Source organism: Picosynechococcus sp. PCC 11901 (assembly GCF_005577135.1).
In the GTDB taxonomy this organism is placed as follows: Bacteria; Cyanobacteriota; Cyanobacteriia; order Cyanobacteriales; family MRBY01; genus MRBY01.
Genome location: NZ_CP040360.1, coordinates 2,868,585 through 2,926,255, shown reverse-complemented (window position 1 = coordinate 2,926,255; position 57,671 = coordinate 2,868,585). Strand labels below are relative to the sequence as shown.

Sequence of the window (57,671 nt, the reverse complement as noted above, 5' to 3'; positions counted from 1 at the left end):
TACCATTGCCCCCAAGAATCTTGAAGAGATAGCGCGTTCTAACGGTGTTACCCACCTTGCCGGCAGTGCTTGGATATTGGTCTGGGGTACCATTTAGGGCTACTGTTTCGTACTCACATACGCTAGAACTTGCCAAATATCCTGTCACTGTGGGGTCACTAATCCAGCCACAGGCATTGGCATAGATACTGGAATTGTCAGGGTTGCCGCCAACGTTACTGTAGTCTGTCTGGACATCAAGGATTTGAAAGACAGCATTGGGAAAGTCGGAACTGACGGTTAACTGGGGATAGGCCGTTGCGGTTCGAGTAGTGAGCTCAAAGGCATAGGTTCCGCCCACTTCCACACTGTAGCTGCTACCACCACCACTCGCAGTATCAAGATCATTGGCATTGATCCCAAAAATACTGGCCGCCGTTGTGGGAGCGAGTTGAGTGAAACCAGTCACACTATTACGAGCTTGGGAAAGAATTTTTTCGATATAAATCTGGCGGGGGTGCCCTGTATCGTACTCATTAATAGTGCCTTGGTAAGGATCGGGGTAACTATTGGTATCGACAGTGGCGGCGTTATCAGCGAAAGCTTCAATACGGTAACGTTGGACTCGATTATAAATATCCGAAGTACGAGTTAAGGTCAAAACATAGTAGGCATCGAAGCAGTTTTTGGGCCTGCTTGTTTGTTGGTGATGGTTTAGGGGGGGTGTACTTGTAGTTGATGGAGGCAGGCTCGGCACAAGCCATTGATCTTTGTAAAGTCCTGTGGTGCTCACACTGATAAGAGGATTAAAAGCACCTTCGCGAACAAAGCGAATTCTGAGGTTTTGGGCTGCTGTCGTAGTACTGAGGTTGCAAACCCTGGCGCCCACGAGAAATTTGTCGGGACCATCATTGGGATTATTACTATCTAGGCCGATGATATCCCAGGTGAGGGGTTCAATACTCAGGGGGCCAGAGGCGATCGCCGGCTGTATGTGGAATAAAAGATGTAAGCCAGATAGTTGGATGGTCAGGATTAATGTAACGAAAAAATTAAATAGAAAGCGCTGGGTTTGATGTTTTCTTTTTTGTGTTTTTTTCCGAACTGGATTGGTAGGGAAAGAATTTTGAAGAGGTTGTTCTTTGGGATTTTTTTTCAAAACTACAAATCGGCAAAAATCTCCTATGGCAACAAGAAAGGATAGGGGCAGTAATAGTACTTTAATAAGAGATTTAAAGCACATTACTTTAAGATTTTTTTGGAAATTGGTACTCTTTGCCATGGAGTTTTAAGGAGGGTATTGCGATGAGAATACGAAAACAAAAGACTTAAGGGATATTGTTTATTGCATGGCCTCTATGGGAAGAAAAGTAGTTTGATCCAGGGAAATATTTTATGATTTGACAAAGTTAAGCTCATTGGATTTTTTTAGAAGAATTAATCTGGGGAGGTATTGGCATTCCAGAGACGATCTAAGTCAATGGTTTGACCAAGTTGGCGGCTACGTTGGCGGCCACTGATTTGGAAAAGATTATCTAGGTTGCTTAGATCTTCACTGAGGAGGAAATAAAGCGCTGATTCTAAACGACGAATTTCTCTAGCACTGAGGAAGTTCGAGGTGGGTTCGAGGGCGGGAAGCTCAGGAGTGTTTTCATCTAAACGGCGATCGCCAAGGATTAGTGGTTCGGTATTGGCATTACCAAAGAGGAAACTGTCGTCGGTATCGAGGCGGCGGGCCTGGATCTCACCCCCAAAGACCGCATCATAAATTTCGGGGGCGAGGGCCTGGAGTTCACTCTCGCTCAACTCATCTAAACGGCGATCGCCAAAGATCAGCGGTTCGGTGGTGCTATTCGTGATCAACTCATTGGCTGCTGATTCATCCAAACGGCGATCGCCCAGAATTTGCGCCTCTGGTTGGGGTCTGGGCTGGGGTTCGCTGCGGGTGAGGAGCCGTTCTGTCGGGATCTCTGCAATGGGGTCAGATTCTGGCATCAAGCTCGTGACAAATTCGGTGATCGGATTCATCGGCGTAACATCGGCAAGGAGGAGGGTATCGGGATCAGCAAGTGGCACAAAACCGAGGATCCAGTAGGGCAGATAGGTAAAGTTGGGGTTGAGATCAGCATCGGTGCGGTTATAGGTTTGGACTTGGAGATTTGTATCGTCGGGGGTAAAGGTAGCCTGGGATAAGTTCAATGAAAAACTTTGGGGCCGTTCCTGGCGAGAATTGCGATTCACTGTACTGGTGGTGTTTTGGGGGAGATCAGGCGGTAAAGTCGCTAATTGGGGTAATTCTGTGTTGATTAAGTTACCCACAATGGGATTGCCACCGAGCTGGGTAGAAATGGCCTGGAAGGTAGCAGTAGTACCACTCAGGGTAAAGGTAATCGGCTGTTCTGGAACTTTGTTTTGGGAACTGTTGCCTAGGGATCGGAGCGTCAGGCGATCGCCACTGATCCCCCGACTGAGGAGATATTGGCGGGCGGTTTGCAGACGACGGGCTTCGAGATTATCGGGGGTAAGTTCAGCCAGGGGCGGCAGAATACCTTGGATATCCAATTTTAGGTCTGAATATTGACCCAAAACAGTGACCAAACTATCGAGCACCATTTGTCCTTCCAGGGAAACACTGGTTTTCCCCCGCTCAAAATCAATGGCCTGGGACACATCTAAGCGCAGGGGTGTTTTTAAAGCCGCTTGTAAATTAGCATCAGGCTTGGGGGCTTCGACCATTAATTTGCGGGTTTCTGGCACAGCAGCAACGGGTTGCTGGCGACCAAAATCAAACAAACTGTCCAGCTTGAGAGTAACCCCCGCATACAAACCTCCATCCGAGCGACTGCCAGAGAAATCCCGATCATTGTTCACCTGACCAGAACTGTAGCCCACCGCAAAGCGGAGATTTGGTGTCGCATAATAGCCCACCTCCGCGAGCCAACCCATTTCGCTATAGCCTGCTGAATGTTGATTGATCCAACGAATCCCGCCAGTCAGATCAAACTGTCGGTTGAGCAGATAAGTAGCTCGGAGTTGGGCGAGGGTCGCAGAAGTCGTTGTTTCAAAATCCTCGGCGAGCTTGAGGGTGGAGTGACGATAACCGAGCTTGCCGTAAAATTCCCAACGGTAGTTAGGCGCATAGATCGCCTCGGCGGCAAAGAGATGTTCCGTGACGTCGTTCCCCCTGCCCGTGAGGAGGGTTTCGGGGATGGTGTTCGGATTTTTGCGATATTCATAGCGGAGGAGGGCGTTAAATTTATCCTCGTAGGGATTGCGGTAGGCGAGACCAACACGCAGTTCTGTGGTGGGAGGTAAACCACGGGTGGCTTGGCCTGCGGCGAAACGTCGGTCAAAATTAGCGAGGGCTGTCAGAGATGGCGATAGTTTGCCCCGGACAGAAGCTGTGATGTTACTGGTGCTGCTGCCGTTGGTATTGCGGAATTCGTAGCCCGCTTCGGCTTGGAAATTTTCCCCATCGCCCCCACCTCGATAGCGGCCCCGGATACTAAGACTATCGCCCCCACGTAGGCCGGTCGAACGGGATGCCCCTTGACCTACTGCGCCATCACTACCCACAAAAAGATTACCCACAACTTTCTCGTAGGCAAAATCGAGGTCAAAATTTTTGAGGACGGCCCAGTTATGTTTAATGCCAAAGGTTGCTGCATCCTGCATCCCTGTACTAAAGCGTTCCATGTCATAACGGGCGCTGAGGATGGTGTTGTGCCAGGGTTTGTATTCGCCAGTAAGGCCGATGCTGGTGGTGCTTTGGCCAGCGAGGGTACCGCTGTGGTACCAGTTTTGGTTCAGGTTTAGGTTGACGCCCTGGGCGATCTTCCAGTCCAGGCCAATTTGACTGCGATCGCTAAATACGGCATCAGATTCCGCCGAGAGGGTGGTTTGGTTGAGGAGGCGCAGTTTAAGGCGATCGCTGAGGGGCGTTGTGAAATTGGTACGCAGTTGGGTAGAGCTACCGTCGTTTTCAGGGTTGAGATAATCAAGGCGATCGCGGAATAACAAATCCACATTCAGATTCGCTTTGCCGAAACGCTGGGCGAGGCCGGCGGTGATGGTGGTGAGTTCGTTGTCCACCAGTCCAGTGGGAATCCCCTCTTGGCCGGCGTTGATCAGATCGCCGAGGGTAACGATGGGGCGAATATTCACCCCCTGATTTTTTTCGTGGTCGTAGTTAAAACGCAGTTGGGTGCTGGGGGAGAGCTGGGCATTTAGGTCAACGCCATAGCGAGTCTGGCCGGGGACAAAACTAATGGTGGAACGGTTGGCAAAACCGGTGTCGGCATGGCGATAGTAGGCCCGCCCGGTAAAACCATCGGCAAATTTAGCATCCAATTCAAAGCGGTAAGCGGAACCAGAAACATTCCCTAATTCGGCGGAACTATTTTGGCTCTGGGCGTATTCACCAATAAATTTGTAGTTTTCACCGAGGTGAATTTGAGCATCAACCCCATAAACTTCGAGATCTCGCTCTCCTTGGTCTTCACGGAAGTAGGTCGCCCCGATCCAACTGGCTTGCCCTGGGTCGCGGTTGAAATGGTAGCGTAGTCGTCCGGCATATACTTTATTGTCTTCACCGCTTTCATTTTGGTAGGTGACAACAATCCGCCGCACAAGAATTTCGCCGTTGTCGCCTATTTCTGTGCGTAGTACAGGATCGTTAAAGACAATGCTGCCCCGGTCGTAGTCAATTTCGTAATCTTGGCCCCGGAATAGGCGATCGCGCCAAATAATCGTACCGGGTCGTTCGAGTTCCTCTAGCTCAAAGTAAACTTCTTCACTGCCGGGGACTACGAGGCGTTGGGTGAGGAAATAGAAACCGCTCGTGCCATCGGGGAGGAGAGTATCCCGCTGGAAGGCTTCGCCCCCCTGGCTATAGAGGGCAGAAATTTGCAGATCGCCAAGGTTGTAGTTTAGCTTTGCACCGTGGAGTTGGCGACTGAGGGCGGTGAATTCTTGGGAGCTGGTGGCAAATTCCTGACCTGTGCCGTAGTCCCCCCACATGACGTAGTCGGGGTCAGTCGCGCCTTCAATATCCGGAGTGCGTTCGAGGCGGAGGTAGAGACTGTCCTGGGAGGGGGTCAGGTTGCGGACGGTGGAATTATCGCCGTAAGTGAGATAGGGTTGTTCGGAAACTTGGTCGGCGCGAAAGAGGCGATTGGTACAGGTTTCACAGGCTTCATTTAGGGGGCGATCGCCATTGAAAGCTGCGGTGAAGAGCCAATCCCCAATCGTACCTGTGGCAAAGGCTGCGCCATCCACATCAATGACGGTATCGCCGTCAGCATCAGGGTTGAGGAAATCGCGATAGCTGCTGAAATAGTCCGTATTGTCTGCCCCGACCCGGAGGTTGATTACCCCCGTCAACAGGCTAGGACGGAGGGCAGTTTCAAATTGGACTTGGGTATAGGCTTCTAGTTCAAAGAGGCGGGCGCGAATTTGGACGGGGCCACTGTCAAGGGAGGATTGGAGGGTGGCAGTAAATTCCCCATCCTTGGCATCTATTTGGAAACCCGGTGCTTCAGGCCCGGCATCTTCCCCAAGAAATTCGCCGGCGGTGGCTTCGAGGGTAATCCGACCGCCCCCACTGGCCCGATTCCCATTTTTATCGAGCAATATCCCCTGGATCGTCACGGGCGATCGCCCATCGGCGGGCACCCGCGTTTCAACGGTCGAGAGCCGTAAATTTGCCACATCCCCCGGCGCTTGCACCTGAATTTCGTTGCTAACCGTGGTGCCATTGAGGGTGGCCGTCGCCTCGAGGGTATTCTCCCCAGGGCTAAAAATCACCCCGTACCAGGTTTGACGCACCATCCCCGTGCTACCGTTGGTTTCCAGTTGGCCAATTTGATTCGAGTCAATTTCGACACCATTAACGCTGAGGGTGGTGGTGCTGCTTGTGGGGACTTCGATCACGACGGCACTGGCATTTTTCTCTAAAATCGTCCCCGACCCAGGGCTAATAAATTGCACGGTGGGTTGGGCGATCGCCGTTGGCATTGGAGTAGACTCAATAACCGGCGTCAGGGTCTCCCGACTGTCTAGCGATTCAGTCGCCACGGGTACAGTCGGGGATGATTGGGCCAGTAGGATTTCTCCCTGGATCTCACTTGCTGCAGACGGTTTATTGAGGATCGCTTGAAACTCAGTTTCCTGGGGGCCTGTTGGCGTCTGGGTGGTTACAACCCCACTGATTTCAGCCGTTGTCACCGTTGGCGTTTGGGCCGTTACTTCAGTAAACCAACCGCTGAGGGCCAAAATTAATGTTGTTAGGGGAACGGAGAAGCGTTTTTTCATTCGTCTTCTCCAGGGATTAAAGGCGTTACGGCAAAGTTCATCCGGGCCATGCCACCGGGTTCGAGGCGCACTGTGCGACTATAGGTGCGGTCTTCGGCAATGAATTTTTCGTTAGGGGCGGGGGCATAACCGGGGACACTGGTCAGATCCAAGACCCCTGCATGCCAACCAGGAAGAACATTAGCGACGGAAAACAAGCCATTTTCATCGGTGACAATGCGGTTGCCATTTTCCATAAAGACCACGGCATTGGGGATGCCGGGTTCACCGTACTGTTGTTCCCCATCGAAATTTTTGTCTTCAAAGACTCGCCCAATGATTGTGCCGAGGTCGGAAATTAAGCCGTTGCGAATCCCCACGTTGTAAACAGCGGGGCCATCCCGGACAGTGAAATTGTTGTCTTGGCGATCGCCGGTAACAAAGGCCACATTACGGCCATCCCCCCGCAGGGCATCGGGGGTCACTTCCACTGCATAGATGATCCGGGCAGGGGGATTATTTTCAGGGGAGGTCGCACCGGGGAAGGGGGCCTGGAACGTGAAGGTAATATCACGTCCATTTACCGTTGTGTCTAGGGCTACAGGACTGTCACCAATGACCCCCTGCACAGAATCTTCAAGGAGACGGAAACCCAGGGGCAGGCGATCGCGCACTTCAACATTTTCTAGGGTGCTCGTGCTGAGGTTATTGATACTCAGGCGATAGACCACCGTTCCCCCAGGCTCGACGGTGGCCCGGTCGGCGTTTTTTTGAATTTGGATTGCTTCGTTTTGACAGACGGAAATCACTGTTGTTGAAAAGACGATGAGCGCGGTCGTTTCTGCTTTCGGGATGGTTATTTCTTGGCTGGTTAAGGTCGGGTCTTCTAAACTCAGGGGCAGCCCATCGAGGGAATTCGCCACATAGGTAAAGGAGTCTGGTTCGACCGCTGTGATCCGAATCTGGATCCGCCGCTCATCAAACGATGACCCCAAGGGCGGCCGAATCACCAAGATATAAACAGTGCCCACATTGAGCTGGTCGGGTCGTAAAAAGAAATTAAACTGACCCCGCAGATCCGGGTCACCGAGGGTTTCGGTGTTACCAAGGTCAAAGGGATTAGCGTTAGCTTCATTGACATTGACCGCCCCAGGGGGAAGGGGCACTGCCCCAGTGAGGGGATCGAGGACAAGCAAAGCACCAATCTCGGTTTGTAAGGAGCCACCAGCCTCGTAGAGTCCCACTCGAAAACCGCTGTAATCATCCAGGGTCTCTCCGGCACAGCCGAGGACGCGACCAAAGGGGTCAATGGGTGGCGGCGGGGGAGAACCATCAGACCTGAGAAGCACTGGGTTGCTGGTGGTATTTACGGCTGGGCCATTCTCCCCAATTTGGTAGCTGGCGTCGGCCCGGTTAAAGAGGGTGACAGCTTCTGTCGTCCCTGGGGTCTGGGCCAGAACTAAGGGCATACCTAAATTCAAACCCACACCGACTAGGGCCATCGCCGCTGGCGATCGCTTGAGGATTAGTCGTGAATGGTCAAGAAAATTAGGCATTAAAAAAACTCTGGCCGACGAAGGCCTCCAAAAAAGTAAAGACCAGTGAATGTTTGACGTTTATTGAACGCGGACTTGGTACTGGCCATTCACGCTAGCCCTTGCAGGGACAGCATTTTGGAAGGTCCAACGCACATGGGTATAGCGTTCCGCTGGGGCCGGGCGCGTTTCCACACGACCATCGGGCAAGGTGACGCGAATCGTCGGGTTGGCACTGTAGGTTTTGCCGCCATCGATGCTGTAAGTGATTGTTGCGCCACCCACAGAGGCTGCTGACCCCATCACATAGACAGTATTGGCGGGCAGATCATCGGTAAGGACAAGGCCGGAAATGGGTTGTTCGGTGCGATTGTTGCCGCTGACAGTGTAGCGAATGGTGTCACCGGGTTTGACCCTGGGGGCGGGCCGCATAAAACCACCCTCTAGGCTACGCCAGGCAACTTTTTGTTCACCGCGCCAGTTTTTTTCGATTACCCGCAGATGGCCAGCTAGCTCAACATCAAGGTTCTGCTGGGTTTGGGCGAGGACAGGCTGGGGAGAAATTTGAGGCATCATCTGGGGAACAACGCCAACGCCTAAGGAAATACCAGCCAAGATTGTAAAAAGAGACTTTTTCATGATCTAGGAAAGCTTGTTGTAAATGAAGGATTGAATGGATTCGCCGCCAAAATTTGGGCAACTGTCACGACGAACCTTTTCATCACAAAGAGTTCTGTGAAGCCTAACCAGCAGACTTCACAGAGAGTAATTAGACAGTTAGTTGATTTCCCGTTGGAAAGTAAAGGTACCTTCACCACCAGGAACAACCGTACCAACATTGTTGATGTATTGGGTTACGTCGGTAGCCGCTGTTGTACCCACCTGTTGGATACCAGCCGTTGCGGGATCACCGTTAAAGAACTGGATTGTGCCAAATTGGGCAGTTGCGCCATTGGTTACGTGACTGGTGTCGATAACACCATCGCTGTCATTGTCTAAAGCCCAGTTGTTTCCAGAACCAGTATTGCCTGGAGTACCGCTAATGCCGCTGTCTTGGACTATGACATTGTTGGCCGGCAAGAGAATGTTTCCGGTACCGCTGCCCGTTGCTGGAGTGGCAATGTTTTCATAGGTGATACGGTATTCCAGAGTGTCACCAGGCCCAGGCTGCGGATCGATCTGACTACCATCTGTGAAGAAGCCAGAAGGTGTGCCATCGGCATAACGCACTTGAACTTCCTTAGTAAGCTTCAGGTAGCCAGCATAGAGACGGTCAATCTTGATGTTGCTCCCTGCTCCCTCTGCATCGAAGTCAAAGGTTTCATTTTCGTCGTTATTGACGTAGGCGATCACTGGGATACTGTAAGCATCAAAAGCGTTAACTACATCAGTACCGGGCAGATCAACTGTGACAGTGTAGTTTAGGCTCTGACCTGCAGCTAACGTAGGAATAGAAACTTGAGCAGCACTTGTTAAATCAAAAGTTCCTTCACCAGGATTTGTCTCCGCTTGCCACTCATAGGTAGCTGTTTGCACTGCTCCGACGCCAGTCTGAACGGGCAAAGTGATTGTTACGATCGTGCCATCGGGAATGTCGATTTCAGTGCCATCGACATCAACGCTGCTGTAGTCACAAGCCGCACAAACTTGGTTAGCCTCTGTGGGGCTGATGGGCCGCAACACAACATTAGTGATAGGAAAACTGGTGTTGTTAGCGACAGTATTATCGAAGATTACAGCGTCTGGATTTTCAATAGTTTCACCAGAGGTGACGGATTCAGTGATTGACTTTTCAACGAAGTCATCGTTAGTTGTTCCTTCTGGGCCAGTTGCTCCTGGTTGTTCTAATGGGCCATTTAATAACTCATCAGGCTGGGGTGTTGGATTGTCTAAATCTAGCTCGTTGGGTTCACCTTTTTCGGTGTCGTTACCACCACCATCGTTCGGTGTGCCGTCATTGGGGTCAGACCCATCTTCTTCATTGGGATCCCCTAAATCTAGAGCGGGGTCATAATCACCATAGGGATCGTCATTGCTGGGGGTATCTTCCAGGAAGTTGTTCGGGTTTTGGTCACCGGATTCATCGAAGACGATGTTGTTATCTGGGTCGCCATTCGTTTGACCGAAGATCTGGGCTAGGTTCCGGACTGTTGTAGCCTGTGCATTGGTTGCCTGGAGAGTAAAACCGGTAACAGTAGTTCCTGTGGCGATCGGGCCTCTTTGGGTTGTGTTGTAAACGAAACCAATCCGAGTAATGGTCGATGCATCAGTAGGTCTGACTGTTGTCCATTCAGCACCAGTAGTTGCTCCATCAGACAGTGCTGGCGTCGTTAGCGGGCTCGTGGTGTAGACAATAGTCCAGTTAGCAGGAGCAATAGGCAGAGTATTAGCAAACTCGGCGTCAAAGGGTTTCGCGTCGGAGACAAGGACATACTTTTCACCAGAAACAAGAGTTCCTGGATCAGTAGCAAAGTTAAGATCAGTACCCGTCAGACCAGCGGGAGTGAAGTTACCTTCATAACCAAAGGGCAACTCACTCTCAACCCGGAAGCTGAGGTTATAGGTGATTACATCATCATCAATATCGCCTGTTGGGCCGGGGTTAACGCTTCCCACGGACTTCAGTACAGTGGCGAGGGCTAAAGGCCGAGGCGCTTCCTGGTTAACAATTAACGGCTCAGAGGTATCAGCAGCTTCACGGTCACCATTAACAGCATCTGTACCGACGGTACGAACTTCATTAGTAGCAGTTGGTACATCACCATTTTGACCATCATCGGCTTGGTTTTGACTCAGGGGACTACCATCATTCGGGCCAGTATCCCCTAATTGCACCGTTACTTGATCGCCAGTAGTAGAGGAATCGACAGTCCCTTGGACAATGACGGTAATGGTTTGATCGGGTTCGACACCCGGAATAACCCAACCATCATTCTGAAAGGTCGGCGGGTTAGCAGGGACAGTAGAATCGGGAGAGAATGAGCCATTTAGATTTGTTGTGACGCCCTGAGCCGGGTTATTACCATTGGGGAGGAAAAAATCAGGGATACCATCACCCGTGACGTCAACATAAACACCATTGTTGTCGGTATCCGTGGTGGTATCTAGATTAGTGGTTGCAATGTTTGAAATATTCGGGATATAGACATCAGCAGAGTCATTACCGCCGTTGGTGACAGCAAAGGGGAACTGAACAATATCACCGGGGCGTACACTACCGTCGTTGAGATCGATGGGGGTCTGGGCAAAGTTCGTTAAGACCGCAACCTCAGCAACAGTGACAGTAACTTCATTGGATGTCGTTGTTAGAGACCATTTATAAAGTAAATCTTTAGGAAACTAGCCGACGCAACATCAGACGACTCATGGAAGCATAAATCCCTGCCTCCGACACTTCTGATAATTGCTCATAGTCTTTACTAAGGCGACGATAATAATTCAACCAACCAAATGTACGTTCAACAATCCAACGCTTCGGGAGTACCATGAATTCTTTACTGTTTCTACTAATCACTTCCACCTTGGCTTGCACCATTAACCAGAGACTTAAGGCAAAGCGTCCTCCTCGATATCCAGCATCTACCCACATCAACCGCAATCGCTTCAACATCTGCTGTTGCTGCTCCCTTAGCTCCATCACTGCAGCAAGGGCAAAGGTTCGTTCTGAGCTATTTCCCTCGGAGACTATCACTTTGTAAAGTAACCCTAAACTGTCGACTAGCAAGTTTCTCCGTCTTCCTTTGACCTGTTTCCCGCCATCGAAGCCATAGACATCGCCCTTTTTTCTGTCGTCTTGACCGATTGGCTATCGGCAATCAGGACGCTAGGTTCTGGGGTTTTCCCCACTGCTTGACGGCAGCGAGTCCGCAAAGCATGGTTGATGTTTTCCCAAACTCCCTGCTTCTGCCATTTGCGATAGTAGTAGTACACCGTGGAGGAGGGAGGAAAGTCCTTGGGCAGATAGGCCCATTGACAACCGGTTTTGAGGAGATAGAAAATCCCATTGCAGACCTGTCGCATATCAGTAGTACGTGGATGACCGCCGGACTTTGGAGCAGGAATCAAGGGTTCTAGTAAAGCCCATTCTGCATCGGTCAGGTCACTGGGGTAAGAAGCTTGAGACATTGGTGCTATTCTCCTGTGTCGTTACGCTTATGCTTGACCTTAACGACTTCACGGGCAAAAATCCTGTTCTCTTTATCTTTACTTTATAAACACCCTCTTAGATTTTCACCGTCAGGATCTTGGTAAGTGGCAGTGGCGGTATTACGAATGACTATACCGGCGGCTGTTCCTGCCGCGATCGCCTGGGGGATGAGCTGGAATTGACCGGCGGCCATGAGGCCCGCAATCACCAAGGGACTAGCGAGCTTACGGATTGTATTTTTTCTGGGGGTTTTGCACTTTGGCGATCGCCAAACTTGATTGTTCACTTAAAAATTCCTCAAACAAAAATTTGCTAGTAGGGGATGGGAAGAGATGGGTCTTCTCAATTGAGGGGAGCAAAAAGTTGATTATCAATGAATATAAATAAATAGCGATTTAGTTTTGCTTTGATTTGCTTAGTATAAATTACCCATTAATTGCAGACGATCATCGCTATTTCCATGAAGAGTTAGAGAAGCGATTTAGGCCTTTTATTGAAGAAATAATGAAGATGTTGGCCCCGGCATCACAAAAACCAAAAAATCCTTAAATGCTTGACTAAAGAGCCTTTAGTCAGATATGGGCGCAGATTTATTCACAAATTTTTCTATGAAATTTTTTTGACCACTGATTTTCCCAAAGAGAAGATTCAGCTTGACTGATTTATTTGGTTTTGCCGGAAAATAACTTAAAAGTGTTGAAATAAAAAAGAAAATTTGATGAAGTTTTTATGTTGTTTCAGTATGGTCAAAATGCCGAGGACTAAAGTGAATCTTTTTCACTGTGCTGTGGCAAAAGCCGTGCGGATCACGTCAATGTGATTTTGAATCTCGCCGGACAAAGGTGTAGAAGTTGCTGCATTTGACCAAGCTGCAGCCGAAAAGAATGCTTGCATTGCGGGGCTTGCGAGACGAGTATCCGGATCAAAAAACTGAAGTTCGCCTTGGTCGTATTGCGTCCCCTTACGGATTTTTAGACCCTGGGGGTGATTGGCGCTGCTGAGGATAATTTCGCCCCACAACACTTCAACGATTTGGCGCTTGTCTTGGGTTGTGACGCGAACACAGATCGGTGTCTCTCCACTGGGCTGAATGACGAGTTCTGAATCGGTGGGGATAGCACTGGCAGCGGCGGGCGAAAGCACCATTTGATAGGCAAAGATTTTGAGACGTTGGGTCGGCGATCGCCCCTCAGGGTTTGGGCGAATGCGGAGACCTTCAGCACAGCCCCGTTGCTGACCTTTTTGCCAACTCAGGGTGATGGTGCCCCCTTCAACCACACAGGGAAACCGATATTGAGTCTGTTGGGGGGCGGGGCCAGTTTGTAAAAGCAGTCCGTCATAGGTTTGGCGATCGCCCACCAGGACAAGGCGCGCAAAGGAGTGGTTATTGCCCGGCACAATCAGGCTTTGGCTATGGTTTTCGAGGCGATCGCCCACCTGGGCCGCTTGTTGACGGTGACTACCCTGCTGCATCATGAGGCGATCGCCCGTGAGGGAGACAATTTGACTCGCATCCGGCGGCGCAGCGATCACCCCAGGCATTAATCCCAAATACAACAGCGAAAAAAATTGGCTAATTGTCCCAAGCTTAAACATTTCCGATTCCCGACGCTCCTAGACATCAACGTAGATCTCTTCCTGGGAAAAAGCATGAAATCATCGCCCAGCACGATTTCAGCCTAATCAAATCATAGTGGGCGTTACCATTTACCGATGCACATTGCCGTGATCTTGCCGCTGAATCTATATTCTCTGAAAAATTTTGCTGATCAATTTTGATTAATCACCGTCACACTTAATCGAACAGGTGATCTGTCACGAGGCTTTACAGCAACGGATCTATGTTTAACTCAGGCAGCTAAATAGGCGATCGCCCCAGGCATCAAATGACCACCCGTAATCTGCTGAATTTCGAGTAGAGCAGGCATGAGGGGGCGACTAAAGTAATACCCCTGAACTTCATCACAACAAAACTGCTTGAGCATTGCCAATTCTTCTGGATGTTCGATGCCCTCAGCAACCACCTTAAACCCCAGATCATGGGACATATTAATGAGATTTTTGGTGATCGCCGAATTCACTTTATTACAATGTAAATTTTTAATGAAGCAGCGGTCTAACTTCAGGGTATCCCAGCCAAACAACCTGGTGTAATTAAAAGAAGCATAGCCTGTACCGAAGTCATCAATGGCAATCTTGACGCCTAATTTTTGCAGTGATGCTAAAACGGCGCAGATATTTTGAAAATCCTCAATCAAAACTGACTCCGTGATCTCTAGCTCTAGATGTTGGGGCGCAACTTGATGGGAAACCAGGAGATCCTGGAGCCGCTCAAAGAAGTGAGGAGCCGTGACCTGATGTACCGAAATATTAACGGCCATCCGAAAGGTTTGCTGGGACTGTTGATGCCATTTTTTTAACTGTTTTATGGCCCGCTGCAAGACCCAGTCCCCAAGCTCGTGGATCAGACCCGCTTCTTCGGCAATGGGGATAAATACCGTGGGAGAAATCGAACCGAACTGGGGGTGATCCCAACGAAGTAGGGCTTCAAATCCCGTCACCATCGTTGTTTGAGGATTGACTTGGGGCTGGTAAACGACGGTCAACTGATGGCGAGCGATCGCCTGGGCAAGGGCTAATTCTAAAAAACGTCGTTCTTGGGGGAATACAGTTGCCATAGTCAGTTTTTATCCGTCACACCTTTTTGAATCAAGCGTAGGACAACCATATATGTTGTCTAGCAAGGAGAGGTTCGTTCGCTGGTGTCGAGCTTTGTGCCCAAGCTGAAATCTATCACGATCAAGCCAAGACAACTTCATCAAATGTTTAAGATGCTGTGAATTCTAAGAATTCATAAAGTTCATAAAGACAATATAAAAGACAAAACCAAGATAAAAAAGTAATCGTCGCTACGAAGTCTCCCCAGACCTCCCCTTTGTCCGGAGTTGTTTACCTGTACAAAAATTTCAGCCTAGGCCATAAGTCGCCACTCCAAGAGAACTGCCGGGGGAATCTCGATGGTCGTCTGTTCTTTGAGGGGCAAGCTAAGTTGAACTTTTTGATCGGTGGGCAACTGGGGCAAAATCTCTTTTAAATCAAATTGACCCACATTGGGCGCAGGGGCTTCGGTGGCAAATTGATCTGGTGCTGTGAGGATCGCTTGATTGGGAGCAGATAAACTCAAAGAACCCGGATGGATAAAAGTCGCCTGGCCGGGATAGGCCACAAGGCGTAGGTCAACGATTTCGACATGACCATCTTTAACCCGTTTAAACAGCACCACCTGCCAAGTTTGACCGTGATTGTCTTGGATGGATTGGCGAGACTGATAAAGGATTTGTCCAGGGGCTTCTTCCTGTTGGCGGATACTGGCGAAACTGGGTTTTGCCCAAACGCCGCTACTCACCAAGAGAAACAAGCTTAGGCTGAGGAGAATCAATCCTTTTTTAAGAAAAAACATTGGCTGAATCTGGGGTGAGGGGTTTATTCAGGGTTAGTCTGGGCCGCTTCTAGGCTAGGAATAATGACGGAATACAGTCCCCGTAGGTCGCCAGCTTTGAAGTCGTAGGCGAGATCATCTAAATATTTAGCTTTGATGAAATTGGGGCGATTGTCCTTCGGGCCGTGGCAGGCGAGACAACTGCTTTCGACATTAATGCGGCGGTAGTAGTGGAGGCGATCGCCTTGGATTTGGCTATAGCTCAGGAGTTCGGGGTGTTGCGTAAATTTGGCGATCGCCATGGTTTCCTGGAGATTTTGCGGGGCATGGTCTGGATTGCGATATTTTTTAGCCACCTGCTTGACTTGCCAACCATTGTCTTGACTCAGTTGCCTCGCTTTCATCCCCACTGGCTTACAAACTTCCTGCATGGTTTGCGGCGTGATGTCTGCAGTCGGGTCAATGGTTTTGGCCAACTCAGAGCGCATTGGGTCAAGATCTTCGATGGCCTGCACGGCCCGAGCAAAATCCGGGGGATTGGGGGCTGCTTGCACAGGGACAATGGGCCAAACCAAGGTGGCGATCGCCAAGGCACTAATGAGAATGCCGGTCAGAAAATGTGAAAACTTTTGACCACTGCTCATTTGCACATTGAATGGTTTGTTTTTAAGAATAAAACGCAAAATCTTCATTGTATTTTTTCCATTTTTTATTCAATAGTTTAGTCAATTTCTCAGGAAAAATTCGCTTTTTAGGATTGATAATTAAATCTTCTTAAAATCCAAGAAAAGCCTCTACTTGAATGGCAGAGGCTAAGAGCATTTAGAGTATATTTTTCGTTCAGGATTCAGAGCAAACCAAGATTATTCAAAGCAATCATCATGCCACTGCAATCCCAAATTCAAACTTCCAGTTAGCCATTAATTGCCGGGGCTTGGAGGGCGACAGGCGCTTGATCTCCGGCTGCTAAATCGAGGGGGAAATTATGAACATTGCGTTCGTGCATGGCCTCAATCCCCAGATTTGCCCGATTGAGAATATCCGCCCAAGTATTGATCACCCGTCCTTGGGAATCTAACAGAGATTGGTTGAAATTAAACCCGTTCAAGTTAAAGGCAAAACAAGCGACGGCTAAAGAAGCAAACCAGATACCAATCACTGGCCAAGCAGCAAGGAAAAAGTGGAGGGCGCGACTGTTATTAAAAGAAGCATATTGGAAGATCAAGCGTCCAAAATAACCATGGGCCGCCACAATATTGTAAGTTTCTTCCTCTTGACCAAAACGATAGCCACTATTTTGGGACTCCGTTTCTGTGGTCTCCCGAATCAAAGAAGAAGTCACGAGGGAACCATGCATTGCAGAAAACAACGCACCACCAAAGACACCTGCAACCCCCAGCATATGGAAAGGATGCATCAACACATTATGCTCAGCTTGCAACACGAACATAAAGTTAAAGGTGCCAGAGATGCCCAACGGTAATCCATCCGAGAAAGATCCTTGGCCAATCGAATAAACCAAGAGTACCGCCGTCGCCGCCGCCACCGGAGCAGAATAGGCAACCGCAATCCACGGACGCATCCCCAAGCGGTAGGACAGTTCCCATTCCCGCCCCATATAGGCAAAGATACCAAGCAGAAAGTGGAACACAATCAGTTGGTAGGGGCCACCGTTGTAAAGCCACTCAGCCAGATTCGCCGCATCCCAAATGGGGTAAAAGTGCAGACCGATCGCATTAGAACTCGGCACAACGGCAGCGGTAATAATATTGTTGCCGTACAGCAAAGAGCCAGAAACCGGTTCGCGAATCCCGTCAATATCAACCGGGGGCGCGGCGACAAATGCCAGGACAAAACAAATCGTTGCGGTTAACAGCGTGGGAATCATTAAAACCCCAAACCAGCCTACATAGAAACGATTTTCTGTGCTGGTGACCCATTGGCAAAAGCGCTCCCAAAGATTGGTAGAGCCTTGCTGTTGTAGAAGTGTAGTCATAATTGCATGTACCAGTTTAAAGTACTGGGGACTAAGCAAATCGCTCAATCGATTTATTGCTTAATCACTTTTTGATTATATAGCACCGTTCCTAAAAAAGACAAGGCTTGCGGAAACTAAAGCTGCAAATAATCTTTTCTGTCCGTTTCTTGAGAGGCGATCGCCCCATTACACTAAAGTCATTCCCACTACGCAGCACCATGTCAACCCTGTTCACCAGCATCGCCAATCGCCTCCAAAACGTTTTTAACCTAGAGGTTATCGGTGACCAAATTGCCCGGGGCCTGATCAACCTCGTCGTTGCCCTCATTACCTTCGCAGTGTTCTACTGCCTTTGGAAGATTGTTGATGTGCCCCTCTATGCATCCTTCAAAAAATCAAAACTCGATAAAACCTCCGCCAGCTTCTTAAGGACCCTCGTTCGCTACGCCATTTTGACCTTTGGCGCGATCCAAGCCCTCAATGCAGTTGGGATTAACATGGCCGCAATCGTCACCAGCCTGGGACTTGTGGGATTAACGGTCGGCTTTGCTGCCCGGGATGCCCTTTCTAACTTGATTTCTGGACTGCTCATTTTTTGGGATCGGCCCTTTGTGATTGATGACCTCGTGGAAATTAATGGTCTCTATGGCCGCGTCGAAACAATCACCCTAAGGAGCACGCGCATTGTGACCGTTGATGGCCGGATGTTAGCGGTGCCTAATTCTGTCGTGATCAATTCAACGGTGATCTCCTACACTAATTTTCCGCAGTTACGCCTCGATATTGATGTCACCGTCGCCGTCCATGAAAATCTAGAGCGGGTACGACAGATCCTCTTGTCTTTGGTCGATGATCGCAGCATATTTACCGACACACCGCCCGCTAAAGTGGTGGTGACGGCTCTCAATGACTATAATGTGGCACTCCAACTTCAGGTTTGGTTACGCAATGAGCGCACCCATATTCCCGAACGCTTTGCCCTCCGAGAAAAAGTTTTTACCGCTTTAACCGCAGCAGGGATTGATATGCCCTTTGAAACAATTCAGCTCACTCCCTTGGCTGTGCAATTACAATCAGAAAAGTGAATTACTTTAAAATATTTGCTATTAATTATTCAAGAATCTTTCAAAAGCATCTGGCAGACAGAATTATCCTTTAGCTAATTTTTTGAATTCACAAACCTGTATTTTTTGGGATTTTTACTGTAGTTCTACCCAATATAAATGATATCTTTCTGTATCGATCCATGCCCTCTCAAAGCTGTTGATTTTATCTATTTTCAAGTCATTTTGCTCGGCTTCTAATTCCTGATTTAAAATGAGTAAAATTTCTGGTATATTCTGGGAAATTAGCAAATCCTGTATCTGCCTCAAAATTTCGTCATGCTCTACAATGGTTCGAGGCTCCTTGAAAAGGGTAAAGCTCCCCATTTGTTTTAATTCTGGGTAATAGAATTTTCGTTCTAAATACCCTGATAATGCCGCCATTTTTGCATCTTGACTCGCAACAATGAATTGATCTTCTAAATTGTTTACTTGAATGTATAGTGCAGTTTCTTTACTGGCAGAGTAAGGAATAATCAAATCCCTAATATAGCCATAGGTTATCCCCGTCAAAAAGTGTATACAAAGAATTACAGTAAAAATAATATTTGAGTATTTGGCAACAGCTTTAGGGGATATGTTAAGGATATTAACCTTGTCAGCTTTGCGCAAAAAGTAATCAGATTCAGGAGAGATTTTTGCTAACCATAGAGCTGCGACAAGAATCAAATAAAAATGACCGAAGTGGCGTGGGCCAGCGCCAATAAATCTGAAATAAGTAAAGGCTAACAATTGCAAATTACCGACTATGTAAAAGAAGAGTGCAACTGGCTTCTTTATCAGGCTAAAAGCAAACACTGCCAAAGCAAGAACAATTATTGAGTCACATATTACTAAATCTAACCATTTTTTTGAATTAGGAATAATAAGAAAATAGCCACCAAATATTCTGCCAATTGAGCGGAGTAAATGCCTGAGATCAAGGGTCAAAAACCACCCTTCTGTACCGCCATGGTTGTAGCTGTCAGCAGGAGGAGCAATAATATAAATTGCCAATGCATACAATGCAAATAAAACTAGAGCACTAAGCAATAAGTCTAGTTTATGGGATTTTTGAAAATATTTACGCCGATGATTTTTATCGAAAATAAACTCTACAATTAATGTACAAAAGAGAGATAGGGACAAAAAAAGTGCATAGGCATTGCTATTTGCCATGAGTCCCAATAAAGTTGCCAAAAATAAATATGTTTTCCGACGAGATATAAACAGGGCACAAAAACCAAATAGCCAAAGCATTCCTAGGCTATAGTTACGGGCAATTAATAAATATTGATAAAAAGGAAGATAACCAAAGGTGAATAGTAACTTGTGCTTGTGGGTAAAGGGACTGTAGTACCAAAATACAACGAGGGCAATAATGCCAAGGATAAGATGAAAAATCTGCATACTGATGGGATTTATGCTCAGGTTTCTGATGACAGATAAAGATAAAGCCCACAATAAAGGATGACCTTGGTAATTAACGTTGCTCACCATATCCATAAAAGATTGGCTATCTCTCACAATTAACCAAGTATTCATTTCATCCCGCCACATGGCATGGTTAAGGATACCCAATAGTCCAAGAACAGAAAAAATAGAAAGCACCTTCCAAGGCGCATCGGTGAATCGTTTTAATTGATCAGCAATAATCGACGACATAAACCCTATTAAAATCAATTATTGCCAAATAATACCATGCCATTTAGAAGTTGATATATAGATGCATGGCATATTTCGTTTTGAGCATTTTTCCGTTCTAATATTAATTAGAACAAGAAAAGAGAGCTGATAATATTTGAAATTTATAAAGCTTTAAAAGTTATTTTCAATACCTTTGGCCGACATCCTCTAAAGAACTAGAGAGCTTGAGATTAGAGAAGAAGTCAATTTGTTTTTTCTGGTGGGGATGTTGAAACTTTAGGTAATAAGCATTAAGAGAATAACCGCAATCCCCTGGCAAAGGACTGTGATTGGCATCTTCGTAAATAGCCGGTAAGCCCCCTGGAAGATAAAGGCGATCGCCGACCAGGGGAAAGCCCATCGCTGCCATGTGAATCCGAATTTGATGGGGGCGTCCAGTGAAAATTTGCACCTCAACCCGTGAAACTTTTGCTAGACGTTCTAGAACTCGCATTTCACTATGGGCGGATAAACCATCTGCTGTGGCGGCAAAGATTTTCCCCAGACTAGGATGACAGATTTTGCCGATGGGCGTGGTGATGGTGATTTGATCAGGATAATCGCCTGCTGGAATGACGGCCCGATAAATTTTTGTGATTTGATGTTCTCGTAATTGGCGTGTTAGGGATTGTCGCCCCAAAGGCGATCGCCCCAGGATCATCAACCCAGAAGTCCCCCGTCCCAAGCGATGAATCGGCACTGGTGTTTCGTCAGGAAATTGCCTTTTGAGTTGCGCTAACAACGTATTTTCTAAAAAATTTCCCGCGGGCAGCACCGGTAAACCCGCTGGTTTATCGATGATCCAAAAATGGGGGTCTTGGTGCAAAATTTGGAAATTTAACGGCACATCTGGCTCTTCCCAAGGGGGGCGATGATACTCTAGCCGTTGATTCTTTGCTAAACGTTGTGTGGCAGTGGCCGGTTTGCCGTCTACAAAAATTTGTTGATTTTCAATTCGTTTCGCCCATTCTTGTCGCGTTGAATGGCGATAAAATTCTGCATAAAAATCCAAGACCGCTAGGCCCGCTTGGGAGGGCTTCACGCGATCCCGGTAGACCCAGCCTTGATTGAGCATTTTACAAATTTACGAATACTGATAAATATTTTTGCGGGGATTAAAACTTTCGACTTCCCGTAATTTTTCGTACAAAGCCCGCTCTTCTTCGGTAATTTCTGGTGGTAAAACAAGCTGGACTTCTACCAGTTGATCACCACGAGAGCCGGAACTACGGGGATACCCTTTATTTGCCAACCGCAATCGCTGACCCGGTTTAACCCCCTTGGGCACAGTCATTTTTACTAAGCCGTCAATGGTCGGAATTTCGATGGAACCACCCAAAATAGCTTCGCTGGGGCTGAGGGGCACTTGACAGTAAATATCAGCGCCTTGCACTTCAAAGAAAGGATGGGGGGCCACAGTAATTTTGAGATATAAGTTACCGCCATTGATACCCTGATTACGCAACCGAATGCGCTGGCCATCGACCATGTGGGGCGGCATATCAACTTCGAGCGATCGCCCATCTTCGAGGCGAATCCGTTCCCGTCCCCCCCGATAGGCTTTCTCTAGGGGCAGAGTGAGACGTGCTTCCACATCCCGTTTAGCAGGGGATTTTGGGGTAGCCACTTTGGTTGTTTTTGTGGTGCCGGGGCGAAAATCTTCGTAGCTATTGCTCCGGACCCGGGCGGTGGTCTGCTGTCGGTCTTTCGGCCCAAAGGGATTAACACTGCCAATATTGGCGAACTGGCTAAAATCGTTGCGCTGGGGTCGATTGGTGCGGTTAAAACCAGGGCGACTGTATTTTCCCCCCATGGCCCGGGTGAACTGGTCATACTGCGATCGCCGCCCATCATCGGACAGCACTTCGTAGGCCTCGTTGAGATCCTTAAACTTTTCTTCTGCTACCTTATCCCCTGGGTTGACATCCGGATGATAGCGCCGCGCTAACCGTCGAAAGGAGCGCTTAATCTCATCACTAGAGGCATTACGAGGAACGCCTAAAATTTCATAATAGTTACGCAAATTGTTCATATTTAGGCGACAGAGTGAGGAATTCTCTCCTTAGATAATGGCGCACTGTTCCCAGATGTGATGTTTATTATGCCGGAATTACGAAGTAAAACAACTGTCTAGAACCATTCATCGTCCTCGTCCCAATCATTTTCGTAGGGGATATTGCGCCCTTGGCCTTGGCTGTAATACTTGCGGGAGACGTTCCGTTGTTCGTAGGGATCGCGACTGGTAGGCCGGGGTGGGCGAGAAGCGGGCGGTTCCACGGGACGACGGGGGGCAGTACCATTCCCATAGCGGTCATCTAGTGGGCGATCGCCCCCATAATTTTGGCGCGGTTGGGCAGCCCCATAGTCATAATTGCGGGTCGGTTGCGGTCTTTGGGGTGGCCGGGGGGCATAGTCATAGTTGCGTTGGGGGGGTGGCGCATCATAGCCCCGCTGGGGTGGGTAGCCAGCCCCTGGTCGGTAGTTAGAACGGGAATCATAGTACAGATCATCCTCATCATCACCGATCAAGGTTTTCTTAATCGTGTCAAAGAAAGAATCATCTTCCCCTTGGTCATACTGGAGGCGTACCTCGCGGTTAAGCTCATACAACGCATCCTGTAAATCTGCCTGGGCGCGATCCAAACGGCGATCGTCATTTTGTTTGAGGCTCTCTAAAATTTCCTGGGACAAACTCTCAATGCGGCGACGATAATAACTCGCAAACTGACTACCAAAATCAAGGGTGACTTCCTTCAATCTGCGTTGGGCTTGATCCGTTAAGGCTTTGGCCCGGTTCCGTTTTTCAACCTTCTCCCGTCGCTCTCGATCCTCTTGGGCAAATTGCTCTGCATCCCGCATCATCCGGTTCACTTCACTGTCCGTTAACGTCGAAGAACCCTGGATCGTAATGCTCTGTTCCCGTCCGGTGGTTTTATCCCGCGCCGACACCTGCAAAATACCGTTTGCATCAATATCAAAGGACACCTGCACCTGGGGAATCCCACGGGGCGCTGGCGGAATTCCCGTTAACTTAAAACGACCGAGGGATTTATTCCCCTGGGCCATTTCCCGTTCCCCCTGAACCACATGAATCTCGACGACGGTTTGGTTATTTTCTCCCGTCGAAAAAATATCTGAACGCCGCACCGGAATGGTCGTATTCCGGGGAATCAACTTTTTCGTCACACCACCAATGGTTTCTAGCCCTAAGGACAGAGGCGTTACATCAAGGAGCAAAATGTCTTTGACTTCTCCACCGAGGATCCCCGCTTGGATCGCTGCCCCCACTGCCACTACTTCATCGGGGTTGACGTTTTGATTGGGTTCGCGGTCAATGAAACTCCGCACGAGACCCTGCACGAGAGGAATACGGGTAGACCCCCCTACAAGAACTACTTCTCGAATTTGCACAGGGCTAATGCCTGCATCCTGGAGGGCGCGTTTAATGGGGCGACGCAAACGACTGATCAATTCTCCGCAAAGGCTCTCAAAGGTGGCACGGTCGAGTTGGGTTTCGAGGTGCTTCGGGCCTTCCTCGGTGGCGGTAATAAAGGGAAGATTGATTTCAGTGACGGTGACCCCAGACAGTTCAATTTTGGCTTTTTCGGCAGCTTCCGTGAGTCGTTGGAGGGATTGGCGGTCTTTGCGCAGATCAATATTTTCCGCTTCGAGGAATTTTTCAGCGAGCCAATCAACAATTTTTTTATCGAAATCGTTCCCACCAAGCTGGGTATCGCCACTGGTGGCTTTCACTTCAAAAACGCCATCGCCCACTTCTAGGACGGAGACATCGAAGGTCCCGCCCCCCAGGTCAAAGACCAGAATCGAGGAACTGCCTTGTTGTTCTAGGCCATAGGCAAGGGCGGCGGCGGTGGGTTCGTTGATAATCCGCAGGACTTCGAGGCCGGCAATACGTCCGGCATCACGGGTTGCCTGGCGTTGGGCATCGTTGAAGTAGGCGGGTACGGTGATCACGGCGCCTGTGACGGGTTCACCGAGGTAACGTTCGGCTTCGTCGGCAAGGCGGCGAATAATTTTGGCAGAAATTTCTTCGGGGGCGAATTCTTGGCGGAGACGGGGACAACGAATTTTGACGGTATCGGTTTCGGTGCGGCGAATGGTATAGGGGACTTGTTTGGATTCGGGGGTGAGTTCGCTGTAGCGGCGACCCATGAAACGTTTGACGCCGTAGTAGGTGTTTTGGGGGTTGAGTACGGCTTGACGGCGCGCCATTTGGCCGACGAGGAGTTCGCCATCTTTGTTAAAGCCAACGACGGAGGGGGTGGTTCTGGCTCCTTCGGAATTTGCAATGACAAGGGGTTTGCCGCCTTCCATCACTGCAACGACGGAATTTGTGGTTCCTAGATCGATGCCGACTACTCTACCCATGCGTTTTTTGATTCTCCTTGGTGTGGCCCGACAATCTATATATATTAGGTTGCGCCACGATTGTTAACAATATTTGCCCTTTATTTTATCGGAGCGATTGGGGAATTTCAGAGCTGACCTTGGAGGCTTTCGAGAATTTTGAGGGCTTGGGTTTGGTTTGTGGCTTGGTTTTGCTGCTCGAAAAGGGAGACGGCTTGGGTCATATCGGCGATCGCCTGTTCGAGATTATCGAGTTTGTAGTGGGTAATGGCGCGGTTGTAGTAGGCTTCGGCGAATTCAGGATTGCCAGTAATGCTAGCGGTGTAGTCCTGGAGGGCGGCAGTGTGATTTTCAAAACGGTTGTGGGCCAGGGCGCGATTGTAGTAAGCCTTGAAATAGTTGGGCCGGAGGGTCAGGGCTGCATTGTAGTCGGCGATCGCCTTGGCATGGTAACCGTTGGCGAGTTCGGTTTGGTTGGCGTTGCGGGCCTGGAGCGCGAGATCGTCGTAGGCGTTGCCCCGGTTAATGAAAAAATCTGGATTGTTATTTTTGAGGATAATCGCTTGGTCACAATCGGCGATCGCCTGTTCATAGTTGTCGAGCAAATAGGCGGCGTAACAGCGGTTCCCGTAGGCGTCGGCAAATTCGGGTTTGAGCTGGATCGCCTGGCTATAGTCATCGTAGGCCGCCTGGTATTCCCCCAGGACATGGTAGCTGTAGCCGCGATTGTAGTAGGCGTCGGGGTCAGATTCGTCGAGGTTAATGGCCGCTGAAAATTCGGCGATCGCCCCCTCAAAATTCCCTTGGGTGAGGGCATCAACCCCTGCGTTATACCGTTGGATCGCGTTGGCGGCGTTATTGCTTGTTTCAGGGGCGGTCTGGGACAGTCCGGGGGTGCCGGAGCCGAGGAGGAGGACTGTTCCCAAAAGGATCCAAGGGGTGCTGCTGTTCATGGGAATTTTCGTTCGGGGCTGCGCATAGTTACCTAGTTCCATCTTAGAGGGCTATGACAGCGTTAAGTTCCCGTCCTTAAGACTTTGCATTAGTTTGATGATTGGTGGCGATCGCCTAACTTACCGCATTCCCACACATTTGCCATGGCGAATAAGCAAAATTACAATTCGATGTCTTCGTAAATGTCGGCCAGGGCCAGATCGCAGTCGATGGAAACAAGGTGAATCATTTCATCAATGGCCGTGTATTCCGTGAGGCTCCATTGTTTCGGGCCTTGGCGATGGTAATGCTCCACAAATAACTGCTCCGGTTCGATGAGCAGATAGTCTTGAAACTCTGGGATAGAGCGATAGTAATGGAACTTTTCGCTGCGGTCATAGTTTTTTGTCGCAGGGGAAAGCACTTCGGCAATGAGGCAGGCATTTAAAACGGTATCTTTTCGCCCCTCCTGCAACACCAAGGGCTTGCCAGTGACCATCACATCGGGATAGGTATAAATTTGCTGGGAGGGAATCCAGAGTCGCTGATCAACGTGAAAAACTCGATAGGGACTTTTTTTGAGCCTTAGTTTTAAAGCAATATATACATTGCCACTAACTTCATTGTGAATAGGTGTCCCACCAGCCATAGGTTTAATCACTCCTTGGATATATTCGTGGCGATCGCTTGCCTGTTCTTCTTGGGCTAAATAGGCTTCGGGGGAAATGGGTTTTGCCAATGTTTGTGGGGTCATGGTTTTTTCTCACCTGGGGCTTTACCGCTTGCCTTGCCTTCAAGCTAACATAAGTTTTTCGCGCAGATTGCCTTAGCGATTAGGATTTGGTGTTGCTTTGGTCGTCGGGTGATTCCTTTGATTTGAAGACGGTCATGATGCCTTTGTCATAGTTGGAGGCGATCGCCAAAAAAGCGCCCCCCAAAATGTAGAAAGGCAAGGGCACAAAAAATCCTTTGATTAGCTGAAAAATTTGCACTGCGATAAACAGGACGACAACACTCGTTAACCAAACTTGCATTTGTTTTTCTCCTCAAATCCCGACAGTCTAGGTAATTTTTAGCGCATCCAGGTTGGCGATCGCCAGAAATCTTGCTCAAGTGGCCCGCAGATCGCGGCGTTGCAAATGTCCCCTCGGAGTATTCAAACTGCCGGGTAAAGTGCCGTGATCAACCACAGTCAGGCGATCCATGTTGTAGGTGGTGTAGCGCAAGTTTGTGCCGCCCCTGGGAATATCAATTATCGTAAGGCTCCGGTAGGGGGAAAGATTGCCTTGAACTAGAGAACGCGGCCCATCTCCTAAAGCACCAGTATGGAGCAGTTCCAATTGCCCCCGGTGAGCCGGATAATAGGCGTGTTGGTGACCGCTGATGTAGGTGTGGACGTTGTATTTTTCGAGCAGCGTCTGGAGGCGATCGCCGTCATGGAGATAATTTCCTGGTTCTGAGCGGCTCCCCGAAGCGACAGGATAGAGGGATAAATGCCCTAGGGCGAACCGTAAACGACTCCGTTGGGCTTGGTCACTGGCGAGACTGGCTTCGATCCAAGCCAACTGTGCTGGACTAATGCGGGCGGTGGAAGCATCCCACACAGAATAAAAAATATTGTTTTGGGTAAAGCTGTAATAGAAAGGGAAATGACGACGGTCAACAAAGTCTAGGGTCGGGGTATGGGCAGGGTTGCGCCAATATTGACTGGCCGCCTGACGATCTGCGGCAAAGGTGTATTGTCCATCACGCAGGGAGCCGGAAGCATCGTGGTTCCCCAGGGTAAAGGCGAAGGGAATGTTTGCTTGGCGTAGGGGTTGGGCAATGTATCGTTCAAAGGCTTGCCACATGGCGGCGAGCTGGGCTGGGGTGAGGCTACTTTTTTGGCCTGCGACCATATCGCCCGCACAGAGCACTAGATCCGGTTGCCAATCGGGAATCAAGGCGATCGCCCGTTTCACTTGGGACAGATAATCCGTGGAACCATAGGCGCTGTTCAGGTCGCTAATCACCACCAGGCGCGTCTCTCCTGCATTGAGTGCAGTTGGTACAGGATTAGCGATCGCCTGAGATTTTGCAATAATCCCACGCGAAATAAGTAAACTCCCTAGGGCCAAGCCCCCATAGGTTAAAAACTGTCGTCGATTCCCGTGCATTGGTTTTAGCCCCGCAAAATTTTCACTTCATCGAGGTTGGCGATCGCCACATCCGCTGTTTCTAGGTGAGCTTGGGTGGCATCTCCCCAACAAATTCCCACGGTGCCCGCGGCCCCTGCCGCCTTGGCCATTTGAATATCCCCTGGGGCATCGCCAATCATTAGGGTTTGACGTGGCTCAGTGCCTAAGGTTGCACAGGCTTGTAAAAATAAGGCTGGATCGGGTTTGAGGCCAAATTCTGCGCCCATTTTTAGCTGAATATAGTCTTGCAACTGGTAAGTTTTGACGAAAATTTCCACGTTGGCGGTGCTGTCCATGGAAAGAATGCCTAGCTTCAACCCGGCATCATGGCAAAATTTCAGCACCTCTAGGCTGCCGGTAAACAGCGGAGATGTGTCGCTGCGATCGCCAAGGATTTCTTCTGCTTCGGCAAAGGCTTTTTTGGCAATGTCAAGGGCTTCAAACCAACTGCGCCCCGTTTCGGCAATGTAGGCAGCGGCGGCGATCGCATTTTCTGGGTGACTGCCCACCGCCATTAAGCCCGTCGGGTCAAGCACTCCATCCACCATCCCAAAGGCCATCAGGAGCGGTTCTCCCACCCCAGGAATTTGGGCATCGATCAACCGGGCGCGCTTTTGGGCCAGTTCCCGCAGGTAGTTTTGGGAGTCGGCGAGGGTGCCATCTTTATCAAAAATGATCCCCGTAATATTTTCAAAAAGGCGATCGCCCACTTGCACTGTAATCATCGTAAATGCCGCTAATCCGTTGCCAAGGTCAATAACATTTTAGGTGCCGACGGTGAGCCGATATTTTAAACTGAGCAGACTCAGCCAGAGGGAAGGGTATTTTTCCGATAGCCAAGCTTCTGAGTTTTCGAGCCACTGGGGTAACCAACCCATCAACAGTAGACTCAACACCGCATCAAAACTAAAGGCAAAATAAGCACCGACCCAGCGGATAAAATCCTTCGCCCCAGCCATTTGCCAAATCCACATAATTAAAGCCGGGTTTTGGCGGGCGGCAACCAGGGCCAGCTTATTGAACATTAGCCAACTGGTGCGGTCTTTAATAAAGGTCTCGGCCACCTCTGGGGAGGAATCTGCTAAAAGCCCAAAGAAGGTATTCAACATGGCATTGATCCGTTGGGGTGGTAACTTCATCCCCGTCGGCACCATCATCCCCTTAGAAAAGAGCCAAGTCACCGCAATATTACTTTGGTAGGCGCGGATCTTGCTCAAATTCTGCTGGTCGAGGAGATCTTTTTGGAGGGCAATATCCAGCAGCTTTGTCAGACGGTCTAAATTGCGCACCAGGGAACCAAACCCCGTAAAGACCAAGGGCGATTGCAAAGAGGCCGCATCCCCAATGGCGAGGAGTCGATCAAAGGCCACTTGGCGATCGCCTGCGCCCACATTGAAATAACCCGGAATATAACCAAACGTCGCCTTCTCAAAGGTGAGTTGTGCCATGTCACAGCGGCGGTACTCCGGCAAAATACTGAAAAAGTCTTCGTACATTTCCAACAAAGACCCCGGATTCTCCGGGTTTACCTCGTGGTAATGGAACAGATAAATCGTCATCTCGTCCCCCTGACCCGGAAACAACTCCCAAATTAACTGTCTGCCCCGGGAAATATCCCCATGGGAATTTAAAACATCCCCATATTCGCTATCCCACACCGCCGGGTCAAACCCCTTCACCACGGCTCCCACCGTCGGACAAACGCTATCAAAAGGACGTCCCTGATTCAACTGCGCCGCAATGGGAGAAGCCGTCCCCATCGCATCCATCAGCAGTCGCGCCTGAACAATTTTTTCTTCCCCGGTCGCCAATGATTTCGTGAAAATCTGCGCCCGTTCCCGGCCAATATCTGCCCGGATAAATTCCGTCTGATCCCAAATTTCGCCCCCAGCAGCCCGTAATTTTTCACCACATTTTTCGAGCAACAGTTCCGAAGCTACGGCAATATTCAGCACCGTCGGCGTGTAGAGAATATTCGCCTTGAGGTGGGATGGATTATTCCCATCGAAAAACTTGTTAAACCCATTTTTATATTCACGGGCAACTAAGGTTTCAATTTCTGTTTCATCAAACAAGCCCAGATTAATCAGGCTTTGGAGTTCACTGCGGGAAATATTCCACTCCCGGTTCATCCGCCCAAAGGGCAACCGCTCAATTAGCAACACCTTGTAACCCAGTCGTGCCATAACGGCAGCATGGATCACCCCTAAAGCGCCACCAATGTAAACCAAGTCATATTGGGCGAACTGGGGATCGGCGGGCTGATTTTTTTCAAAAATAACGGGTTGGGGCGCTTGGGGATTTTTCACCGTTTCCCGCCAACGCTTTTCCCACCAATAGGCCCGCTGCAAGTCAAACTCTCCCTGGGGAAATTTCTGGAAATATTCGACTGTTTTCGGATAATCTGCGGCCAAAGCGTCAAAAATGGATTGGCCTGGCTGAATTTCAGGGGGGGCTGGGTACTGATTGGGGAAAGCCTGTTCTAAATCTGATTTGAGTTGGCGACAAAGACTCTGGGGCTGGGGAAATCCTGACGCCCAGGCAAATACTTTTAAGTAGGTGGTACGCTGCACATTCCAGGTGAAAATCGAGAGTTCGGCCCCATTGGCGACTAGGCGAATGCCAGTGGGGGTCTGCTGCTTCTCTCCGTGTCGGGGTTGCCAACTGGTCTGTAGCCAATGGCAAACTTTGTCAGTGTCGGGGGTAGGGACTTCGAGATAAAGCAGTTCTTCCATGGAAATTACAGATGGGTGAGGGGTGATGTCACTCTGGATTATCATACCCGCTTTGATTTGCCCAAGGGAAAGGCCTTAGGATCGAGAAAACAGCGTTGGGTTCGTAATTTTTCTTATAAAAACTTAACCTTGTTAAAATAGAATTGATCATTTATTCAACACAGGAGGGTTCATGGCTAATATCACCTACGTTCCGGCAAATAAGGACGTGATTGCGGCAGATGGTGCAAATTTACGGGAAAAAGCCCTGCAAAATGGCGTGGATTTGTACACTTTCGGCGGAAAATTGATGAATTGCGGTGGTGTTGGCCAATGCGGAACCTGCATTGTCGAGATTCTGGAGGGGATGGAAAACCTGTCGCCCAAGACTGATTTTGAGAAGCGGCGTCTCAAGCGTAAGCCCCCCAGCTATCGCCTTGCTTGCCAAACCTTGGCCCATGGGGATGTTGTTGTAAAAACCAAACCCTAAGGGCAGCCTCTTTGGTTTTTTGTTTAGGAAGATATTCTTTGGGAATCCCCGTGGCGATCGCCCCTGGTAAGGAGCTAGAGGTGATATTCTTGATATCATTGTGATCTAGCTCGATGAAGAGGCGATTATTCAATGCAAGTTAACGATCTCGGTTTCATTGCAACGATTCTTTTTGTACTCGTACCCACCGTTTTTTTGTTGATCCTTTATATCCAGACCAACAAAACGGCTTCCTAAGAAAAACCATTTTAAAAAAACACGATAAAAAACAATGGGGGACAGATCCTTGGCGATCGCCCCCTTTTTTATGGCTGTGAATTGATTTTCTTTTTAGCTGGCATCAGTCCGAGCTAAGAGCACAGGACAAGGCGCATTTACCCGCACATAGTCCGATAGAGACGTGCCCAGTAAGCGATCCAGGTCAGGCATACTCTTAGCAATGGAAGGACGGCGGTCTGGGGAACCTAGGATTAACAAGTCAATGTTTTGGTCTTTGGCGACATTGCAGATTGTGGCCCCAGGACGACCCCCAACGACTAACGTTTTGTACGCAATGCCCATTTGTTTAGCCCGTTGAATCGCTGGAGCGAGGGCCGGATTCGCGTCCATTTCTGCTTGGGAAAGGGAAAGATTCCCTGGCAGATCAGGGTTAACCCGCAGGAGTAGCAGTTCGCAGCCACTATAGTCCCGCAGCATTTGCAGGGCTAAATCCAAACCATACATCGCCGCATCGGACTTATCGATAGCGACCATAACTTTTTTGACCGTGCGCACATAGATGTCATCCTTAACCAGGAGCATCGGCCGGTTGGTGAGCTGGAAGACGTATTGACTCACAGAATTAGCGAGGATCGACTGTAGCCGTTTGAGTCCCCGGGAGCCCATCAAAATTAGGTCGGCATCAATCTCATCGGCGACTTTGCAGACCACGTCTTTAGGATCCCCTTGGCGCAGGATGGTGTTGACGTTGCCAGGATCGAGCTTGAGGTCTTGGATCGCTTGGGCGAGGAGCTTACCACCGGTTTCGTAGCCTTTTTGTTCGATGTCGGGAGTCAGCTCTTCCTTCACAACATGGAGAATATTAATGCTAGTGTCTTTGAAGGCAGGGAGCTTGAGCAAGTTTTTCAACATATCCTGGACTTGCCCAGTGCCAGAATCAGCGAAGAGAATTTTTCTAATCATGGGACGACTGTTAACGGGGTTTTTCAAATGGGCTTTTATCCCTAGGATCCAGCATACTCCCTTCTGAGGGCGGGAAATTTTAAGGCTTATTACATAATGGAAGTTGATTTTTTTACGGAATTTTCACCACGATGGATTTGATGCGATCGCTGCCCATTGGGTTATATCTGGAGCAGCCCCAAACCTGGCTCCACCGACTAGACCCCCGGGTGAAACTCGCTTGGTTGATGAGTTTTTTGATTGGGCCGATTTTGGCGAACAACCTGTGGCGCTTGGGTTTGGTGGGATTATTAATCGCGATCACCCTAACGGCATTAATTCCCCTGCGGGTCTGGAAACAGCAGATGGGGTTGCTGTTGATTTTTTGTTTGGTGTTGTTTGGGGTGACGTTAATCACCCCCGATGGCTTGGTGCTTGATCATCAGCCCCGTTTACCGGCAGAGGATCTAGATATTCAGCAAAACTATGAATATGTGGTGTGGCAGTTTAAATTTATCTCCGTCACGCGCCTCAAACTCGATCTCGGCATTAAGCTCAGTACACAAATTTTCACGTTGCTCTACAGCACCAATCTGTATCTGTTGACCACGGCAGCGGAAGAAATTACCACGGGTTTAGAGTTTCTCCTGGGGCCACTGCGCCGACTCAAGGTTCCGGTGACAGAAATTTTGCTCACCCTGACCCTCTCGCTCCGGTTTATTCCCCTTGTGTTAGAGGAAATTCAGAATTTAACGCGTTCAGTCCGCACAAGGGCGATCGCCTGGAAGACCCTAGGGTTCAAACAGAGTGCCCAGCTGTGGCTGATGGTCTCCGAAAAACTCCTCGAAAATCTTCTAATGCGAGCCGAACAAATGGCGACGGCGATGGATATCCGGGGCTTCACCAGTCCAAACCAGCACCTTGTCCGTTGGCATCAACTGCGCTTCCACCGTTTGGATTGGCTGATCCTTGTGTTGCTGCTGCCCTTTTGGTCATTGCGCTTCCTCTGGGGCTAGTTAGTAGCGAATCCGTGGGTCGATCAACGCATTCACAATATCAATCACCAGACTGACTACCACCACAATCGCCCCGAAAAACACCATAATCCCCTGGACCGTTGGATAATCCCGCAAGGAAATTGCCTCATAAAGACGATTCCCTAAACCCGGCCAAGAAAATGTCACTTCCGTAAGGACGGCTCCTCCCAACAAGGCTGCAAAGGTAAGCCCCAAGACCGTGATCACTGGAATCAGAGCATTTTTCAAGGCGTGGTTCCAGAGAATTTTTCGTTCCGGAATGCCCCTGGCCCGCGCCGCTTCCACATAGTCTGACTGCAACGTTTGCCGCAAATTGACCCGCACAATGCGCTCAAAAATACCACTCAAGAGGATTCCCAAGGTACAACAGGGCAACACCAAATAATACAAAGCCGTTCTGAGCTGCAAAAAACTTCCCGTGAGCAGACTATCGAGGGTATAGAGACCGGACAAGGCCGGTGGTGGGGGCACATCCAACGGAAAGCGTGTCCCCAGGGGAAACCACCCCAACTGCACCGAAAAAATGAGTTGCACCACCATTCCCATCCAGAACAAAGGCAGTGCGTAGGTGATAATCCCAAATAATCGCCCGCCCACATCAAACCAAGTGCCTTGGCGGGAGGCTGCAATCATCCCCACGCCAGCCCCCACCACCACCGCAACAATCATGCCAAACAAGGTTAATTCTACGGTTGCGGGAAAATGCTGCTGAATCACCTCCCACACCGGTAAGCCGCGACTGGTGAGGGATGTCCCCAAGTCAAATTGCAATAGGCTACCGAGGTAACGGACATACTGTAACCAGAGGGGCAGATCTAAGCCTAGTTGTTCCCGGAGTAGGGCCTTGGTCGCTTCAGGGGCACGGTTGCCGAGGATTGCATCAGCAGGATCGCCTGGGGTCGCCCGGAGTAGTAAGAAGACGACGGTGATAATGGTTAACAACATCAAGGGAGCCAGGAGCAGACGCACCAAGATGTAGTATTGGAGAGCTTTACTACGGGAAGCCATGGGCAATGGGTGGGGAGAGATAGAACTGGAAAAATTATAGGAAACTGCGGTCGTTCCTCAAGAAAATTATTCTGGGCTAGTGAGGGGAATTAACGTCATGACAGGCGGTAGGGTTGGGGAACTGGGTTACAATACAGTCTCGAAATTTTCTGAAATTTCGGCACAAATTTTTCTCTTTCATCATTGCGATCAGACCTATGGGCAACAGCTTCGGACATTTATTTCGGATTACAACCTACGGTGAATCCCATGGGGGTGGCGTTGGCGTCGTGATTGATGGTTGTCCGCCCCTCGTGGAAATTTCTGAAGCGGAAATCCAGGCGGAATTAGACCGCCGTCGTCCGGGCCAAAGTCGCATTACAACCCCCCGGAACGAAGCCGACCGCTGTGAAATTATGTCTGGGGTCTTTGAGGGAAAAACAACGGGAACTCCGATTTCAATTTTGGTGCGCAATAAAGATCAACGCTCCAAGGATTATTCGGAGATGAAGGAAAAATATCGCCCTTCCCACGCGGATTTTACCTACGATGCGAAGTATGGCATTCGCAACTATGAAGGGGGTGGTCGCTCTTCGGCAAGGGAAACTATCGGTCGGGTGGCAGCGGGGGCGATCGCCAAAAAAATCCTCCAGCAGGTGGCCGGGGTAGAAATTATCGGCTATGTCAAGCGCATCAAAGACTGTGAAGCCGTTGATATTGACCCAAATCAAGTCACCCTTGCGCAAGTAGAAAGCAATATTGTTCGTTGTCCCGATGCGGTGGCGGCGGAAAAAATGATTACCCTGATCGATGAGATTCGCAAGCAAAAGGATTCCATCGGGGGGGTGGTTGAATGTGTGGCCCGCAAGGTGCCCGTCGGTTTGGGGATGCCTGTATTTGATAAGCTCGAAGCAGATTTAGCCAAAGGGGCCATGTCGCTCCCAGCCAGCAAAGGTTTTGAAATTGGTTCTGGCTTTGCGGGCACTTTGCTCACGGGCCAAGAACACAACGATGAATTTACCGTGGATGACCAGGGTCAGATCCGCACTAAAACCAACCGTTCTGGGGGTATCCAAGGGGGCATTTCCAACGGCGAAAACATTGTCCTGCGGGTCGCCTTTAAACCCACCGCAACCATTGGGAAAGAACAACAGACAGCCACACGAGCCGGTGAAGAAGCAACCCTCGCCGCGAAAGGCCGCCATGATCCCTGCGTGTTACCCCGTGCCGTACCGATGGTGGAAGCGATGGTCGCCCTCGTGCTGTGTGATCATCTCTTGCGGCACCAAGGGCAATGTCGCACACTCAGCTAACGAAACCACAAGAGCCAAATGGGTAGCGTTCCCAACAAAAGTAGCGTGCCAGTGGCCAGGGAACTGACGGCTAACTGGCGATCGAGGGCATAGGTTTCGCTGACGATCAGGGTGGCAAAGGCGGGCGGCATCGCGATCTGCAACACCAGCACCAGGCAAATGACGTTAGGCAGGTTAAAAAAGGGCAAAATCAAACCGAACAGAAACGGGGCGATCGCCATTTTGATCAAAAGACTACTGCGCACTGGCGGTATTTCTTGCCCCGGTTCCAATTCCCCCAGGCGCATCCCGATCAAGATGATCGCCAAACCAATGACTACCCAGGAAGCGATTTCTAAACTCCATTCCAAAGGTTCCGGAAAAACGAGCGGCTTACAGGCCAACCCCAACACCAAACTCCAGAGGGAGGGGTTGATGCCCACCTGGGTACCCATATTTTTCAGGCGCGTCCCCCAAGTTTGATTTTCCCCCTGGCCGTAGTAGGTGGCCACCATCACCCCGACCCCATAGCCCCACAACAGACTGCCCAGTAAGTCGTAGAACAAAGCCCAGGCAAAGGTTTCTGGCCCGGCGATCGCCAAACTAATCGGATAGCCCAGATAGCCCGTATTGCCAATGCTTGAAACCAACAGGAAACTGCCCTGGGAGGGGAGCGATAAATCGGGGGTACGGTAACGCAACCAGAGCCAAGCCACCCCAAAACAGAGTCCCATTGCCAACCAAGCAACGACCGGCGCAAACCAGAGAGTGCCTGTCAAATCCACCTGGCGCACAAAGCCAAACACACTCAAGGGAATGCCAAACCAAAACAGACCTTTGCCCAGATTGCGCCCCAGGGATGCAGGAAGATATTTCCCCAGGAGCCAACCGCCCCCAATGCCTAGCCCCAACTTGCCGTAGATGAGCGCCAATTGCAGCAGCAATTCTGCCATAAAGTCCCTAACCTTTGATCCTTGTTTGAGCCTAACACCAGATGATGATTTTGCCGGAGAACTTCCCCATTGCGAAGAAAGCAACATAAGATAGAACCACAAAATATTTAGGGAGTGCAGCGGTAGGAATTGAGCGTGTCCGAAGAATTTGATGACCTCTCTGTCCTGGATGACATTGATATTCCTGAGGTCGTGCGGGACGAAGATCCAGAACAAAGCGAAAAAAACACAGGATCTAACCCCAAGCAACGCCTACTGTTGGGGTTGGGAGGAATCCTCATTGTCGGGTTCGGGGCGATCGCCTCGCGCCAGTTTTTCCAGGCCACCCCAGATCCCGTTGTGCCAGAGGATCTTGCCAGCGATGTTTCTCCGTCCGAATCAGGCAGCAATGATACCGAAACCAGCGAACAAATTCTCGGTCATTTTCCCTACCCCGAAGCCGAGGTCAGTGAACTGGTCGCCGTCAGTGCCGATGGTCGCTTGAAATTACGCCCCGCCGCTGCTGAAAAATTTCTTCAAATGCAGGCTGATGCCAGACAAGCCGGGATCAACTTAGCCTTACTTTCTGCCTTTCGCACCATCGAAGAGCAACAATATTTATTTTTTGACATTAAAGAGCAGCGCGCCCAGGACACTACCAAACGGGCCGAGGTGAGTGCGCCCCCCCGCTACAGTGAACACCATACGGGCTACGCTATCGATCTAGGGGATGGAAATTTGCCAGCGACCCACCTCCAGGAAAATTTTGAAAATACAGCGGCGTTTCAGTGGCTCCAAAATAATGCCGCCCGTTATAGTTTTGAGTTGTCTTTCCCGCGAGATAATCCCCAGGGCATCGCCTACGAGCCTTGGCATTGGCGCTTTGTGGGGGATCAAGATAGTCTGGAAACGTTTTACAAATCCCGCAATTTGAATCCGTAGCCCTTTTCTTGGGAAACGATTGGGAGAGACAAAGGTGATGTGCGCATATTCTCAGAGGAACATTAGATCATGGTAGAAACCCTCGATCAACAGCGTTGGTGGGTACAACGGTGGCTAGAATTACTGGATTCTTACCGCTTTAAAAAACGCCTCGAACGGGCGCGCATCTATGCCAAAGCGGGTAATGTGCTGCAAATTGATTTCGTCGAAGCCCAGGCGATCGCCCTCGTGCAGGGGAGCGAACCAGAACCCTACCGCGTTTCTTTAAAACTAGAACCCTTTAGTGACGAAGCTTGGGGCTATGTGGTGGAAAGTTTAGCCCAAAAGGCGCTCTTTTCGGCCCAACTGCTAGCCGGGGAAATGCCGGCGGCCATTGAGCAGGTCTTTACGGCAAATGGTTTGAATTTGTTTCCCTTTACCCTGGCAGATATCCACTCCCGCTGTACTTGCCCCGATAAAGCCAACCCCTGTAAGCACATTGGCGCGGTTTATTATCAACTCGGCGATCGCTTTAACGAAGATCCCTTTGTGATTTTTCAACTGCGGGGCCGCACCAAACAACAAATCCTCGATGCACTCCGGGACTACCGACGGCAACATTTCGCCACGGCAACTGCGACCAATTTACCCAGCCATGACCAGGCTGAACTTGAGACAGTCCAACCGCAACAGAACCCGGAAACCATTGATATTAAACAGTTCTGGCAATATGATCATCCCCTCGATCCAGATTTGGTTGTGATTACGCCGCCCACCGATGGCACCACGAGCCTTGATCTTTTGGGGGCGATCGCCCTTAATCCGGAGGATGCCCAAGCTTTCCAAAGTTACCTCAATTATGTCTATGGCATGGCCAGTCAAAAGGGGTTAATGCAAGCTTTACAGGGGTTGAATGCGAGCGAATCAGCCTAAATCCAGAAAAATTCGCTAAAATCAAAAGCCGATTGCCTTGAAATACAGCAAAAAGGTCACAATCGATCTGTTTTTTTAGTGGTTTTGCCTGGAGTGTATTGAAATTATGTGGATTATTCCCTTTGTGATTGGTTGTGGTGTTGGTGCGGGGGCGTTTTACCTCGTCAAAAAAGACGATCTGAATCGGCTGGGTACTTTAGAAACGGAACTGAGTCAACTGCGACGGGATCTACAAACCAGCGAAACCAACCACGAGCAACGGTTGCGAGAGGCGATCGCCACCTTACAGCAAGAGTATCAAGGCAAAATTGCCACCCTGGAAGCGCAACTTGCCGCCGCAAAAAATCTGGCCTCGGCAGAAACAGCAAGCCTGAAGGATCACACCGTCCCGGATACCCTAGAACCGCCGATCCTGGCCGCCACCATCCAACCCCGCACCGACTCTACCCCCGTCTTGGTGAGTAGCCCCAGTGGTAAACCCTGCATTCCGCCAATTCTCGCCCAAGGGGTGACGTTTCAAACTGTCGCAGCGGCGATCGCCTCCTTTGAACCCCCAATTCTCGCTGCCGAAATTCACTGTCGCACCGAAACCTCAGGCCCCAGCCTCGCCACCCCCAGCGGCAAACCCTGCATTCCGCCGATTCTTGCCCAAGCCTAAAGAAATCCTCCCTTGAGGGAGGAGGCCGTCAGGTTGGAGGTATTATTCCCTGGGGAAAATAGCCTCCTTACCCCCAATCTTGGGAAAACTAAGAATTCACAAGAAAAATCTCCTAAACCGCCAGAGTCTTAGGGGTGAGAGTTCGGCAAAATTTAATTGTTTTTGATACTGCTTAGACTTTAAGCTGCTTGAAAAATAGACCAAAGTTGAGCAATTTCAATTTGAAACTGAGAAAATAAATATCCCCCCAAGGCAAAACTCCCCAGGCCCATCCCACTGAGGATGAGGAACACTTGCCACACCCGATAACCGCGAATCTGTAAATCTAAGTGACACAAAATCCCCGCTGAAAGCAACACAAAAAAGCGGACAAATTGCTCTAGCCAACAAATAATCAAGACCGCCGCAAAGGCCCAGGCTAAGACCGACGTAAAGGCCTTGGCATCGGAGCGCAACCAAGTCCCAAATAACAATTGCATGATTCGTAGGGGAGCCACTAAGACCACCATCAAAAGCAGCACAAGTCCCCCGCCAAATCCCCAGGCCATCTTAAAGGCGATCGCCTGATCAATAGGCCAGAAAAACCATGCCTGATGCCCTAAGAGCCATGCCTGCCACGCGGGAATCATTTCCCCCACCAGCCAACCAAACACCCCATAGGCCAAACAAAAAAGTCCCAAGGAAATCCAAGGAAAACCATAATCTTGGGTTCGTGATGCTGTCATCTCTATTCTTTACCCACGGACGAATCCTGTTACTTGCTAGGATACCCAACAACCATCCTTCCCTGGGGAAGGTGGCTGAACGCCGGAAGGAATTCTCCCTTGAGGGAGGTGGCCGTCAGGTCGGAGGGTGCCATTCTCCCCTTGAAGGGAGCAGAGGGGTGGCCCTTGAGGGGAGTTAGAGGGGTGGCTCGAAAGCAATAAAAAATCAGGGTGCGCAAACAACCCTGATCCCCAACGGAATAATTGAATTGAATTAGACCGCAATCCCAGAACTCAACCCTAGGACATTGCTTGGGTAATGAAGTCAAAATAAGGAGCAGCAATTCTTGCTTCCTCTGAATCAAGCACACCAAGGGCGGCATCCTTGAGGCAGCGAATCGCATCAACCATCCCAGGCACCGGTACACCGAGGGCGTTGTACATTTCCTTCACCCCGATTAAACCAATCCTTTCAATGGGATCTTTGTCGCCAGCGAGGATACCGTAGGTCACCAGGCGTAGGTACCAACCGTAGTCCCGCAGACATTGGTTATATTGCTTCGTGGTGGCTGCATTCCCGCCCGAGGTTCGATATTCTGGGTGGATGCTAAACAGTTGCTTTTGGGCTTGGTCAACGATTTTCTTTTCGTTGTCGGCAAGGGCCTCCGCAATGCGGATCCGTACCGCCCCAGTGGCTAAAAAGTTTTTAATCCCCGAGAGTTCACCGCTGCTGGGATAGCGGAGTTCGTCATCGGCTCTCAGGATAACTTGACTAACGACGCTCATATTATTGCTGTTTTAATAAATGGATTCTTGCTTAGTTTAATAGCTTAGACTATTGTCTCACAAGGCATTCGGGCTTTAATGATTGCCCGATAATTTTAAGAAACGTAAACTCTCTCAGGGAAAGTTCTTCCCCAGTATAGGGGTAAATTGCCATTGGCATCGTCTCTTGGACGGTTTGTCCTAGGCCCAACGGATGAGCCGGGGTTCGGTGGCATCATCTAGGTGAGGGTGGTGGGGGAGGATGCGTAGGGCCATGCCTTGGTAGCCACTTTTTTTGTATTGCACAACGCCTTGGTAGATTGCTTTTTGGTCGGTGGTCAGGCCCTGGAAGGTCATAGGGTAACTTTCGCCGTTAATGAGTTCGTCCTGGTCATTGATGGTGCCGAGGTAAATTTGCACGGCCAGATCGTCTGGGGTCAGGGCCGCGAGATCGAGAATTGCTTTGACATGGACGGGCTGTTGAATGTCGATTTCGGCGGACTCCCCGACATCAAAGGCTTCGACGCGGATATTGTACCAGGCCTTAAAGAGTTGGGATTTCCAATCGGCGAGTTCTTGGACGGCTTGGTAGTGATTGTCGCTGAGTTCAAAATGGCGATCGCTCAATTTAAAATAAGCCTTCTGGGCATAGTCCCGGAGCATCCGCGACGTATTAAACATGGGGCAATTCAGGCGAATGGCCTCCTTCATTTTATTGACCCAGCCTTCGGGGACATCGAAACTGTTGCGCGTATAGAACAGCGGCACAATTTCTTTTTCTAGCAGTTCATACAGGGCACTGGCTTCTACCCGGTCTTGGTAATCTTGATCATCGTAAATTTCCCCGTGGCCGATCGCCCAACCGGTGCGGGTATAGTCGGCCTCATCCCACCAGCCATCAAGGACACTTAAATTCGGCAAGCCATTCATCGCCGCTTTCATCCCGGAAGTGCCAGAGGCTTCCCTCGGTCGTCGGGGGGTATTAAGCCACACATCACACCCAGACACCATTTTGCGGGCAATGTGAATATTGTAGTTGGGTAAGAAGACGACGTAATCTTCGAGGCCTTCTTCCTGGACGGTATGGATGATGTTGCGGATTAGTTCTTTCCCCGGAATATCTTTTGGGTGGGCTTTCCCGGCGATAACAAATTGCACTTGACGCTCTGGATTGCCGAGGATAATTTTTTTAATGCGTTCAATGTCATACAAAAAAAGGTTAGCCCGTTTGTAGGTGGCAAAGCGACGGGCAAAGCCAATGGTCAGGAGGTTGGGCTTGAGTACCTGGCGGGCTTTGGCGATCGCCGCTTCAGTGGCTCCTTGTTTTTGCAGTTGCTTGGCGAGGTGCTGTCGAATATAGACAACCAAATCGGAGCGTTGACGCTCGTGGTTACGCCATAGTTCTTCGTTGGGAATGGTGCTCACTTTTTCCCAGATATGGCTTTCTGCGGGGGCTTCATCCCAGGTGGGGGCCAGGTAGCGGTCGTAGAGATCTTGGGTGGCGGGGGCGGTGACACTGCGGGCATGGACACCATTCGTGATCGAAGTAATCCCCACTTCGTCGCGGGGAAAATCAGGCCACAAACTATGGAACATTTCCCGGGAAACTTGGCCATGGAGTTGACTCACACCATTGATAAAAGCACTGTGTTTGAGGGCAAAGATCGCCATATTAAAGGGCGCTTCTAGATCCCCAGTATTTTCCCGACCCAGGCCCAGGAAGCGGTCTGGGGAGAGGCCAAATTTTTCGGCATAGTGGCCCACATAATGCAGGGTTTGCTCCGGGGAAAAAAGATCAAAACCAGCAGAAACCGGGGTATGGGTCGTAAACATTTGGGTCGAGAGGGCAAACTGTTGGGCATGGCGGAAGGTTAAGCCCTGCTCTTGCATGAGTTTGCGGATGCGCTCCAGGATCAAAAAGGCGCTGTGGCCTTCGTTCATGTGGTAGACCGTCGGTTTGTAGCCTAGTTTTTCGAGCATGCGCACGCCACCGATACCCAGGAGGATCTCTTGGTGGAGCCGGAGATCGCGATCGCCCCCATACAGTTCATCGGTAATGTCGTGGTCATAGGGGTTGGTATTCTGCTCAATGTTGGTGTCTAACATATAGAGGGGCACCGTCCCCACATCGATGCGCCAAACCCGTGCATAGATCATCCGCCCCGGAAATTCCACCTCAATGATCAGTTCATTTCCCTGGTCATCTTTTTCTAAATGGAGGGGCATATTGTAGAAATCATTGATCGGATATTCTTCCTGTTGCCAGCCGTCATGGTTGAGATACTGGGCGAAATAGCCCTCCTGGTACAGTAAACCCACGGCCACTAGGGGTAAACCGAGATCACTGGCGGATTTGAGGTGATCCCCCGCAAGAATCCCCAACCCCCCGGAATAGATCGGCAGGCAGTAGCTGAGGCCATACTCCGCACAGAAATAGGCATAGCATTCTTTCCCTTTGGTTTCGCCCCGTGCTTTGTGGTACCAAGTGTGTTGTTGGAGGTAGTCATCGAGCTGTTCAATGGCCCGTTCCATGTGGGCGATAAAACCGTCATCCTTGGCTAGTTCATCGAGGCGGGCTTGGTCAACGCGACCCAACATCGCCACCGGATTGTGGCTCGTCTGCTGCCATAGGTCTGGATCGAGGCGAACAAAGAGACTTTTTGCGGCGACATTCCAATCCCAGTGGATGTTATGGGCGAGGCGGCGTAGGGGTTCCAGGACAGGGGGTAAAACGGCTTTGACCTGAAACTTGTGGGTCGGTTTCATGGGAAAAATCCTTCAACGGACAACGGGATGATCTGTCTTTAATAAATAGCGAATTCCCTTTGATTTTCTGGCGATCGCCCCTGGGGAATTTATAAATCGATAGAACTCCACACATTTCTTCTGAAAGCCCAAGGAACCGGGTAAATACTAAAAAATCCCGTCAATCGTAGGGAGTTGCGGGAAATACAGGGGAATATATCTAGTTGATTTTGGTACGGAGAGAGAGGGATTCGAACCCTCGGAGCCGCGTACACGACTCGGCACATTAGCAATGTGCTGCTTTCGACCACTCAGCCATCTCTCCTGGCGTGACGATAAATGATTGTAGCAGACCTCCCTAAAAAAAGCTAACCTAAAGTCAGCAATTGTGAAAACGGCGGAATTATGGGTCTTTTTAGCGAAGTTGGGCAGTTTTTTGAGACGCGATTAGAGGAATTTCTCAAGGCACATCCCCAGTTAGAACTCCAGGCGATCGCCGAGCAACTCCAAGAACAAGAACGAGAAGCCAACCGCCTCACCCAGGATCTACAACGGCAACTGACCCAGGTGGAGCAACAGATCGCCCAGGTGGCCCAGGATATCCAACATTGGCACCAGCGGGTACAACAGGCCGAAGCGGGTCGGAGACCGGATCTCGCCAGCGCCGCCAAGGCTAGGGAAGCGGCCCTCCTCCGCCAGGGGAATCAACTCTGGGGCAAGATGCAAGGCACTAAAAAACGCATTGAACAGGCCCAATCTCTTTTGGTGCAGCTCCAACAAAAACGCCAGGAAGTGAAGCAAAAAATGGATGAACTGCAAGCGTCTCAAAAAGTAGAGGATGCCTACACCAGCAGTTGGGAGAGTTTTAGTGGTACCAATGGCGATCGCCAAACCTACAACAGTGCCACCGATCCCCTAGAAGCCCAGTTCCAAAAGTGGGAAATGGACGAACAAATTCGGCAAATGAAGCAAAAAATGGGCCGCTAGTTTTTCACTAAGTGACTCAGCTTAGAATGAGGAAAATAACGATGATTGCAACACCTAAGTTTCCAGAAAAGATGACCGCTGCGGAATATCTCCAGTGGGAAGAACGGCAGGAACTTCGCTATGAATATATTGATGGTGAAGTTCTTGCAATGACCGGAGAGACTTTATCCCACAATGATATTGCACTCAATCTGTTAGTTGCTTTGAGAGCACACCTTAAGCCCAGAGGTTGTCGGGTAAATATGTCTGATGTGAAAGTGCAGGGCAAAGCGAATCGGCGTTATTTTTATCCGGATCTGGTGGTCAGTTGTCATCCTGAAGATCTCAAAGCCCGTAAATGGATTCAGTATCCGAAAGTAATTGTTGAAATATTATCGCCAAGCACTTCAAGTTATGACAGCAAAGAAAAGTTGAAATATTATCGACAAATTCCTAGCCTAGAGGAATATATTTTGCTTGATTCTGAGCATATTTATGTAGAACTTTATCAACGGCAAACGGGAGAAATGTGGGGGTATCGAGATTTTGGTGTTGACGATACGCTGGTGATTCCAAATATTGAATTTGAGTGGGCAGTGGCGGATATTTATGCTGATGTAATTCTAACGGCAGAGGATAGTGAATAATTAGGCGATCGCATCGATCAATAAGTCACTATCAAGGGCATTTGATTGTCGAGCTTGATTGGCACGATGAATTCTCTGGTAGGTTTTTTCTAAGCTAACAAGTTCATCATTAATATGTCCTGCGACTTTCAAATAAGAAGAAATCATATTTCCTGGTGGTTCTTTAGAATGTTTTGGTAAACTTCTGATTTGACTGTGTTGATATCGACCAGATTGATTTCAATCTCATCACTAAGGCTTTGTACTGTGTCCATAGCTAACAACGTTTCACTTGGCTCTAGTCCCCATGCAGCAATGTCAATATCTGACCACTGGGTAAATGTTTCTAAATCAAGAATTGAACCGAACAAAGCAACTTTAGAGGCATTAAATTTTTCTTTTAAAATTATTGCTGCTTGCTTGGCTAAATAAAGATTGTTTTGCTGATGATCCTTCTTGAATTCATAGTTTTTGGGTAAATTTTTTAGAGCTGTTTGATGGCAAAATTCAAGCCTGTTTTTATCTTGGATTAAATCTTTACGTATCATATTTTGTATGACTTAAAATATTTTTTATGAATCTAGCATTGCAGAATACTTAGCCGCAATTGCTCACTAATTTACCCCACTGGTACTTACATCACTAGTGGTTATGTACTAGTAATCCTGTGTGTATTCAGTGACCTGTCTCTTCAGTATGGGGCAGTCAATTGACTTCGATAGTGCTCAGTCAATACCCGTAGAAACTATCCACTAGACACAGCAGATAGTGTTTCGACTTAGCTCAAAAAGTCATCACGAAGTTCCAATAAGACTGGGGCAATGTGATTGACTAGCTCTTCTTTGTTTAGGGAGGAGTAGCCCTTCAGTCCATGACGTTTGGCATAGGCTTTGAGTTTGGCCTTGGTTTGCTGCATGATCTTTTCACGATCAGGGGCAGTTGCAATGCTGTTACCTACACTGGGCAGGATTTGCATTGCACGATTGACAAAAACTTCAATTACCTCAGTGAGGTATTGGCCGAAGAACTCGTCATCGTCAGTGACAATTTCACCCTCAACAGTTTCGCAGTCATCGCCACAGTAGGTAACGATGGAAGTGACTTTAGTGTTAAGGCTTGGTTCTACGATGGCGTAGATACCCTCAAGGTCGGACACGTCATAGGACGCAATGCTGACTAGCAGCAGGTTTGTCCATGATTTAACCTGAAAGTTGTGGCGTTGGGCCAGTTGGTGTAGTGCAGCTTCACTGCCATAGAACTGGATTGCAGCACTGATTAGCAAGTCGTTGGGGACTTGCATTAGTCGGGAGCGCAACGTGGCAACATGATTGCCATGCTCAATGCGCTGTGAAATTTTGGCATAGTGGGTGTTAACATCCCGTGAAGTTAAAGATGCTTCAGGCAAATTTTTATGTGTTGAAATTTTATTCTTTATTTTTTCGAAGTATTCTTTTTGTTCAAAGTAAAGATTTTGTAGTTGCTCTTTCAAGAAATCATAAAAGCTTTGATCTATGTCCTTTAGTACATCATGAAAGTCGCCAAACAAGATAAATGGTTTATAAGAATAGTCAAAACTTAAAAAATATATGTCTTTAATATAAAGAATGATAGCTTTGTTTATCAGAGAAACTCTTTGCTCAATTTCAAAAATGACTTTTTCCGGGCTTTCTGAGTACTCAAGATCTATAGATATATCCCAAGCTGGCAGCTTGAATTTTGTGTTTTCTTCTTCTCCCATTCCCCAAAATACACCGCTGAAATAGATTCGGTTACGAATAATGTTTGTTGAAATGACAAAGGTTGGAATACTATTTAAAATTTTTTGTAATCTCGGAATATCAGTGTCTTCTATTGGATTTTTAAAATAGTCACAATAAATCTCTAATTCTGATCTAGGAATATACTCATTCAGATCAAAAAGCGTACTTTTAATTTGCTCGTGTAAAATTTCATCAGAAAATAGAGGACTCCCAGTGATCTTCGGACGTGATACAAGCACTAATAATCGATATTTAAATTCTTTGGATTGAAGTAATTCTTCTGTTTCTTCACGATTTAGCTTGGAGTTCCAGTTACTTAAGTCCCACTGCTGAAGAATTTGACGATTCTGTTGACTGAATTTTTCTTTATGCCACTGCTCCATTAGGGTCAATTTTAGTTGCTCTAACTCTTTAAGTTGCTTTAATTCCTGGGCTTTTAATTCAGTGATTCGACAATTATGTTGAGCAGCATTATCGATCAATTGCTGTTGCTGTTGGTAAGTCAGCTCTTTCCATTTTTCTTCTTGCAAAATCACTTGGCCTTGCATCTTTGTAGAAGCAAAAACTAATTGTTTTAATTCAGCTTCTCTCTTTTCTTGCTGAATAACATATTGTTGAATTAGTTTTTGATATTTCTCATCTTTTTCAACAACTATAGGTGTTGTATTACTGATTCGAGATCCTTCTTTTTTGAAAAATTTTCGATGAACAAGTTCAAGAATCTTAGCTCCGAAATATATTTCAGTCAACATATTCTTTCTGGGATTTTCTGAAATGAGCGGTAAAAAGTTTAGAAGATATCTTCTAAAAGTTCGCCAAGATCTGCTAACAAGTCTTGAAATGTATCAGCGATGCCATCGCCGTTTGTATCCACTGCTTCTAAAATGCCATCGCCATCTGCATCTGCGTCAAAAAAACCTAGAATACCGTCACCATCTACATCTGTACCCAAGTTGTCAGCGACAGTTCCATTAGCTTCTGTTCGTAAGTAGCCATCTACTACCGTTCCATCACCCCGAACATACGACTCAATCCATTGAACATCTGGCTTCCCTATATAGAAATTTTCATTAATGTCGTAACTATCCATTGATGTCAGCCTAAAAAAATACTCTATTCTGAAATTATAAGTGAATAATCACAAGACGACACTATTAAAACAAGTCATAATTAAAAATCCTCCAGAAATGTGGAGGATCAAGAATTTTGCAGTTGAACGATTACTAAAGGACGCGGAGAATACTCGGCACTTCCTTGATCGCCTCTAGGCCTTCGATTTCTCGCATGGCTTCCCGGAAATTCGCCTCATGGACATCATGGGTCACGACGACGATCTCAGCGCAATCATCCTGAAGACCAATCTGAACAACTGATTCCAAGCTCACTTGGTGCTGCCCAAAGCAAGTCCCCAGATCGCCGATCACACCGGGCAAATCCCGCGACAAGAAGCGCGCATAAAAACGAGTTTTTAGGGTATCAATGGGCAAAATTTTGCTGTAATGCTCGTGGGTGCAGCCCAGGAGAGGGTTGAGTTTCTGGATCACCTGGTCAGAATGCAACAGACCCACCACATGAACAATGTCAGAAACTACGGCGCTGGCCGTTGCCCCAGCCCCAGCCCCAGGGCCATAAAACATTACCTGGCCGAGGGGTTCCCCTTCCACGAGGATCGCATTAAAGACACCATTGACGCTGGCGATGGGATGATCTTCTGGTACCAAAGTCGGGTGAACGCGCAACTGTAGGGCATCTTCTTCGAGGTCTGGTCGTTCGGCGATCGCCAATAATTTGATCACAAAACCGAGCTTTTTCGCAAAACTGATATCTGCCGCACTAATGGAACGAATCCCTTCGCAGTAGACATCTTCGCGCCGAATTCGTCCCCCAAAGGCCAAGGAAGCAAGAATTGCAATTTTGTCCGCCGCGTCGCCCCCATCCACATCGGCACTGGGATCGGCTTCGGCATAACCCAATTTTTGGGCTTCCGCTAATACTTCCCCAAAGTCCGCCCCGTGCTGGGCCATTTGAGTGAGGATATAGTTGGTGGTGCCATTGATAATGCCAATGACACGGGTAATGCGGTTCACTCCTAAAGATTGCTTGAGGGGTTTGATGATCGGAATGCCACCGCCCACCGCCGCCTCAAGGAGCACATAGACCCCCGCTTTGTTCGCTGCGGTGTAAATTTCTTCGCCATATTTGGCAATCACTGCTTTGTTGGCCGTGACCACATGTTTCCCATTGGCGATCGCCGCCAGGATGAGAGTCCGCGCTGGCTCCAGGCCACCCAACAACTCAACCACCACCTGAATCTCTGGATCTTTGACGATGGCTTCTAGATCAGTGGTTAGGCAACCCGCTGGTAAATCAATGTTGCGGGGCTTGTCTAGGGAGCGCACCCCTGCCCGTTTCAAAACCACTTCCCCCAACAGCGGGTGGCGGCCCTGGGGCGACAGCAAAATTTCTGCGGTGCCCGTGCCAACCGTTCCTAAGCCAAGTAAACCAATTCCGATAGCCACAATGTTTTCTCTAGTGCAACATCAAGATAATGTTTCCATTATCCCCCATTACCTGATCTCCCAACTTAGGGATCAACTACTTCCGATGGTGAATTTCTAAAATATAGGGATAATATTGCCGTTGTCCCCGGGAGCCAACCCAGACTTGATACAGTCCTTTTTGCCATTCGCCGCGAATTGCCGGATTTTGACCCACCGCATCGTCATTGCACCACACACCACCGGGGCCTTTGACCACAAGCACCGTATCCCCGGCACTTTCAACACTCAGTTTTAAATCATTAAAAAACGTCATGAGGCTGAGGCGATGGTCGGCATGGTTATCGATAAAGCCAACACAAGACCCCGTGGGGGTATCCTCGATGCCCAAAAATTCTGCGGCGGGTTCACTTCCCCCACTGACCCCCCGTAATAGCTGGGGATTGGGGGCAAAATTAGGGCGCAACTGGAGATTTTCAAAAATGGCTTGTTTTGGTAACGGTTGGGCCATCACCGGGGCGATCGCCAGTCCCATCCCCCAAGCCCCCGTTAACGCCAATAAGCACCGTCGCCACATATCGAATATCCTTTTTTGATTCCAGCATTACCTCGCTAGACGTGGATCAAAAGCCTGGGGTTCCAACGGCTCGCCCCTTCAATCCACCTAACGCAATAGCATTACCAATAGACCCTGCTGACCCAAGAGTACCTCCCGCAGGAGGGTGACGATCCCGACCCAAATCACCGGAGAAATATCAATGCCTCCCAGGGGCGGCACCAGTTTTCTCGTCGGGGCCAAAAGCGGTTCTGTCGGCAAAACCACCAAGCTAAAGGGCAGTTTTGTTAACTCCGCCTGGGGATACCAAGTGAGCACAATGCGGAAAATAAAAAATAGGGTCATCGCGCCCAACAGCAGATTGAGCCCTAGACTTGTCACAGCTAACCAAGACATCGCATTTACCAAAAATTCATTGCGTTAAGACTTAATTTAACTTAACTGCGACCTTGATTTTTACCGAATCCATCGAGAATGGGAACAATGGCCTGGGATTTTCAGAAACTGCATCAGTCTGCCTGGGTGCCCACTATGAACTATTATTGGCGGTTTGTTTTGACCATTGACCCTAAAACCAAAGCACATAACCCAAAGGGCCATGGCAAGTACCACAAGCCAAAAATTAACAGACCAATTTTAAGGACAAAAAGCCGTGAAAAAGTTGATTCTCCCTGCCTTCTTCCTCTGTGCCCTCAGCCTCGGTGGCTGCGGTATGGTTCAGGAAATAATTTTTGAAAAAGCGATTGAAGCTGGCTCCGGCGAAAAAGTCGATATCGATATGTCCAAAGAATCCGTCGATATCAAGACCAACGAAGGGAATCTGTCTGTCAGTAGTGGCGACAACGTCAAACTCCCCGACACCTTCCCCAAGGACATTTATTTCGATAAAAATGCCGAAATTAGAATGGCGATGGATTTACCGGAGGGGGTCTCCGTCACCTTTGTCACTAATGAAAGTGTGGCCGCTGTCAAAGACAAATACACCGCAGAAATGGCCAAAAACGGTTGGACTCAAGAAATGACCATGGACGTCAACGGGCAATCGATGTTTGGCTTTCAAAAGCAAGAGCGCGCTTCCCAAATCATGATCTACGCAGACCAAGACCAGACTTTGGTGCAAGTCATCGCGAAAAAGTAACGGCACTTCCCCAATCGTCGCTTATGGGGGTTGCCCTCAAGGTTAGAGACTATTTGCGATCGCCCCTAGGGCAACATGTGTTGCTGGATAAAGTTTGTATCGACATCGGCCGCCAAAAAAGCCGGGTGATTCAAAATCTTTTGGTGGAAGCTAATGGTGGTCGATACTCCAGTAATGGCACATTCTCGGAGTGCCCGCTTCATGCGGCGAATGGCGGTGTCTCGGTCTGGCCCCCAAACGATTAATTTACCGATCAAAGAATCGTAGTAAGGAGAAATTTCATAGTCGGTGTAAACGTGGGAATCCATCCGTACCCCAGGGCCACCGGGGGGAAGATAGCCACTGATTTTGCCTGGGGTCGGTCGGAAATCATGGTCGGGATCCTCGGCGTTAATCCGGCACTCGATGGCATGACCATTTAAGTTCACTTGATTTTGATTCAAACTGAGGCGATCGCCTTGGGCAACTTTAATTTGTTCGGCGATCAAATCTAGTCCCGTCACCATCTCTGTGACCGGGTGTTCCACCTGAATGCGGGTATTCATCTCCATAAAGTAGAAATCCCCATTTTTATCTACGAGGAATTCCACCGTCCCCGCCCCGACATAATCAATGGATTTCGCCGCTTTGACCGCTGCTTTCCCCATTTTGTCCCGGAGTCTGGGGGTGAGGATCGCGCTGGGCGCTTCTTCGAGGAGTTTTTGGTGCCGCCGTTGGATCGAACAATCCCGTTCGCCGAGGTGAATTACATTGCCGTACTGATCCGCGAGGATCTGAAATTCGATGTGGCGGGGCCGTTCAATAAATTTTTCGATGTAAACGCCCCCATTCCCAAAGGCTGCTTCTGCTTCCCCCTGGGCCGCTCGGTACAAACGGGGCAATTCTTCGGCGCTGGGCACAAGGCGCATCCCCCGGCCGCCACCACCCGCCGTGGCTTTGATCATCACAGGGTAGCCAATTTGTTGGGCGATTTCTAGGGCTTGTTCTTCAGAGGCCACCAACCCAGCACTACCGGGTACGGTGGGGACTTTTGCCGCCTGCATCGTTTTTTTGGCGGTGGATTTGTCCCCCATGGCGATCATTGCTTCTGGGGAAGGGCCAATAAAGGTGATTTGGTGGTCGGCACAAATTTCTGCAAACTTGGCATTTTCGGCGAGGAAACCGTAGCCTGGGTGGATTGCGTCGGCGTTACTGCTGAGGGCCGCAGCGATAATATTGGGAATGTTGAGATAGCTTTTGCTGCTCTGGGGCGGGCCAATGCAAATGCTCTCATCGGCGAGCTGAACGTGGAGGGCTTGGCGATCTACGGTGGAGTGGACGGCAACTGTGGCAATGCCGAGCTCCTGACAGGTGTGGATAATGCGTAGGGCAACTTCTCCGCGATTGGCGATGAGAATCTTTGAAAACTGCATGGTGTTCCGTTGGCGTTTGCGTCCCCAGTGTGATGGGTAGCCAACATTATCATGGTAAGGGGTATCCCTCGGCAAGCGGCGATCGCCCCGGAACAGACTTTCACGATTCCCCTAAAACAAGCCCTGGCGAAATTCGTCATTTTCACCCCGGTCATCTGTTTGGTAACGGGATGGGGGGCGATCGCTACTCCAGGCCCACCAAACGGTGCCGCATTGACATTCATAAAACTCCTGCCAGCGGCGACGGTGCAGCGCATCGGTCACGGGGGCATAGCGATTTAACCAAGCCCGTTTCGCATCATGGGGGAGTGCTTCACAGCTGGGACAATGGAAACTGAGGGCGTGACTGGCATTTTTGATCCACTCAGGCGGATAGGGGCTAAAGGCATCCATAGGCACGGACAAAGGAAAAACTTGCCTACCATGGTAACGACTTCCCTGGGAATTGTTAGGCACCTCGGTTCAGGCTTTGGGGACAAACTTCCCAGGTCGGTTTTCGTCGTCAAACCTCGAAACGCTTTTGATCAGCCCCCCTTAGGCGCGGATAAACTCGTAGAGATCGATGTATTCATTGCCGGGGTTGTTCCAGGAATAGTCATATTTCATCCCCTGGATTTGCAGCTTCCGGAACTCCTCTGGGTATACGGTGTATAAACCAATGGCCCGTTCCATGGCGGATTCGAGGGCGTGGTTATCCGTTTGGTAAAAGACATAGCCATTTCGTTCTTCGGGGGGATGTTTATCATCATGATCTCGGTCAAACACGGTACTCACGAGGCCACCGACACCACGGACAATGGGCACCACACCATACTTCAGGGCGATGAGTTGGGTCAGGCCACAGGGTTCGTAGTTACTGGGGACGACAAGCATATCAGCCCCGGCATAGATCATGTGGGACAGTTCGGCGTTGAAGCCCAGCTCGATGTGACAGTTGGGGTTGTCGTTGAGGTGAAATTTCTCGTGCCAGAACCAGGAGTTGATCGAGCCTTCGGTGGCGGAACCAAGGAGGACAAATTGGGCTCCCCGATTCAAGGCATAGTACATGGCATGGTGAACGAGATGAACGCCTTTTTGGTCATCGAGACGGCCAATGTAGGCGATGATCGGTCGGTCATTGTCTTCAAGTAATAGGCGATCGCGTAGGGCTTTTTTGTTTTTCGCTTTATTTTCGAGGCTATCCCAACTGTATTGCAGCTCGATATTGTGGTCTACTTCTGGGTTCCAAGTGCTGTAGTCGATGCCGTTGAGAATTCCCTTAAACTTGTCTTGGTGGAGATGGAGGGTATGGCTCAGACCACAACCAATATCGGTGTAGTGGGCTTCCCAGGCGTGGTGGGGAGAAACGGTCGTCACCGCATTGGCATAGACGATGCCCCCTTTCATGCAATTTAAGGCAAAGGGATTAAAGTTATCCCGGAGGCGATCGTAGTGGAAATAGTAGCCTTCGTTATTGAGGCCCGTCGCCCACAGGACGTCAGCACCCGCGATACCTTGGTGTTTAAAGTTGTGGATGGTGTAACACACCCGCTGATTCCACAGGCCATGCCACTTGTACATTTCAAAGAGCATCACCGGAACCAGACCTGTTTGCCAGTCATGGCAGTGGATAATGTCGGGGCGTTTGTTGGATTTTTGTAAAAATTCGAGGGCCGCCTTGCTAAAGAAGGCAAAGCGCATGTGGTCGTCTAAGGCTCCATAAAAAAAGCCCCGACTGAAAAAGTTATCACCGGAGTGGGGTTCGATAAAGAAACATTGTTGGCCATGGACCCAGCCATAGAAAACGGTGCAGTGGATCGCACCGCCAAACCAGGGTACCCAAAGATCCCGATAGGCTTCGTGCATCCCCCAAATGTGGTCGTAACGGAGACAATCATATTTGGGCAAAATGATTTCGACACAATGACCGCGCAGACTAAGCTCGCGACTGAGTCCGTAAACCACATCTCCAAGTCCACCTACCTTCGCGACGGGGGCGCATTCCGAAGCAATCTGGACGATGTACATAGGGACTCCTTATGTTTCTGAAAGAATGGGAAATTCGTAAAATTTTTTCAAAGATAAAGCATCTGTCTGTGAGCGGCAACTATACGGGGGCGGAAGTGTGATTAGGATTCTTGAGGTTTGTTTGCTCCATTGTTTTAGGAACAAAATATTTGGCGATCGCCGTTGGGTCTGCCCGGATCAGTGGGATGATCGGGAAAATAGACTGCTGTTGGGGGCTGTTTTGGCAGCAATTTTTAGTCCCCCTAATCCCATCAATTTCAGACAAAAATGCAAGATCAACAACAGGTGATTCACAAAGCGCAGCCCTGGCACGGCAAGGTGGGCTTAATTTACGGGCAACGCCAGGGCAGGACGGAAATGCAACGCTGTTTTACCCAAGCGCCGTTTCGCATCCAGCGGCCTTTTTATCCGGAAGGAAATCGAGTGTGTCACACGGTCTTGCTCCACACGGCAGGGGGCATTGTCGGCGGCGATCGCCTATCTCTGGATCTCGAACTGAAGCCAGAAAGTCATGTTTTCCTCACAACGGCGGCGGCCAACAAAATTTATCGTACTAACGGGGAAACGGCGCAGCAGGACGGCATTATTAACCAGGCACCGGGCAGCATTTTGGAATACTTTCCCCAGGAAATGATTATTTTCGATGGGGCAGAATATCATCAGAGCTTGCGGGTCAATCTGGCTCCCGGTGCGGTGTGGTGTGGCTGGGAAGTTCTTCGGTTTGGGCGCACGGCCCGGGGCGAAAAATTCATCTCTGGTAACTGGCGGGGGCTGACAGAAATTTGGCAAGATGATGAACTGCTCTGGGGCGATCGCCAATGGCTGCCGGGAAATCCAGAAGTCTTTGCTGCCTGGAATGGCCTGAATAATCAGCCGGTGGTGGGAAGCCTGGCTTTGGTGGGTTTAGAGATTAGCGAGGCCCAAATTACGGAGTTACGACGAACCATGGCCACCATTCAGCAGGGCTTGGGCGGGATCACGCAATTACCCAAAGGCGTGCTCTGTCGCTATCGGGGTCACTCCAGCACTGAGGTAAAACGCTGGTTTATCTCCCTTTGGCAAAATTGGCGATCGCTCTATTCCCCGCAACCACCAACCCTGTCCCGCGTCTGGCAGACCTATTAACCAACATTCTCCCCTTGAGGGGAGTTAGAGGGGGGTTAAGGCTGACGACTGTAAGGAAAAGGCTGATCCCGTTCGATGAGATACGCTTGCATCCCCAATCGTTTTGCAGCTTCGTAATCTTCCAGGCGACTGTCGCCGATGTGGAGCGCTTCTTCTGGCTGACAACGATGTTTAGCGAGGGCTGTTTGGAAAATTTTGGGGTTTGGTTTCGCTGCTCCGGTTAGGGAGGAAATGGTCACACTCTGGAAATAGGGAGCTAATTCTAAGGCATCTAACACCTGTAACAGGCGGGAGTCAAAATTTGAAATTAAACCCAACTCAATGCCTTGGGCGTGCCAAGTCTGCACCGAAGCTAAGGTTTCTGAAAAAATAAACCAGGGTTCTGCCGTCGCAAAATGCTGGTACAAATCCGTAAAAAAAGCACGAAAATCAGGAAACTGTTCAATCACCCCGGCAGCAGTAAAGGTTTCCTGGGCGATCGCCTCCCACCATAGAAATTCCTGTTTGGGGATCAACTCAGCATCAATATTTGGAAATGCCGGGGCAGGTTTACGCTTAAAGGATTGACGAAACCCCTGTTCTAAACGCTCCGAATCCGCCGTTACCCCGTGACGTTGGGCAATTTTGGCGTAGGTCGCCCCGACCCCATCTTTGACGCCAAAGAGCGTCCCCACCGCATCGAAAAAAATAACCTTTGGTTGTGTTGCCATCATTTTGCTTGTTTCGTCTACTGGGCCAATAATTTTGCGAGGGGTTGCACGAGCCAATTGAGGCCCACCTGCACTTGATGTTCCCAGGTCGGCAAACGGTAGAGATAGACCAAGCGACGGGCGACATGGGCGAGGTTCCCTTCGAGTTCTAGGCCCAAACCGCTGAGGGTGGCATTATTTTCGCCGAGAGTGAGCATTTCACCAAGATTAAAGAACTTAAACGGCAAAAGAGGCTTATTTGTAATCAGGCCCCGCAGGTTCCAGGCGCAGACATCGGCCTGTTGAATCGCCACCTGGGCCGTCATCGGTAAATTGTCTTCTGCTTGGGCGACATCCCCAAGGGCGAAAATGTTCGGGTGGTTCTGGATCTGGAGTTGGGCATTGACATCGAGTTTGCCATTGTCTGCGTGGGGCAGGGCGAGATCTTTTACCCAAGGGGCGATCGCCGTTCCGCCAGTCCACAACACGAGATCAGCGGGAATGGTATCTACTTCCCCTTTGTAGCGCAGGCTCAGGCTATCGGCGGTGACTTCGGTGACTTCCGTGGCATAGTCTACCCAAATTCCCCGTGCTTCCAGGGCTTCCTTGGCAGCCAGTTGGTTAAATTTAGGCGCATTTTTGAGGATTTCATCGCCGCGATCAATGATCCGTAACCGGCCGCGATCGCCTAAGCGATCCGCTAATTTACAGGCTAATTCCACGCCACTGTAGCCACCCCCAACGATGGCAATGCGAATTTTTTCCGCCGCACTAGTTTCCAAAGCCCGTAATTTTTCCTTGAGGTGCAGGGCATCATTGAGGGTTTTAAAAGGGAGCGCGTATTCCTTGATGCCAGGTAAATCCACAAATTTTGTTGTGCCCCCAGCCGCAATGACGAGGTAGTCATAGGTGATTTGGCGATCGCCGCAGACGACGGTTTTTTGCTCCGGGTCAACGGTTTGTACTTGGGTTTGGACGAATTTTACCGGGCCATGGCGCAACAGTTCCGTGTAGGTGGGGGCCACTTCCCAGGGTTGCATTTCCTCCGTGATCAGCTCGTAGAGGAGGGGACTAAAGACAAAGTGATCCTGGCGATCGATTAAGGTAATGTCTGGCCGCTGGGAGGTCTCCCAGGGAAATTGCAACAGACGGAGCGCCGTATAGAGTCCGGCGAAACCGCCGCCGATAATGACGATGTGGGGCTGACTCATGGAGAAATAAAAGGTGAGGGCGGGCAACGTTTAACTATTGTGCCTTAATTTTCCGGTCGGGGGGGCCAGCCCTTGGGCAATAAAAAACCGCCACTGGGTGAGGACGGTCTAGCTTGATAAGCAATCGGAGGGTATTGCTAACCTAGCGCGGGGATCATTGGGGAAATGTAATCTTTTTAACTTCTTTAGGTTTTTTCCCGTCTATTTTGGGTGCAATGATGCCCATAATCTCCAATAGCGATGCACACAGAGGAGACTCAAGTACAACTAAAATCAAGCTGATCAAAAAGTAGTAAAAAAGAACTTTAGTAATGGATGAGAAGCAAAATCATGTTCCAATACTCCTTTGATTTCTGTCTGTCAAGAAGTCACACCCTACAGAATAGACAAAAGAATTTTAGGACAAAATATGTAATTGGAACTCTTGATTCAGTCTTGTTGCCGCTCGATATACTCTGCTTAAAAGCCCTACCTATCATGATTTTTTTAGCAGCAATGACCAATAACAAACCAAACTCAAGAAGACAAAAATACTATGCCTCAGAAGCTTCAATCACTTTCCTATTAAATTCATCACGATCTTTAAAGGTAGTAAAAATACGATCCATCTTTGTTAGCTCAAAAATCATACTTACTTGGTCTGTCAACGAGCATAAGTATAATTTTTTATTTTCGGCACGAACTACTTTCAGAATAGCGACCAACGCACCGATACTTGAGCTATTCATA

53 protein-coding genes and 1 tRNA gene (2 of these 54 cut by a window edge) are annotated in these 57,671 nt (G+C 49.3%); 12 read left to right on the top strand and 42 right to left on the bottom strand.

Annotated elements, in window-relative coordinates; genetic code table 11:
* The 12 genes from FEK30_RS15115 to psbA all read right to left on the bottom strand — a co-directional run.
* On the bottom strand, positions 1-1,261 hold the 5' portion of the coding sequence (locus FEK30_RS15115) for a DUF11 domain-containing protein (protein ID WP_138073633.1). Its footprint begins 4,832 nt before the window's first position; the window shows 1,261 of its 6,093 coding nt (coding positions 1-1,261); its start codon is at positions 1,259-1,261; the stop codon falls past the left edge of the window.
* 155 nt (positions 1,262-1,416) lie between these two features.
* Positions 1,417-6,291, bottom strand: a complete 4,875-nt coding sequence (locus FEK30_RS15110) for a TonB-dependent receptor (protein WP_138073632.1) — start codon at positions 6,289-6,291, stop codon at positions 1,417-1,419.
* A complete protein-coding gene (locus FEK30_RS15105; RefSeq protein ID WP_138073631.1) occupies positions 6,288-7,826 on the bottom strand; it encodes a DUF11 domain-containing protein in 1,539 nt (512 codons plus the stop codon). The genes FEK30_RS15110 and FEK30_RS15105 overlap by 4 nt, the downstream gene beginning before the upstream one ends.
* A 60-nt stretch (positions 7,827-7,886) precedes the next feature.
* Complete coding sequence (locus FEK30_RS15100; protein ID WP_062435303.1) at positions 7,887-8,444, bottom strand: DUF11 domain-containing protein; 558 nt, start codon at positions 8,442-8,444, stop codon at positions 7,887-7,889.
* A gap of 138 nt (positions 8,445-8,582) precedes the next feature.
* Positions 8,583-10,640: a DUF7925 domain-containing protein gene (locus FEK30_RS15095; protein ID WP_138073630.1), complete on the bottom strand. Its 2,058-nt coding sequence runs from the start codon at positions 10,638-10,640 to the stop codon at positions 8,583-8,585.
* A 496-nt stretch (positions 10,641-11,136) separates the two neighbouring features.
* Positions 11,137-11,930, bottom strand: a protein-coding gene (locus FEK30_RS15090) for an IS5 family transposase (RefSeq protein ID WP_138071976.1) whose coding sequence is annotated in 2 segments (ribosomal slippage) — positions 11,137-11,597 and positions 11,597-11,930 — 795 coding nt in all. Because the reading frame shifts where the segments join, the coding sequence is not laid out codon by codon here.
* A gap of 83 nt (positions 11,931-12,013) precedes the next feature.
* Positions 12,014-12,238 (bottom strand): hypothetical protein, encoded by a 225-nt coding sequence (locus FEK30_RS15085; protein ID WP_138073629.1) that lies wholly within the window; start codon positions 12,236-12,238, stop codon positions 12,014-12,016.
* A 491-nt stretch (positions 12,239-12,729) separates the two neighbouring features.
* Complete coding sequence (locus tag FEK30_RS15080; protein WP_138073628.1) at positions 12,730-13,548, bottom strand: hypothetical protein; 819 nt, start codon at positions 13,546-13,548, stop codon at positions 12,730-12,732.
* Between the two features lie 254 nt (positions 13,549-13,802).
* Positions 13,803-14,630: a putative bifunctional diguanylate cyclase/phosphodiesterase gene (locus FEK30_RS15075; RefSeq protein ID WP_012307767.1), complete on the bottom strand. Its 828-nt coding sequence runs from the start codon at positions 14,628-14,630 to the stop codon at positions 13,803-13,805.
* 293 nt (positions 14,631-14,923) lie between these two features.
* The gene (locus tag FEK30_RS15070; RefSeq protein WP_138073627.1) at positions 14,924-15,412 is read right to left on the bottom strand and encodes a DUF3122 domain-containing protein; all 489 of its coding nucleotides are present in this window, start codon (positions 15,410-15,412) and stop codon (positions 14,924-14,926) included.
* A 23-nt stretch (positions 15,413-15,435) separates the two neighbouring features.
* Positions 15,436-16,035 (bottom strand): Tll0287-like domain-containing protein, encoded by a 600-nt coding sequence (locus FEK30_RS15065; protein ID WP_255447906.1) that lies wholly within the window; start codon positions 16,033-16,035, stop codon positions 15,436-15,438.
* Positions 16,036-16,304: 269 nt separating this feature from the next.
* The gene (gene psbA, locus FEK30_RS15060; RefSeq protein ID WP_099239132.1) at positions 16,305-17,387 is read right to left on the bottom strand and encodes a photosystem II q(b) protein; all 1,083 of its coding nucleotides are present in this window, start codon (positions 17,385-17,387) and stop codon (positions 16,305-16,307) included.
* A 200-nt stretch (positions 17,388-17,587) separates the two neighbouring features.
* Here psbA and FEK30_RS15055 point away from each other — a divergent pair, with 200 nt between their 5' ends.
* On the top strand, positions 17,588-18,454 hold the full coding sequence (locus tag FEK30_RS15055; protein ID WP_138073625.1) for a mechanosensitive ion channel family protein: 867 nt from the start codon (positions 17,588-17,590) through the stop codon (positions 18,452-18,454).
* A 114-nt stretch (positions 18,455-18,568) separates the two neighbouring features.
* Here FEK30_RS15055 and FEK30_RS15050 read toward each other — a convergent pair whose 3' ends face one another.
* The 10 genes from FEK30_RS15050 to FEK30_RS15005 form a co-directional block, all read right to left on the bottom strand.
* Entirely contained in the window at positions 18,569-20,116 is a 1,548-nt protein-coding gene (locus FEK30_RS15050) for a hypothetical protein (protein ID WP_138073624.1), read from the bottom strand.
* 166 nt (positions 20,117-20,282) lie between these two features.
* Entirely contained in the window at positions 20,283-21,212 is a 930-nt protein-coding gene (locus FEK30_RS15045) for an RluA family pseudouridine synthase (protein ID WP_138073623.1), read from the bottom strand.
* 9 nt (positions 21,213-21,221) lie between these two features.
* Positions 21,222-22,169 carry a DnaJ C-terminal domain-containing protein gene (locus FEK30_RS15040; RefSeq protein WP_030006610.1) on the bottom strand — a complete coding sequence of 316 codons (948 nt, stop codon included), beginning with the start codon at positions 22,167-22,169 and terminating at the stop codon, positions 21,222-21,224.
* A gap of 98 nt (positions 22,170-22,267) precedes the next feature.
* Positions 22,268-24,526, bottom strand: a complete 2,259-nt coding sequence (gene dnaK, locus FEK30_RS15035; RefSeq protein ID WP_012307760.1) for a molecular chaperone DnaK — start codon at positions 24,524-24,526, stop codon at positions 22,268-22,270.
* A 107-nt stretch (positions 24,527-24,633) separates the two neighbouring features.
* Positions 24,634-25,458 (bottom strand): tetratricopeptide repeat protein, encoded by an 825-nt coding sequence (locus tag FEK30_RS15030; RefSeq protein ID WP_041443935.1) that lies wholly within the window; start codon positions 25,456-25,458, stop codon positions 24,634-24,636.
* 161 nt (positions 25,459-25,619) lie between these two features.
* Entirely contained in the window at positions 25,620-26,192 is a 573-nt protein-coding gene (locus tag FEK30_RS15025) for a Uma2 family endonuclease (protein ID WP_138073622.1), read from the bottom strand.
* 79 nt (positions 26,193-26,271) lie between these two features.
* Complete coding sequence (locus tag FEK30_RS15020; protein ID WP_012307757.1) at positions 26,272-26,472, bottom strand: hypothetical protein; 201 nt, start codon at positions 26,470-26,472, stop codon at positions 26,272-26,274.
* A gap of 75 nt (positions 26,473-26,547) precedes the next feature.
* Positions 26,548-27,594: a metallophosphoesterase family protein gene (locus tag FEK30_RS15015; RefSeq protein ID WP_138073621.1), complete on the bottom strand. Its 1,047-nt coding sequence runs from the start codon at positions 27,592-27,594 to the stop codon at positions 26,548-26,550.
* Positions 27,595-27,599: 5 nt separating this feature from the next.
* A complete protein-coding gene (locus FEK30_RS15010; protein ID WP_030006614.1) occupies positions 27,600-28,340 on the bottom strand; it encodes an HAD family hydrolase in 741 nt (246 codons plus the stop codon).
* Between the two features lie 39 nt (positions 28,341-28,379).
* Positions 28,380-30,350, bottom strand: a complete 1,971-nt coding sequence (locus tag FEK30_RS15005; protein ID WP_138073620.1) for an FAD-dependent monooxygenase family protein — start codon at positions 30,348-30,350, stop codon at positions 28,380-28,382.
* A gap of 172 nt (positions 30,351-30,522) precedes the next feature.
* Here FEK30_RS15005 and FEK30_RS15000 point away from each other — a divergent pair, with 172 nt between their 5' ends.
* Both FEK30_RS15000 and psbM read left to right on the top strand, forming a co-directional pair.
* Positions 30,523-30,819 carry a 2Fe-2S iron-sulfur cluster-binding protein gene (locus FEK30_RS15000; RefSeq protein WP_012307752.1) on the top strand — a complete coding sequence of 99 codons (297 nt, stop codon included), beginning with the start codon at positions 30,523-30,525 and terminating at the stop codon, positions 30,817-30,819.
* A 132-nt stretch (positions 30,820-30,951) separates the two neighbouring features.
* Positions 30,952-31,056, top strand: coding sequence for a photosystem II reaction center protein PsbM (gene psbM / locus FEK30_RS14995; protein WP_012307751.1), 105 nt, complete (start codon positions 30,952-30,954; stop codon positions 31,054-31,056).
* Positions 31,057-31,149: 93 nt separating this feature from the next.
* Here the strand turns inward: psbM and FEK30_RS14990 are convergent, their stop codons facing one another.
* Complete coding sequence (locus tag FEK30_RS14990) at positions 31,150-32,001, bottom strand: universal stress protein (protein ID WP_065711086.1); 852 nt, start codon at positions 31,999-32,001, stop codon at positions 31,150-31,152.
* Positions 32,002-32,132: 131 nt separating this feature from the next.
* Here FEK30_RS14990 and FEK30_RS14985 point away from each other — a divergent pair, with 131 nt between their 5' ends.
* Positions 32,133-32,996, top strand: a complete 864-nt coding sequence (locus tag FEK30_RS14985; RefSeq protein WP_138073619.1) for an energy-coupling factor transporter transmembrane component T family protein — start codon at positions 32,133-32,135, stop codon at positions 32,994-32,996.
* Here the strand turns inward: FEK30_RS14985 and FEK30_RS14980 are convergent, their stop codons facing one another.
* Positions 32,997-34,025 (bottom strand): ABC transporter permease, encoded by a 1,029-nt coding sequence (locus FEK30_RS14980; protein ID WP_138073618.1) that lies wholly within the window; start codon positions 34,023-34,025, stop codon positions 32,997-32,999.
* A gap of 197 nt (positions 34,026-34,222) precedes the next feature.
* Between FEK30_RS14980 and aroC the strand changes: the two genes are divergently transcribed.
* Complete coding sequence (gene aroC / locus FEK30_RS14975) at positions 34,223-35,317, top strand: chorismate synthase (protein ID WP_138073617.1); 1,095 nt, start codon at positions 34,223-34,225, stop codon at positions 35,315-35,317.
* Here aroC and FEK30_RS14970 read toward each other — a convergent pair.
* Complete coding sequence (locus FEK30_RS14970) at positions 35,314-36,249, bottom strand: AEC family transporter (protein WP_065716821.1); 936 nt, start codon at positions 36,247-36,249, stop codon at positions 35,314-35,316. The two genes, aroC and FEK30_RS14970, sit on opposite strands and share 4 nt — an antisense overlap.
* A gap of 135 nt (positions 36,250-36,384) precedes the next feature.
* Here FEK30_RS14970 and FEK30_RS14965 point away from each other — a divergent pair, with 135 nt between their 5' ends.
* From FEK30_RS14965 to FEK30_RS14955, 3 genes are all read left to right on the top strand, one after another.
* Complete coding sequence (locus FEK30_RS14965) at positions 36,385-37,170, top strand: M15 family metallopeptidase (RefSeq protein ID WP_181445665.1); 786 nt, start codon at positions 36,385-36,387, stop codon at positions 37,168-37,170.
* Positions 37,171-37,239: 69 nt separating this feature from the next.
* The gene (locus FEK30_RS14960; RefSeq protein WP_138073615.1) at positions 37,240-38,082 is read left to right on the top strand and encodes an SWIM zinc finger family protein; all 843 of its coding nucleotides are present in this window, start codon (positions 37,240-37,242) and stop codon (positions 38,080-38,082) included.
* 106 nt (positions 38,083-38,188) lie between these two features.
* On the top strand, positions 38,189-38,740 hold the full coding sequence (locus FEK30_RS14955) for a keratin (protein WP_138073614.1): 552 nt from the start codon (positions 38,189-38,191) through the stop codon (positions 38,738-38,740).
* Positions 38,741-38,919: 179 nt separating this feature from the next.
* Here the strand turns inward: FEK30_RS14955 and FEK30_RS14950 are convergent, their stop codons facing one another.
* From FEK30_RS14950 to FEK30_RS14935, 4 genes are all read right to left on the bottom strand, one after another.
* Positions 38,920-39,465, bottom strand: a complete 546-nt coding sequence (locus tag FEK30_RS14950) for a hypothetical protein (protein ID WP_138073613.1) — start codon at positions 39,463-39,465, stop codon at positions 38,920-38,922.
* A 279-nt stretch (positions 39,466-39,744) separates the two neighbouring features.
* A complete protein-coding gene (gene apcD, locus FEK30_RS14945) occupies positions 39,745-40,230 on the bottom strand; it encodes an allophycocyanin subunit alpha-B (RefSeq protein ID WP_012307741.1) in 486 nt (161 codons plus the stop codon).
* A gap of 180 nt (positions 40,231-40,410) precedes the next feature.
* Complete coding sequence (glgP, locus tag FEK30_RS14940; protein ID WP_012307740.1) at positions 40,411-42,975, bottom strand: alpha-glucan family phosphorylase; 2,565 nt, start codon at positions 42,973-42,975, stop codon at positions 40,411-40,413.
* Between the two features lie 215 nt (positions 42,976-43,190).
* A tRNA-Ser gene (locus FEK30_RS14935) sits at positions 43,191-43,279 on the bottom strand.
* Between the two features lie 80 nt (positions 43,280-43,359).
* Between FEK30_RS14935 and FEK30_RS14930 the strand changes: the two genes are divergently transcribed.
* A complete protein-coding gene (locus tag FEK30_RS14930) occupies positions 43,360-43,941 on the top strand; it encodes a TIGR04376 family protein (protein ID WP_138073612.1) in 582 nt (193 codons plus the stop codon).
* A 41-nt stretch (positions 43,942-43,982) separates the two neighbouring features.
* On the top strand, positions 43,983-44,567 hold the full coding sequence (locus tag FEK30_RS14925) for a Uma2 family endonuclease (protein ID WP_138073611.1): 585 nt from the start codon (positions 43,983-43,985) through the stop codon (positions 44,565-44,567).
* On the opposite strand, the gene FEK30_RS16785 is transcribed toward FEK30_RS14925, so the two are convergent.
* The 7 genes from FEK30_RS16785 to FEK30_RS14895 form a co-directional block, all read right to left on the bottom strand.
* A complete protein-coding gene (locus FEK30_RS16785) occupies positions 44,568-44,714 on the bottom strand; it encodes a hypothetical protein (RefSeq protein WP_012307736.1) in 147 nt (48 codons plus the stop codon).
* A complete protein-coding gene (locus FEK30_RS14920; RefSeq protein ID WP_138073610.1) occupies positions 44,711-45,094 on the bottom strand; it encodes a nucleotidyltransferase family protein in 384 nt (127 codons plus the stop codon). Before FEK30_RS14920 ends, FEK30_RS16785 begins: the two co-directional genes overlap by 4 nt.
* Positions 45,095-45,324: 230 nt before the next feature.
* Positions 45,325-47,058: a hypothetical protein gene (locus tag FEK30_RS14915; RefSeq protein WP_138073609.1), complete on the bottom strand. Its 1,734-nt coding sequence runs from the start codon at positions 47,056-47,058 to the stop codon at positions 45,325-45,327.
* Positions 47,059-47,096: 38 nt separating this feature from the next.
* Positions 47,097-47,396: a hypothetical protein gene (locus tag FEK30_RS14910; RefSeq protein ID WP_138073608.1), complete on the bottom strand. Its 300-nt coding sequence runs from the start codon at positions 47,394-47,396 to the stop codon at positions 47,097-47,099.
* A gap of 133 nt (positions 47,397-47,529) precedes the next feature.
* Positions 47,530-48,825, bottom strand: coding sequence for a homoserine dehydrogenase (locus tag FEK30_RS14905; protein ID WP_030006628.1), 1,296 nt, complete (start codon positions 48,823-48,825; stop codon positions 47,530-47,532).
* 76 nt (positions 48,826-48,901) lie between these two features.
* Positions 48,902-49,381, bottom strand: a complete 480-nt coding sequence (locus tag FEK30_RS14900) for a hypothetical protein (RefSeq protein ID WP_030006629.1) — start codon at positions 49,379-49,381, stop codon at positions 48,902-48,904.
* A gap of 87 nt (positions 49,382-49,468) precedes the next feature.
* Positions 49,469-49,756 carry a YggT family protein gene (locus tag FEK30_RS14895; protein ID WP_012307731.1) on the bottom strand — a complete coding sequence of 96 codons (288 nt, stop codon included), beginning with the start codon at positions 49,754-49,756 and terminating at the stop codon, positions 49,469-49,471.
* Between the two features lie 256 nt (positions 49,757-50,012).
* Here FEK30_RS14895 and FEK30_RS14890 point away from each other — a divergent pair, with 256 nt between their 5' ends.
* Entirely contained in the window at positions 50,013-50,498 is a 486-nt protein-coding gene (locus FEK30_RS14890; RefSeq protein WP_030006630.1) for a PH domain-containing protein, read from the top strand.
* Positions 50,499-50,563: 65 nt separating this feature from the next.
* Here FEK30_RS14890 and accC read toward each other — a convergent pair whose 3' ends face one another.
* The 3 genes from accC to glgA all read right to left on the bottom strand — a co-directional run bounded on the left by accC (position 50,564) and on the right by glgA (position 53,917).
* Complete coding sequence (gene accC, locus FEK30_RS14885; RefSeq protein ID WP_012307729.1) at positions 50,564-51,910, bottom strand: acetyl-CoA carboxylase biotin carboxylase subunit; 1,347 nt, start codon at positions 51,908-51,910, stop codon at positions 50,564-50,566.
* Positions 51,911-52,021: 111 nt separating this feature from the next.
* Positions 52,022-52,303 (bottom strand): hypothetical protein, encoded by a 282-nt coding sequence (locus FEK30_RS14880; protein WP_030006632.1) that lies wholly within the window; start codon positions 52,301-52,303, stop codon positions 52,022-52,024.
* Positions 52,304-52,444: 141 nt separating this feature from the next.
* Positions 52,445-53,917: a glycogen synthase GlgA gene (glgA, locus tag FEK30_RS14875; protein WP_062435226.1), complete on the bottom strand. Its 1,473-nt coding sequence runs from the start codon at positions 53,915-53,917 to the stop codon at positions 52,445-52,447.
* A gap of 267 nt (positions 53,918-54,184) precedes the next feature.
* Here glgA and FEK30_RS14870 point away from each other — a divergent pair, with 267 nt between their 5' ends.
* The gene (locus FEK30_RS14870) at positions 54,185-55,042 is read left to right on the top strand and encodes an urease accessory protein UreD (protein ID WP_138073607.1); all 858 of its coding nucleotides are present in this window, start codon (positions 54,185-54,187) and stop codon (positions 55,040-55,042) included.
* Positions 55,043-55,077: 35 nt separating this feature from the next.
* Here the strand turns inward: FEK30_RS14870 and FEK30_RS14865 are convergent, their stop codons facing one another.
* The 3 genes from FEK30_RS14865 to FEK30_RS14855 form a co-directional block, all read right to left on the bottom strand.
* A complete protein-coding gene (locus FEK30_RS14865) occupies positions 55,078-55,755 on the bottom strand; it encodes an HAD-IA family hydrolase (RefSeq protein WP_138073606.1) in 678 nt (225 codons plus the stop codon).
* Between the two features lie 14 nt (positions 55,756-55,769).
* Positions 55,770-56,942 carry an NAD(P)/FAD-dependent oxidoreductase gene (locus tag FEK30_RS14860; protein WP_138073605.1) on the bottom strand — a complete coding sequence of 391 codons (1,173 nt, stop codon included), beginning with the start codon at positions 56,940-56,942 and terminating at the stop codon, positions 55,770-55,772.
* A gap of 533 nt (positions 56,943-57,475) precedes the next feature.
* Positions 57,476-57,671, bottom strand: the 3' portion of a protein-coding gene (locus tag FEK30_RS14855; RefSeq protein WP_030006637.1) for an STAS domain-containing protein. 137 nt of this gene lie beyond the right edge of the window; the window shows 196 of its 333 coding nt (coding positions 138-333); the start codon falls outside the window, past its right edge; it ends in the stop codon at positions 57,476-57,478.

What these genes read in the sequence shown, in the direction of transcription:
- FEK30_RS15110 (WP_138073632.1), bottom strand. Translation starts at nt 6,291, where the DNA reads ATGAAAAAACGCTTCTCCGTTCCCCTAACAACATTAATTTTGGCCCTC.
- FEK30_RS15105 (WP_138073631.1), bottom strand. Translation starts at nt 7,826, where the DNA reads ATGCCTAATTTTCTTGACCATTCACGACTAATCCTCAAGCGATCGCCA.
- FEK30_RS15100 (WP_062435303.1), bottom strand. Translation starts at nt 8,444, where the DNA reads ATGAAAAAGTCTCTTTTTACAATCTTGGCTGGTATTTCCTTAGGCGTT.
- FEK30_RS15080 (WP_138073628.1), bottom strand. Translation starts at nt 13,548, where the DNA reads ATGTTTAAGCTTGGGACAATTAGCCAATTTTTTTCGCTGTTGTATTTG.
- FEK30_RS15075 (WP_012307767.1), bottom strand. Translation starts at nt 14,630, where the DNA reads ATGGCAACTGTATTCCCCCAAGAACGACGTTTTTTAGAATTAGCCCTT.
- FEK30_RS15070 (WP_138073627.1), bottom strand. Translation starts at nt 15,412, where the DNA reads ATGTTTTTTCTTAAAAAAGGATTGATTCTCCTCAGCCTAAGCTTGTTT.
- FEK30_RS15065 (WP_255447906.1), bottom strand. Translation starts at nt 16,035, where the DNA reads ATGAGCAGTGGTCAAAAGTTTTCACATTTTCTGACCGGCATTCTCATT.
- psbA (WP_099239132.1), bottom strand. Translation starts at nt 17,387, where the DNA reads ATGACTACACTTCTACAACAGCAAGGCTCTACCAATCTTTGGGAGCGC.
- FEK30_RS15055 (WP_138073625.1), top strand. Translation starts at nt 17,588, where the DNA reads ATGTCAACCCTGTTCACCAGCATCGCCAATCGCCTCCAAAACGTTTTT.
- FEK30_RS15050 (WP_138073624.1), bottom strand. Translation starts at nt 20,116, where the DNA reads ATGTCGTCGATTATTGCTGATCAATTAAAACGATTCACCGATGCGCCT.
- FEK30_RS15045 (WP_138073623.1), bottom strand. Translation starts at nt 21,212, where the DNA reads ATGCTCAATCAAGGCTGGGTCTACCGGGATCGCGTGAAGCCCTCCCAA.
- FEK30_RS15040 (WP_030006610.1), bottom strand. Translation starts at nt 22,169, where the DNA reads ATGAACAATTTGCGTAACTATTATGAAATTTTAGGCGTTCCTCGTAAT.
- dnaK (WP_012307760.1), bottom strand. Translation starts at nt 24,526, where the DNA reads ATGGGTAGAGTAGTCGGCATCGATCTAGGAACCACAAATTCCGTCGTT.
- FEK30_RS15030 (WP_041443935.1), bottom strand. Translation starts at nt 25,458, where the DNA reads ATGAACAGCAGCACCCCTTGGATCCTTTTGGGAACAGTCCTCCTCCTC.
- FEK30_RS15025 (WP_138073622.1), bottom strand. Translation starts at nt 26,192, where the DNA reads ATGACCCCACAAACATTGGCAAAACCCATTTCCCCCGAAGCCTATTTA.
- FEK30_RS15020 (WP_012307757.1), bottom strand. Translation starts at nt 26,472, where the DNA reads ATGCAAGTTTGGTTAACGAGTGTTGTCGTCCTGTTTATCGCAGTGCAA.
- FEK30_RS15015 (WP_138073621.1), bottom strand. Translation starts at nt 27,594, where the DNA reads ATGCACGGGAATCGACGACAGTTTTTAACCTATGGGGGCTTGGCCCTA.
- FEK30_RS15010 (WP_030006614.1), bottom strand. Translation starts at nt 28,340, where the DNA reads ATGATTACAGTGCAAGTGGGCGATCGCCTTTTTGAAAATATTACGGGG.
- FEK30_RS15005 (WP_138073620.1), bottom strand. Translation starts at nt 30,350, where the DNA reads ATGGAAGAACTGCTTTATCTCGAAGTCCCTACCCCCGACACTGACAAA.
- FEK30_RS15000 (WP_012307752.1), top strand. Translation starts at nt 30,523, where the DNA reads ATGGCTAATATCACCTACGTTCCGGCAAATAAGGACGTGATTGCGGCA.
- psbM (WP_012307751.1), top strand. Translation starts at nt 30,952, where the DNA reads ATGCAAGTTAACGATCTCGGTTTCATTGCAACGATTCTTTTTGTACTC.
- FEK30_RS14990 (WP_065711086.1), bottom strand. Translation starts at nt 32,001, where the DNA reads ATGATTAGAAAAATTCTCTTCGCTGATTCTGGCACTGGGCAAGTCCAG.
- FEK30_RS14985 (WP_138073619.1), top strand. Translation starts at nt 32,133, where the DNA reads ATGGATTTGATGCGATCGCTGCCCATTGGGTTATATCTGGAGCAGCCC.
- FEK30_RS14980 (WP_138073618.1), bottom strand. Translation starts at nt 34,025, where the DNA reads ATGGCTTCCCGTAGTAAAGCTCTCCAATACTACATCTTGGTGCGTCTG.
- aroC (WP_138073617.1), top strand. Translation starts at nt 34,223, where the DNA reads ATGGGCAACAGCTTCGGACATTTATTTCGGATTACAACCTACGGTGAA.
- FEK30_RS14970 (WP_065716821.1), bottom strand. Translation starts at nt 36,249, where the DNA reads ATGGCAGAATTGCTGCTGCAATTGGCGCTCATCTACGGCAAGTTGGGG.
- FEK30_RS14960 (WP_138073615.1), top strand. Translation starts at nt 37,240, where the DNA reads ATGGTAGAAACCCTCGATCAACAGCGTTGGTGGGTACAACGGTGGCTA.
- FEK30_RS14955 (WP_138073614.1), top strand. Translation starts at nt 38,189, where the DNA reads ATGTGGATTATTCCCTTTGTGATTGGTTGTGGTGTTGGTGCGGGGGCG.
- FEK30_RS14950 (WP_138073613.1), bottom strand. Translation starts at nt 39,465, where the DNA reads ATGACAGCATCACGAACCCAAGATTATGGTTTTCCTTGGATTTCCTTG.
- apcD (WP_012307741.1), bottom strand. Translation starts at nt 40,230, where the DNA reads ATGAGCGTCGTTAGTCAAGTTATCCTGAGAGCCGATGACGAACTCCGC.
- glgP (WP_012307740.1), bottom strand. Translation starts at nt 42,975, where the DNA reads ATGAAACCGACCCACAAGTTTCAGGTCAAAGCCGTTTTACCCCCTGTC.
- FEK30_RS14930 (WP_138073612.1), top strand. Translation starts at nt 43,360, where the DNA reads ATGGGTCTTTTTAGCGAAGTTGGGCAGTTTTTTGAGACGCGATTAGAG.
- FEK30_RS14925 (WP_138073611.1), top strand. Translation starts at nt 43,983, where the DNA reads ATGATTGCAACACCTAAGTTTCCAGAAAAGATGACCGCTGCGGAATAT.
- FEK30_RS16785 (WP_012307736.1), bottom strand. Translation starts at nt 44,714, where the DNA reads ATGATTTCTTCTTATTTGAAAGTCGCAGGACATATTAATGATGAACTT.
- FEK30_RS14920 (WP_138073610.1), bottom strand. Translation starts at nt 45,094, where the DNA reads ATGATACGTAAAGATTTAATCCAAGATAAAAACAGGCTTGAATTTTGC.
- FEK30_RS14915 (WP_138073609.1), bottom strand. Translation starts at nt 47,058, where the DNA reads ATGTTGACTGAAATATATTTCGGAGCTAAGATTCTTGAACTTGTTCAT.
- FEK30_RS14910 (WP_138073608.1), bottom strand. Translation starts at nt 47,396, where the DNA reads ATGGATAGTTACGACATTAATGAAAATTTCTATATAGGGAAGCCAGAT.
- FEK30_RS14900 (WP_030006629.1), bottom strand. Translation starts at nt 49,381, where the DNA reads ATGTGGCGACGGTGCTTATTGGCGTTAACGGGGGCTTGGGGGATGGGA.
- FEK30_RS14895 (WP_012307731.1), bottom strand. Translation starts at nt 49,756, where the DNA reads ATGTCTTGGTTAGCTGTGACAAGTCTAGGGCTCAATCTGCTGTTGGGC.
- accC (WP_012307729.1), bottom strand. Translation starts at nt 51,910, where the DNA reads ATGCAGTTTTCAAAGATTCTCATCGCCAATCGCGGAGAAGTTGCCCTA.
- FEK30_RS14880 (WP_030006632.1), bottom strand. Translation starts at nt 52,303, where the DNA reads ATGGATGCCTTTAGCCCCTATCCGCCTGAGTGGATCAAAAATGCCAGT.
- glgA (WP_062435226.1), bottom strand. Translation starts at nt 53,917, where the DNA reads ATGTACATCGTCCAGATTGCTTCGGAATGCGCCCCCGTCGCGAAGGTA.
- FEK30_RS14870 (WP_138073607.1), top strand. Translation starts at nt 54,185, where the DNA reads ATGCAAGATCAACAACAGGTGATTCACAAAGCGCAGCCCTGGCACGGC.
- FEK30_RS14865 (WP_138073606.1), bottom strand. Translation starts at nt 55,755, where the DNA reads ATGATGGCAACACAACCAAAGGTTATTTTTTTCGATGCGGTGGGGACG.
- FEK30_RS14860 (WP_138073605.1), bottom strand. Translation starts at nt 56,942, where the DNA reads ATGAGTCAGCCCCACATCGTCATTATCGGCGGCGGTTTCGCCGGACTC.